This window comes from Streptomyces venezuelae, assembly GCF_008642375.1.
Lineage (GTDB): Bacteria > Actinomycetota > Actinomycetes > Streptomycetales > Streptomycetaceae > Streptomyces > Streptomyces venezuelae_G.
This window is the reverse complement of record NZ_CP029194.1, coordinates 789,215-846,885: the sequence shown is the minus strand read 5'-3', so window position 1 is coordinate 846,885 and position 57,671 is coordinate 789,215. Positions and strand designations below refer to the sequence as shown.

The following is a 57,671-nucleotide window of genomic DNA, read 5'->3' as shown; positions in this document are numbered from 1 at the left end:
CCGAACGGCGACGCGGTCAGGCCCGGACGCGCTGCGAGGCGAGTGCCCTCGGCGCCACCGCCTGAGCCGCGGCCCGGCCCGACTCGATCGCCCCGTCGACGAAGCCGTTCCACACGCTCGCGAGGTCGCCGCCCGCGAACGCGATCCGCCCGTACGGCCGCTGGATGTCCGGAAGCTGACGCAGGAGCTGCCCGGGGCGGCGGAGCGCCTGGGCGCCCCGGGCGTACGGGTCGGAGCCCCAGTCGTGCGAGCGTACGGAGACGACCTGGGCGGCCGGCAGGTACTCCCGGACGGCGGCCTGCACCTGCGAGAGGTTCCTCGGGTCGAAGGTCGGGTCGAAGGCGAAACCGATCATGAGGTGGCTGCCGTCGGTCAGCTTCGCGGTCGGGAAGAGGCTCTCGATGCGCTGGCCCTCGTAACCCTGGCAGAGGGTGAGGGGCGTGACGCCCTTGACCTGCATCCACAGCTTGACCGTGCGGCGCACCCCGATGCCCTCGACCGCCGCGTCGGCGTGCACCTTGGGCAGCCCCGGCGCGAAGGTGATGTCCTTCCACACGTTGGTGGGCACCGCCACGACGACGTGCGAGGCGCGGAAGGTCCCGCGGTTGGCCGTGACGACCGAGACACCGCTGCCGGTGTCCGCGATCGCGGTGACCGGAGTGGAGAGCTTGATGGTCAGCGGCTCCTCGTACAGCATCGCGCGGACGAGCCCGCTCATGCCGCCCAGGCCGACGCGCTGCGACATGAGGGAGAACCAGCCGTCCGCGTTCCAGCCGGTGTGCGCCCACCACTGGGCGAGCGAGGTGAGGGCGCCGTCCCTGCTGGACCCGCCGGCGAACCCCGCGACCTGCGAGCTCAGCCAACCCGCGTCCTGTGCCGAGAGGTTGAGCAGGGATATGCGGTCGTGCAGCGACAAGGGGTCGACCGAGCGCAGCAGATCGGCGCGGAACAGCGGGTCGCGCGGCCGCTCGAAGTACTGCTGGGAGCCCTCGAAGAGCTGGGCCAGCATCTCGCCGAGCCGCCCGAACACCTCGCCGGGCGGGAAGCTCGTCGGACCGCTCGCGGTCGGGTAGACCGCGACCTCCGGCTGGATCTCGGTGACCAGCGGGATGTTGTAGCGGCCGAGCTCCTCCATGGCGTACGTCTGCGCCGGGTGGATCCACTGTCCGCCGAGCTCGATCTTCCGGCCGAGGTAGCTGTCGGTCCAGACCCGGCCGCCCACGCGGTTACGGGCTTCGAGGACCAGCACCTGGAGGCCGCGGGAGCGGAGCTCCCGGGCGGCGGCCGCACCGGCGAATCCCGCGCCGACGACGATGACGTCGTAGTCCCTCCGGGCGTCCTCGGCGACCGTGACGGTGCCGGCGTGTGCCGGGCCGCCGAAGGCGAGCGATCCGGCCGAAGCGGCGACGGCGGCAAGACCCGTGGCCTTGAGCGCGGTACGGCGGCCCACCGGGCGATGAGCTCCGGAGCGCGACGGCGTCCTGTCGGTGTTCACGATGTCTCCTCGATGTTCTACGACGTTCTACGACGTTCTGCGGTGTTCCGCGTTCGCCCGGGAATGACGTTCCGAATCGAGCGATTCCCGGGCGGTCGAGCGAAGGGAATGAGCCGAATGCCCGTGCCGGTGCGAAAGTAGCCGAGGTCCCGCCGAGCCCTGCCCAATGCCTGCTCACGCGCCGGTAAGTAGACGGCGGATGAGCAGGTGGAGAGGGGACGGTTTCCCGCCGGTTCCCGGACGGTGGGGATCTTCGAGGACGGTGGAAGTGCACCGGGACGCCGAGGACTCCGGCCCTGAGGGCGGGGCCGAGGGGGGGCGAGGGGGGCCGAGGGTGCGAGGCAAAAGATGCCCGCGGCCCGGCAAGCCTCCCAAGGAGAAAGGCCGACCGATGTGAAATCATGGCAATCGGCGGTGAAATGCGCAGTCGGTTGTGTCCTGGATTGCCGACCACACTCCAGGGGCTGAGTATTTTCAAGCCAAGGAACAGTAATAACCAGCCAAGAACGAATGATGTCCGAATGCGGGGGAGCATGGCGACGCGCTGGCAGAACAGAGTGATCCGGCCGAGACGCCGACACGGGGACGCGAGTGGGGCCATGGGGACAATCGACGGATCTTGCGCAGCCCAGGGGGACACATGCACATTCACATGCTGGGGCCGTTGGAGGTCGTTTCCGAGGGTGGGGGGACCGTCTCACTGGGAGGTTCGCGTCAGCGGGCGACTCTGGGATTCCTCCTCCTGAAGGCCAACAAGGTCGTCGCAACCAGCCAGTTACTCAACGCCGTCTGGTCCGCCGACGACGCGCCGAGCTCGGCGCGGAAGATTCTGCAGAACGCGGTCTGGGGACTCCGCGGAATCCTCCACAACGGCGCGCAGGGCGGTGCCGGCAACCGCACCACGCAGGCTCCCGTCCTGCTCACCCAGGCGCCCGGCTACATGCTGCGCGTCGAACCGGAGCAGGTGGACCTCTTCCGTTTCGAGCGGCGCGCGACCCAGGGCCGAGCGGAACTGGAAGCCGGCCGGACCGAGTCCGCGGCACGCCTCCTGAAGGAGGCGCTCGACCTCTGGCGCGGACCCGCGCTGACGGACCTGGTGGAGACCGGGATCTCCTGGCCCGAACTGTCGGCCGTCCAAGGCGCCCGCACCGACGCCATGGAGGACTTCTTCGAGGCGCAGCTCGCCCTCGGACGTCATCACTCCGTCCTCGGCGAGCTCGAGACGCTCGTCGAGCGGGAGCCCCTCCGCGAGCGGGCCTGCAGCCAGCTCATGCTGGCGCTGTACCGCTGCGGACGGCAGGCCGACGCGCTCAACGTGTACGGCAGGATCCGCTCGGCCCTCGTCGAGAACCTGGGTCTGGAGCCGGGCCACGAACTCCGCACCCTCCAGCAGGCCATCCTCACCCACGACCCCGCACTCACCCTGCAGGGCGGGGCCACCTCGTACGAGTTCACCCAGGTCGCCGCCGCGACCGAGCACGCGGTCGCCCTGCGAGGCGTCGCCGGAGCCCCCGCCTACCGGGCCGGCTCGGCCACATCGGCCGCCCAGGCTGCCGGGCCGGCGGCGGGTCCCGTGGAGGCGGCACCGGCCGGGGCCCACCCGACGGTCGTATCCGAGCACCGCAAGGTGGGCGTCGTCCTGCTCAGGACCGAACTCCGTGCCCACGCCTCCGAGACCGGCATCGAGGCCGACCGGCTGCTCCAGGGGACGGCCGCCGTGGTCGAGGAGGAGATCGAACGGCACGGCGGGACCGTCGCCGGTTCCGTCGGCCCGTTCTCGCTGGCCCTGTTCGGCGTGCACCGCGGCCGCGCGGACGACGCGGAACGCGCGGTCCGCGCGGCCCTCGCCATCCGCGACCGGCTCGCCCCCACCCAGCAGCTCGCCGTCAAGGCGGCCGTCGAGGTGGGGGAGGCGCTGGTCCGCTACCTCCCCGGAGACGAGGAGACCCCGCCGTCGGCCGTCGGCGCGCTCATGGACGAGTGCCACCGGCTTCTCGCACTCGTCCCCCAGGGCGAGATCAGGGTGAGCGACAGTACGTTCCGGGAGACCGAGTCCGTCATCGCCTACGAGCCGGCAGAGGACCCGTCGGGCGGCTGGCGGGTCAGGTACGGCAGCGAGGAGCCGGCCGACCACCACGGCGTGCCGATCGTCGACCGCGAGATCGAACTCGAAGTGCTGCGCGGACTCCTGGAGCTGGCCCGGCACCGCGGCAACCCGCACCTCGTGACCCTCCTCGGCCAGGGCGGCGTGGGCAAGACCCGGTTCATCGTGGAGCTGGAGCACCGCATCACCGGGCGGCCCCACGCACCCCTGTTCCTCGCTACCCGGGCCACCCTCCTCTACGGCAACCACCCGCTCTCCGCACAGATCGCGATACTCGCCTCGTGCTGCGGGATCCAGCAGGGCGACTCGGGCAAGACCGCCCGCGCCAAACTGGCCAGCACGCTCCATCAGCTGGTCCAGTGCGAGGAGACGGCGGGCAGGCTGCTGCCCTACCTCAGCCCGCTCGTCGACCCCGAGGGCTCGGAGATACGTCAGCCGATGGTCTCCGAACTGCTCAACGCCTGGTACGAGTTCGTGGGCCTCGCCGCCGAGGAGCGGCCCCTCGTGATCGTCGTCGACGACCTCCACCGGGGCGACGACAGGCTGCTCGACTGCGTCGAGCAGCTCCCGGAGAGGGTCGGCGCCGTGCCCCTCGTGGTCATCGCGGCCGCCCGGCCCGAGCTCCTGGAGCGCCGCCCCGACTGGGGCAGCGGCAGCCGCCAGGCGACCACCCTCACCCTCGAACCCCTCTCGGACGCGGCCGAACAGCGCCTCCAGGAGCTGCTGTCCGCGGCGGCACCCGGCGACACGCACGAGGCCGCGGGCGGCGCGGCCGGCGGCGCCATCACGGCAGGCGGAGGCCGGAACGCCGGAGTCCTCCCCGCCCGGGCGGCGCTCCGCCTCACGGAGCCCCGCCACCCCGGAGGCAAGGGCGGCGGCGGTGCGGCCGGTGGCCACGGCGCCGGCGTGCCGGAGCAGGTCGAACGCGTCCAGAGCGAGCGCCAGTACAGCTAGTCCGGCCGAAGAGGCGACCACCGCTCGGCAGTCCGAGCAGGAGGCCACCGTCAGCCCGGCCGGGCAGGAGACCTCCGCAGTCGACGGTGTGGCCCGTCCCGGACGGGACGGGCCACACCGCCACACGGATCGGCGCCCCTCACACACCTCCACCGGTGAGGCGCTTCTCGTCCTCGTCGCGCAGGACGGAGGCCACCGCGCGCAGGGCGTCCGCGAGCCGCTCGATCTCCCCGTCCGTCAGGTGGATCGACGGTGCGAACCGCAGCGTGTTCCCCGCGCTCGCCGTGGGGAACGTCCGCACCCGGTGCTCCCGCAGCAGATAGCCGGACAGGGTGTAGCCCAGCAGACCGGACCGGGCCCCGTCCCGTACGACCCCAGAGGACGACTCCGACTGGTCGTGGAACTCGAGGCCCAGCATCAGCCCCTTCCCCCGGACCTCCTTCACGACGTCAGGGAAGTCGGCGCGGACCCCTTCCAGGGCCTCGGCGAGCCGGGCGCCCCGCTCCCGCGCGAGCCCGTAGGCACGGCCGCCGTCCGCCTCCAGCATCTCCAGGACCTTCAGCGCGATCGGGGTGGAGAAGCCGTCCTTGGCGAAGGTCGAGCTGTGGACGAGCTCGAACTCGTTCCGGTAGCGGCCGCTCCGCACGAGCATCGCCGACGTCTTCGCCAGACCGCCGCCCAGACTCTTCGCCAGGACGTAGTAGTCGCCGCGCAGACCGATCAGCGAGCTTGCGAGGAACGCGCCCGTGCGGCCCATCCCGCTCTGGATCTCGTCGATCACCACCGGGATGCCGGCGGCGTCGCACTCCCGCCGGACGGTGGCCGCGAACTCCCGGGTCAGCGGGACGATGCCGCCCTCGCCCTGGATCGGTTCGAGCAGGAACGCCGCCACGAGCGGGAAAGGCCGCTCGACGACGGTGACCACGCCGTCGCGCAGCACGATGTCACGCAGCGCGGCGCTCTCCTCGGCGATGATCTCCCCGACGGCGGCGGGACGGTCGAGCGGGACGAACCGGGCACGGGTCGCCAGCGCCGTGAACGGGGTCCGGTAGGCGGCGTTGTGGGTCAACTGGACGCTGCCGACCAGCTTTCCGTGGAAGGAACCCTCCAGTGTCAGGAAGACCGGAGGCCTGGAGCCGACCTCCGCGTTCGCAAGGGACACCTCCTCGGCCAGGGCCTCGAAGTCCTGGTGCCCGCCGGCCGGCAGGACCGCCTCGCCGGCCTCGACCGCCGCCCGCGCGGCGGCGGTGTGCTCCGCCAGCTCCGCGACGAGCGCCTGCACCTGGAGCACCCGGTCCAGCTCGGCGTGCTTGACGGCCGCCTCGATCGCCTCGGCGCCGCTGTTGGCGAAGATCGCCGCGTACGCCTCGGTGGAGCCCGTCTCCCGGCGGACGATGCCGCTGAGCAGGGCGGCGACCTCCTGGGCACACGAGTTGCGCGAGAACTGGGCGTTGACCGGAGCGCCCTCGTCGAGCAGCCGCCTCGCCCGCGCGACGAGCTCGGGGTGGTTGTGGCCGAAGATCAGCGAGCCGTAGCCGCCCGCTGCGTCCAGGACCGGGACCTCCTCCCCGTCGTCGCCGCGGAAGAACAGCGTGTTCCCCTCGGCCCGCGTGTATTCGACATCGAGACCGACGGAGGTGAGGAAACCGAGCAGATAAGGCTCGGAGATTCCGGTTTCATCGGTTACGGAGTTCATGACGCCCCCTCTTCTTGGATACGGGGACCCTACCCACGGGGCTCCCGGAGAGCGCCGCACCGAGGTCATGGAGTGGTCACCGATCGGTCGCTCATAGGTGATGAACTACCTTGGTTCACGCGTTACTTGAGGGTGAGCAGCCATCAGAATTCCGTCCGATACGTTGGTTCGGTGTTCTTGCATCCGAATTCCGAAAGAGGCGGCATGAGTTTCTCTACCGAAGCGACGGGGATTCCCGGCCCGGACCGCTCCGCTTGGTGGCGCGGCGTGGACGACGGGGAATCCGTCGGCCGGCTCTCCGCCGCCGACTGCCTGGAGCTGATATTCGCCCGCATCCCGGTCGGCGAGGGCTCCCGCGCGTGGTCCTCCGCCGCGGCCCGCACGGCGGAGGTCTGAGATGTCCCCCGTACAGCCCGTCGCCACCGAGGTGACCCCCGCGTCGCTGCGCGAGGTCATGTCCCGCTTCGCCACCGGCGTCGTCGTCCTCACCGTCGGCGGCGAGAACCCCCACGGCATGACGGCCAACGCCTTCACCTCCGTCTCGCTCGAACCGCCGACCGTGCTCTGCTGCATCGGCCACAACGCCGTCATGCACTCCGCCCTCACCCGCGCCGGACGCTTCGGCGTCTCCGTCATGAGCGCCGAACAGGAGGAGACCACGCGGTACTTCGCCGACAAGAAGCGCCCGCTCGGACCATCCCAGTTCGAGCGGATCGACTGGCTGCCCGGCCCCGGCACCGGGGCGCCCCTGCTGTCCGGAGCCCTCGCCTGGCTGGAGTGCGAGGTCACCGCCGCGCACGAGGTCGGCGACCACACCGTCTTCCTCGGCGAGGTGGTCGGCGCGGTGAACGGCGCCGCGGGCGACGGACTCCTCTTCCACGAAGGCCGCTTCCGGCGGACCGGCGCCACCACCGGCCACTGAGACACCACCACAGAACCCCTCACGCCGATGATCCCGGCGGCCGTCCGGCCGCCGGGATCATCGGCGTCGACGTGTGCGAAGGCGTCGACACAGGTGGACCCGGGGCCTCCCCGCCCCGGGTCCACGTCCTCCCCTCCCTACAGGAAGGGGGTCTCCGGGTCGAGACCGAGCAGCGCCCGGCCCTGCACCTCCAGGTTGCCGTGCAGCTGCGCCAGCGCGTGCAGGGAGAAGCCCTGGATGTCACGGTGGAAGCGCTGCAGCGGAACGCTCCGCTGGATCACCGACCCGCCGCTCGCGTTGAACAGCACCTCGACGGCCTCCTTCGCGAGCTGCGCCGCGAAAGCGGTCTGACCGCGCACGACGGCCTTCTCCTCCAGCGACAGCTGCTCACCCGCGTCGGCCCGCCGCTGCATCAGCTCCAGCCACACACCGGCCAGGGCCTCCGAGGCCGTGATCTTGTTGGCGGCCGTCGCCACCTGGATCTGGGTGAGCGGGTGCTGGGTCTGGTCCGTCCACGAGGTGTACGTGATGCCGCGCCCAGGGAGCCGCTCGAGGAACAGGTCGTACGCACCCTTGGCGATGCCGATGAAGACCGCGGCGGCCGCGGCCATCACCTCGCTCACGAAGCCGTACTCGCGCCCGTCCGCACCGCCGTTGGAGCGGTCACCGGTCGTGCTGAACAGCAGCTCCTCGAAGCGCCCGACCCGGTAGCCGGGGACGAACACGTCGTCGGCCGAGGAGGTCGCACTGCCCGTGCCGGAGCCGGCCGACACCTGCCAGTCGTCGACCACCGTCATGTCGGACATCGGCAGCAGCGCCATGACCTCTTCGAGGGAGCCGTCCGCGTGCTCCAGCATCGCCGAGGCGAAGTTCCACTGGGCGCCCCGGCAGCCGGAGTTGAACCGCCAGCTGCCGGTCATCCGGTAACCGCCCTCGACGGGCGTCAGCTTGCCGGTCGGCGCGAAGGCGCTGGAGATCCGGACGGAACCATCGGTGAAGAGCTCCTCCTGCGCCCGGTCGGGGTAGAGCGTGGCCGACCACGCGCTGGTCGCCCAGACGAACGTCACCCAGCCCGTCGAGGGGCAGCCGCGCGCCACCTCGGCGATCACCTTGGACTGGTCGGCCAGGTCGAAGTCCAGGCCCCCGAAGCGCTTCGGGACGGCTATCCGGAAGACTCCCGCCTTCTCGAGGAGCTCGATGTTCTCGTCGAGAATCCAGCCTCGGTTCTCCGACTCGATACCGTTCTCCCTGAGCCTCGGCACGATGCTCCGGACGGATTCCAGTACGGATTCGAGTTCAGCGTTCATGAGATGCAAACTCCCTGCTCGATCGTCTCGTTCCGGCGTCGAGCGTACGGCGGGCCGTTCCCCGGCCGATCGGATCGCGGTCACGAGGTGGTCACCGGGGTGCTCCGGAATTCCCGATTACCGGTCAATTACCGGGCGATTCGCGGGCAGTGGACGAAAGCGGCCCCTGTCGCCCATCGATTCTCCGGGACCCGCGGACACCTGTGGCAGCATGACTCGCATGTCTATCTCCTGGCCCGACCGCGTAGTTACCGCCGCCACCGACTGCACCGACATTCTGCAGAAGGCCGCCGATCAGGACTGGTCCGTCAAAGCCCGGGACAGCGACTGGTCCTGTCGCGAAGTCCTCGACCACACGGCCCTCGGCCTCATCGGCTATTCGGCGCTCCTCATCGCCCAGCCGTCCGACCGCTTCACCGGCATGCTCGCCGGATTCAACGGGCAGTCCCCGATCCCCGTCTGCCTCGAAGGCGTCCGCATCTGCGCCACCATCCTCGCCTCGGCCGTGCGCGAGGCCGACCCGCAGGTCCGCGCCTTCCACCCCTGGGGCACCTCCGACGGCCCCGGCTTCGCCGCCATGGGCGTCCTCGAGATCGTCGTCCACACCTACGACGTGACCGAGGCGATGGGCCTCGACTGGCTGCCGTCGGACGACCTCTGCGCGCCCGTCGTCGAGCGCCTCTTCCCGAACGCCCCGACCGGGCACGCCCCGGCCGAGACCCTGCTCTGGTGCACGGGCCGGATCGACCTCCCCGGGCTGCCGCGGCGTCGCGACTGGGGCGGCTGGGACGGCACCGTCCGCTGACCGCACCGCCGGGGCCGGCCGCGGCGTCGGCCGGCCCTTCCGTACGGCGTACGGGAGCGGCAGGAGTACGGCAGAGTCATGGACGTACATCCGTACGGGAGCCCGTGCGAGGGCGAGCGAGAACAGGAGGGGGAAGCGATGGACATCGCGTGGCTTCGGCGATTCGGTGGGGTGGGGCAGAAGGAACCGGAGGGAGGGGTCCGGCTGGTCTGTTTCCCGCACGCGGGCGGCGCCGCCACCTCCTACGTGCAGCTCTCCCGCCTCCTGAGCCCCGCCGTCGACGTGCTGGCCGTGCAGTACCCGGGGCGGCAGGACCGGCACCGTGAGCGACCGGTCGAGTCCGTCACCCGGCTCGCCGAACTCGTCGCGGACGCCCTGGGCCCGGCGGACGGCCGGCCGTACGCCTTCTTCGGGCACAGCATGGGCGCGGCCGTCGCCTACGAGACGGCGCGCACGCTCGCCGCACGCTCGGCGCCCGGCCCCCTGCGGCTGTTCCTCTCCGGGCGGGCCGCGCCGGAGCCCCGGCCCCAGGCCGCCGACCGGATGACGAGCGACGCCGACGTGATCGCGGCGATCCGGATGCTCGGGGGCACGGGCGTCGGCGTCCTGGACGACCCGGAGCTGATGGAGATGGCCCTGCCGGCCCTCCGCGCCGACTACCGGGCCATCGGCTCGTACGCCTGGGAGCCGGGCCCGCCGCTGGACTGCCCGATCACGGTGCTCGTCGGCGACGAGGACCCCGTGGCCCCCGTCGACAAGGTGGCGGCCTGGAGCGGATTCACCGACGCGGACACCGATCTGCGGGTCTTCCCCGGCGGCCACTTCTACCTCGACGGCCGCACGGAGGAGATCGGCGACGTGATCACCGCCGCGCTCGGCGTGCGCGTCTGACGGCACGAAAGAACGCGGCACGTAGAACAGGGGCCCTGCTTCCGGTCGACCGGAAGCAGGGCCCCTGTTCCTTTTGCGCTGTCAGCTGCCGTTCGGGTAGTCGATGGCGAAGCGCCACTTGCCGTCCGCGCCGAGCCGCAGGACGTCGTTGCCCACGCCCTCGTGGACCTCCGCGACGCCGTCGGCGCCCGTGACGTCTATCCGCCAGTCCACGACCAGGAGCGCGGCGTCGCCGGCCACGTAGGAGTGGCGGAGGGTGGCCGTCATCTTCGGGCCGAGGGAGAGGAACTCCGCGAGCGCGTCCTTCCGCGCCCGGCCGGTGAGCGGCTTGTCCGCCTCCCAGGCGGAGACCGCCGTCTCCGTGTAGAGCAGATTGACGAGATCAGGGTCGCCCGAGTTGAAGGCCCGGACGTAGAGCTCGGTCTGCTTGGTCGCGTCGTCGGTGAGAGCGAAGTTGTCGACAATGCTCGTCATAGCGAATTCGTGCCCGCTTTCCATGTGAAGTGCACGGCTAATTCCACTGGCGCTCGAAGGCTATCTCCGGTGACCTCACGAGGGGTTCAGCGAGGGGTAATCGACCGCCCATGAGTGACTCGGCGGTGAGTGGCTTCCCCAGGTCCGAGCCGAGTTACCAAGCATTTGCAGAACCTATTCCGCACATCTGTATGGTCGTTGACGTCAACAAAACCCGTGCCGATCCGCGGGGGCGGAAAAGCGGCAGCAGTTGGGAAAGTCCGTTGGGGGATTCAGTGACGAAGAGGCGGCCAGGCGTGACGACGAACGACGGGATTCCCGCGACGGCCGACGAGGCCCGCCCGTCCGGCGAGGCGACCCGTCCGATGAACGAGGCCATCGCCGTCGTCGGCATGTCCTGCCGCCTGCCGAGAGCCGCGAACCCGGCCGCCTTCTGGGAGCTGCTGCGGAACGGCGAGAGCGCCGTCACCGACGTGCCCTCAGGCCGGTGGGAGTCGGCGCTCGGGGGAGCGGTGGGGGCAGGGCGCGCAGAGGGAACAGGGCGCGCGGAGGATGAGGAGGGAGCAGGGCGCGCGGAGGGCGAGGAGGGAGCGGGGCCGGAGACGGGCGCGCCGCTGCCGGAGACCACGGGTGCGGACGGGGCCGGTGTCCGCCGGGGCGGCTTCCTCGACTCCCTCGACCTCTTCGACGCGGCCTTCTTCGGGATCTCGCCCCGCGAGGCCGCCGCCATGGACCCGCAGCAGCGACTGGTCCTCGAACTCGCCTGGGAGGCACTGGAGGACGCCGGAATCGTCCCCGGCACCCTCGCCGGAAGCCGCACCGCCGTCTTCGTCGGCACCCTCAGGGACGACTACGCGAGCCTCCTCTACCAGCACGGCGAGCAGGCCATCACCCAGCACACCATGGCGGGCGTGAACCGGGGCGTCATCGCCAACCGCGTCTCGTACCACCTCGGCCTGCACGGCCCCAGCCTCACCGTCGACGCCGCGCAGTCGTCCTCGCTCGTCGCCGTGCACCTCGCCTGCGAATCCCTGCGGGCGGGCGAGTCCACGACGGCGCTCGTCGCCGGCGTGAACCTCAACATCCTCGCGGAGAGCGCCGTCACCGAGGAGCGTTTCGGCGGCCTGTCCCCGGACGGCACCGCCTACACCTTCGACGCGCGGGCCAACGGGTTCGTCCGGGGCGAGGGCGGCGGAGTCGTCGTCCTCAAGCCCCTCGCCCTCGCAATCGCCGACGGCGACCGTGTCCACGGCGTCATCCGCGCCAGCGCCGTGAACAACGACGGCGCCACCCCGGGTCTCACCGTGCCCAGCAGGACCGCCCAGGAGCAGGTGCTGCGCGAGGCGTACCGCAAGGCGGCCGTGGACCCGGCCGCCGTCCAGTACGTCGAACTCCACGGCACCGGAACCCCCGTCGGCGATCCCATCGAGGCGGCCGCGCTCGGCGCGGTCCTCGGCGCGGCGCGCCCGGCGGACGAACCCCTGCTCGTCGGCTCGGCCAAGACGAACGTCGGGCACCTCGAAGGCGCCGCCGGAATCGTCGGCCTCATCAAGACGCTCCTCGCGCTCGGCCGGCGCAGCATCCCGGCAAGCCTCAACTTCCGTACGCCCCACCCGGACATCCCGCTCGACACCCTCGGGCTCGACGTGCCCGCCGGACTGCGGGAGTGGCCGCACCCGGACCGCGAACTCCTCGCAGGCGTCAGCTCGTTCGGCATGGGCGGCACCAACGCGCACGTCGTCCTCAGCGAAGGCCCCGCCCGGGACCGCCGCCGGCCCGGTCCCGGCGAGACCCCCGCGGCTCCCGCCGGCGACGGGGCCACCCTGCCCTTCGTCGTCACCGGCCGCGGCGGCGAGGCCCTGCGCGCCCAGGCCCGGCGCCTGTACGAGGCCGTCGAAGCGGACCCGGAGCTCGCGCCCGCCGCACTCGCCCGGTCGCTTGTGACCACCCGTACGGTCTTCACACACCGGTCGGTCGTCCTCGCCCAGGACCGCGCCCGCCTCCTCGACGGCCTCGGCGCCCTCGCCGCGGGGACGCCCGCGCCCGCTGTCGTCACCGGGACCCCCGCCCCCGGGCGCCTGGCCGTCCTGTTCAGCGGTCAGGGTGCCCAACGTACGGGCATGGGAAGGGAGCTGTACGCAGCCCACCCGGCCTTCGCGGCAGCCTTCGACGCCGTCGCCGCCGAGCTGGACCCCCTCCTCGACCGGCCCCTCGCCCAACTGGTCGAGGCGGGAGACACCCTCGACCGGACCGTCCACACCCAGCCCGCGCTCTTCGCCGTGGAGGTCGCCCTCCACCGCCTCGTGGAGTCCTGGGGCGTCACGCCCGACGTGCTCGCCGGCCACTCCGTCGGCGAGATCAGCGCCGCCCACGTGGCCGGGGTCCTCTCGCTCGGCGACGCCGCACGCCTCGTCGCCGCGCGCGGCCGCCTCATGCAGGCGCTGCCCGGGGGCGGCGCGATGGTCGCGGTCGAGGCGAGCGAGCAGGAAGTACTGCCGCACCTCGCCGGACGCGAGCGGGAGCTCTCCCTCGCGGCCGTGAACGGCCCGCGCGCGGTGGTCCTCGCGGGTGCCGAGCGAGCCGTCCTCGACGTCGCCGAGCTCCTCCGCGAACAGGGCCGCCGGACGAAGCGGCTCAGCGTCTCGCACGCCTTCCACTCGCCGCTCATGGAGCCGATGCTCGACGACTTCCGCCGGGTCGTCGAAGAGCTCGACTTCCGGGAGCCCCGCGTCAACGTGGTGTCCACGGTGACGGGCCTGCCCGTCACGGCCGGCCAATGGACCGATCCCGAGTACTGGGTGGACCAGGTCCGCAGGCCCGTGCGGTTCCTCGACGCCGTACGCACCCTGGAGGAGTCGGGCGCCGACACCTTCCTGGAGCTCGGTCCCGACGGCGTCTGCTCCGCGATGGCGGCGGACTCCGTGCGCGACCAGGAGGCCGCCACGACGGTCTCCGCCCTCCGCAAGGGCCGCCCGGAGCCCCAGTCGCTGCTCGCCGCTCTCGCCACCGTCTTCGTCCGGGGCCACGACGTCGACTGGACCGCCGCCCACGGGAGCGGCGGCACGGTGAGGGTGACCCTGCCGACGTACGCCTTCCAGCGCGAGCGCCACTGGTTCGACGGGACCGCGCGGACGGCGGCGCCGCTCACGGCGGGCCGACCGGCCACCACCGGCACCGGCACCGAAGCGGGTCCGGGAGCCGACGGCGGCAAGGGCGTGGGCGGCGGCGATCGGCTCGCCCGCCACGAGACGACCGAGCGCGTACGCGCACACGTCGCCGCCGTCCTCGAGTACGACGACCCGACCCGCGTCGAACTCGACTTCAGCTTCAAGGAGTTGGGCTTCGACTCCCTCATGTCGGTCGAGCTGCGGAACGCGCTCGCCGACGACACGGGACTGCGCCTGCCCAGCGGACTCCTCTTCGACCACCCGACGCCGCGCGCCCTCGCAGCCCACCTGGGCGACCTGCTCACCGGCGGGAGCGGCGAGACCGGCGCGGCCGACGGGGCACCGCCCGCGACCCCGGCGGACACCGCCGAGCCCATCGCGATCATCGGCATGGCCTGCCGCTACCCCGGCGGCGTCACGTCCCCCGAAGACCTGTGGCGGCTCGTCTCCGAGGGGCGCGACGCCGTCTCGGGGCTGCCCACCGACCGGGGCTGGGACGAGGACCTCTTCGACCCCGACCCCGACCGCAGCGGCAAGAGCTCGGTCCGCGAGGGCGGATTCCTGCACGACGCCGCCCTGTTCGACGCCGGCTTCTTCGGAATCTCGCCCCGCGAGGCCCTCGGCATGGACCCGCAGCAGCGGCTGCTCCTGGAGACGGCGTGGGAGGCCGTCGAGCGCGCCGGACTCGATCCCGAGGGCCTCAAGGGCAGCCGGACGGCCGTCTTCGTCGGAGCCACCGGCCTGGACTACGGCCCCCGCATGCACGAGGGTGCCGAGGGCGTCGAGGGCCACCTCCTGACCGGCACCACGCCCAGCGTGATGTCGGGCCGCATCGCCTACCAGCTCGGCCTCGCCGGACCGGCGGTCACCGTCGACACGGCCTGCTCGTCCTCCCTCGTCGCACTGCACCTGGCCGTCCGTTCGCTGCGGCAGGGCGAGTCGAGCCTCGCGCTCGCCGGCGGAGCGACCGTCATGTCGACACCGGGGATGTTCGTCGAGTTCTCGCGCCAGCGCGGCCTCGCCGCCGACGGCCGCTCCAAGGCGTTCGCCGACTCCGCGGACGGCACCTCCTGGGCCGAGGGCGTCGGCCTCCTCGTCGTCGAGCGGCTCTCGGACGCCGAGCGCAACGGCCACCCCGTCCTCGCCGTGATCCGGGGCAGCGCCGTCAACCAGGACGGCGCCTCCAACGGCCTCACCGCCCCCAACGGCCCGTCCCAGCAGCGCGTCATCCGGCAGGCCCTGGCCGACGCCGGTCTCACCCCCGCCGACATCGACGCCGTCGAGGCGCACGGCACGGGCACCCGGCTCGGCGACCCCATCGAGGCCGAGGCGATCCTCGGCACGTACGGCCGGGACCGGGGCGAGGGTGCACCGCTCCAGCTCGGCTCGCTGAAGTCCAACATCGGCCACGCGCAGGCCGCCGCGGGCGTGGGCGGGCTCATCAAGATGGTGCTCGCCATGCGCCACGGCCGGCTGCCCAGGACGCTCCACGTGGACCGGCCCACCACCCGTGTCGACTGGGAGGCGGGCGACGTCGAGCTCCTCACCGAGCAGCGGGAGTGGCCCGAGACGGGCCGCCCGCGCCGCGCGGCGATCTCCTCCTTCGGCATCAGCGGCACCAACGCGCACGTCGTGGTCGAACAGGCGCCGGAGACCGCGGACTCCCCCTCCGCCACCACCCCCGAGCCCGTACGCGCCCCCGTCGTCGTCTCCGCGCGCGACGCCGACGCCCTGCGCGCCCAGGCCGGCCGGCTGCGGACCTTCCTCGACGCCCGGCCGGACGTCACCGTGGCCGACCTCGGCCGGTCGCTCGCCGCCCGTACCGCCTTCGAGCACAGGGCCGCGCTCACCACCTCATCCAGGGACGAGCTGCTCGCCGGGCTCGACGCCCTCGGCCACGGGGAGCAGGCCACGGGCCTGGTCACCGGAGGCGCGGCCAGGGCCGGACGCACGGCCTTCCTCTTCACGGGCCAGGGCGCCCAGCGCGCCGCCATGGGCGAGGAACTGCGCGCCGCGCAACCCGTGTTCGCCGCAGCCCTCGACACCGTGTACGCGGCTCTCGACCGGCACCTCGACCGGCCTCTGCGGGAGATCGTCGCCGCCGGCGAGGAGCTGGACCTCACCGCGTACACCCAGCCCGCCCTCTTCGCCTTCGAGGTGGCGCTGTTCCGCCTCCTCGAACACCACGGCCTGGCCCCCGACCTGCTCACCGGCCACTCCGTCGGCGAGATCGCCGCCGCCCACGTCGCCGGCGTCCTCTCCCTCGACGACGCCGCACGGCTCGTCACCGCCCGCGGCCGGCTCATGCAGTCCGCCCGCGACGGCGGCGCGATGATCGCCGTGCAGGCGGCTGAAGCCGAGGTCGTCGAGTCCCTGAAGGGTTACGAGGGCAGGGTCGCCGTCGCCGCCGTCAACGGGCCCGCCGCCGTGGTCGTCTCCGGCGACGCCGACGCCGCCGAGGAGATCCGCGCCGATTGGGCCGGACGCGGCCGACGCACCCGCCGGCTGCGCGTCAGCCACGCCTTCCACTCCCCGCACATGGACGACGTCCTCGACGAGTTCCTTGGGGTCACCGAGGACCTGACCTTCGAGGAGCCGCGGATCCCCGTCGTCTCCACGGTCACCGGCACGCTCGTCACGTCCGGCGAGCTCACCTCGCCCGCGTACTGGGTCGACCAGATCCGGCGGCCGGTGCGCTTCCTGGACGCCGTCCGCACCCTGGCCGCCCAGGACGCGACCGTCCTCGTCGAGATCGGCCCCGACGCCGTCCTCACGGCACTCGCCGAGGACGCCCTCGCACAGCCGGAGGACTCGGGACACGCCCTCGGTGCCCCGGACGCCCGGGACGTGACGGTCGTCCCGCTGCTGCGCGCGGGTCGCCCCGAGGCCGAGACCCTCGCCGCCGGTCTCGCGACCGCCCATGTCCACGGCGCACCCCTGGACCGGGCGTCGTTCTTCCCGGACGGACGCCGCACGGAACTGCCCACGTACGCCTTCCGGCGCGCGCACTACTGGCTGACGCCCGAGGCCCGAACGGACGCCCGCGCCCTCGGCTTCGACCCGGCGCGCCACCCGCTGCTGACGACCACGGTCGAGGTCGCGGGCGGCGACGGCGTGCTGCTGACCGGCCGTCTCTCCCTGGCCGAGCAGCCCTGGCTGGCCGACCACGTGGTCGACGGCGCCGTCCTGCTGCCGGCCACCGCCTTCCTGGAGCTCGCCCTCGCGGCGGGCGACCACGTCGGGGCGGCCCGGGTCGAGGAACTCACCCTCGAAGCGCCGCTCGTCCTGCCCGAGCGGGGCGCCGTCCGCATCCAGGTCGGTGTGAGCGGCGACGCCGAGTCGCCGGCCGGGCGCACGTTCGGCGTGTACAGCAGCCCCGACTCCGACGGAGCGGCCACCGGTGACGACGCGCCCCGGGAGTGGACCCGCCATGTCTCCGGCGTACTCGGCGAAGGCGACCAGGCCACGGAGACGGACCACCCCCTCACCGCCGGGGACGGTTCCGCGGCCTGGCCGCCCGCGACGGCGACCGCCACGCCCCTCGACGGCGTCTACGACCGTCTCGCGGAGCTCGGCTACGGCTACGGCCCGGCCTTCCAGGGCCTGACGGGGCTGTGGCGCGACGGCGCGGACACGCTCGCCGAGATCCGGCTTCCCGCGGCGCAGCACGAGAGCGCGGGACTCTTCGGCGTCCACCCGGCGCTGCTCGACGCGGCGCTCCACCCGATCGTCCTGGGGAGCAGCGCCGGTGCCGACGCCGACGCTGTCGCGACCGACCGGATACGGCTGCCGTTCGCGTGGGCAGGGGTGACCCTGCACGCCGAAGGCGCCACCACGCTGCGCGTACGGATCACACCCACCGGCCCGGACACGGTCACGCTCCGCCTCACCGACACCACCGGCGCACCCGTGGCCACCGTGGAGTCCCTGACCCTGCGCGCGGTCGAGAAGGACCGACTCGGCACGACCGCCGGGCGCGTCGACGACGCCCTGTTCACGGTCGCGTGGACGGAGACCGGTACCCCCGAGCCCGCAGGGCGCGGAGCGGTGGAAGTCGAAGACCTTGCCGACCTTGGCGGCCTCGGTGACCTCGTAGAGCTCGCCGCGACGGACGTCGTCCTCCGGGCCGACCGCTGGGCGCACGACGGCGACCCGTCAGCCGCCGCGCACGCCGCCGTCCGGCGCGCCCTCGGCATCGTCCGCGAGTTCCTGTCGGAGCCGCTCTTCGACGGATCGCGGCTGGTGTGCGTCACCCGGGGCGCGGTCGCCGCGCTCCCCGGCGAGGACGTCACCTCCCTCGCCACCGCCCCTCTGTGGGGCCTCGTCCGCTCCGCCCAGTCCGAGAACCCGGGGCGTCTGGTCCTCCTCGACCTGGGCGAAGCCGAAGCCGAAGCCGAAGCCGACGCCGACGCCGAAGGCGGACGCGGACGCGAGGGCGAGGGCGAGGGCGAAGGAGCCGAGGTGCTGATCCGCGCGGCCGCCGCCGGGGACGAGCCGCAGCTCGCGGTACGGGACGGCCGACTGCTCGCGCCGAGGCTGGCCCGTGCCCGTACCGCCGCCCCCTCGGGCGAGGACACCGCCGGCGGCGTCGACCGCTTCGGCCCCGACGGCACCGTCCTCGTCACCGGGGGCACGGGAGGCCTCGGAGCGCTCGTCGCGCGCCACCTCGTGGCGCGTCACGGAGTGCGCAGGCTGATGCTCGTGAGCCGTCGCGGGGCCGACGCCCCGGGCGCGGCCGAACTGGGCGCGGACCTCACCGGGCTCGGTGCGGAGGTGGCGTTCGCCGCCGCCGACGTGGCCGACCGCGAGGGCCTGGCACAGGTGATCGCCGCCGTGCCCGCCGACCGTCCGCTGACGGCGGTGGTGCACACGGCGGGTGTCGTCGACGACGCGACGGTGGAGGCGCTCACGCCGGAACGGCTGGACGCGGTACTGCGCCCGAAGGTCGACGCCGCGTGGCACCTGCACGACCTGACGAAGGACCTGCGGCTCGACGCCTTCGTCCTCTTCTCCTCCGTCTCCGGCATCGTCGGCACCGCCGGCCAGGCCAACTACGCGGCGGCCAACACGGCCCTCGACGCCCTCGCCGCCCACCGCGCGGCCACGGGCCTGGCCGCCACGTCCCTGGCCTGGGGCCTCTGGGACGGTGCGTACGGCATGGGCGGCACGCTCGGTGCCGGCGACCTCGCCCGCTGGAGCCGCGCCGGAATCGACCCGCTCACCCCGGAGCAGGGCCTCGCGCTCTTCGACGCCGCAGTCTCCCGGGACGACGCCCTCCTCGTACCCGCCGGACTCCGCCCCACCGCCCACCGGGGTACGGACGGACAGCCTCCGGCACTGTGGCGCGGGCTCGTCCGGGCGCGTCCGCGCCGTGCCGCGCGGACGGCCGCCGAGTCGGCGGACACGTCCGGCGGGTGGCTGAGCGGGCTCGCCGCGCAGTCCCCGGAGGAGCGGCACAGCACGGCCGTGGCGCTCGTGACGGGTGTCGTCGCGGACGTCCTCGGGCACGCGGACTCCGCCGCCGTCGGGGCGGAGCGATCCTTCAAGGACCTCGGCTTCGACTCCCTGGCCGGCGTGGAACTCCGCAACCGGCTGAACGCCGCCACCGGCCTGCGGCTCCCCGCGACCACGGTCTTCGACCACCCCTCGCCGGCCGCGCTCGCGGCCCATCTCCTCTCCCAGGTACCCGGGTTGAAGGAGGAAGCGGCGGCGAACACCGTCGCGGCCGAGCGGATGGCTTCCGTCCGTGACGTCGCGACCGACGATGATCCGATCGCGATCGTGGGCATGGCGTGCCGGTACCCGGGCGGGGTGTCGTCGCCGCAGGACCTGTGGCGGCTGGTGGCCGAGGGGACGGACGCGATCAGCGAATTCCCGGTCAACCGCGGCTGGGATCTGGAGAGCCTCTACGACCCCGACCCCGAGAAGATCGGTACGTCGTACGTCCGGCAAGGCGGTTTCCTCCACGAGGCGGATCTGTTCGACGCGGACTTCTTCGGGATGTCGCCGCGCGAGGCGACCGCGACCGACCCCCAGCAGCGGCTCCTCCTGGAGACCGCGTGGGAGAGCTTCGAGAGCGCCGGCATCGACCCGGCGACCCTGCGAGGCACCAACACCGGCGTCTTCACGGGCGCGATGTACGACGACTACGCGTCGCGTCTCGCCGCCACCCCGGCGGAGTTCGAGGGCTTCGTCCTCGCGGGCACCCTCTCCAGCGTCGTCTCCGGCCGGCTGTCGTACACGTACGGCCTTGAGGGTCCTGCGGTGACGGTGGACACGGCGTGTTCGTCGTCGCTGGTGGCGCTGCACCTGGCGGCGAACGCGCTGCGGCGCGGCGAGTGCGACCTCGCGCTCGCCGGCGGAGTCACCGTCATGGCGGGTCCGCACGTCTTCGTCGAGTTCTCGCGACAGCGAGGCCTCTCGGAAGACGGCCGCTGCCGCTCCTTCGGCGCTGCGGCGGGCGGGACGGGCTGGGCCGAGGGTGTGGGGCTGCTCCTCGTGGAGCGTCTTTCGGATGCGGAGCGGAACGGGCATCGGGTTCTGGCGGTGCTTCGCGGTTCGGCGGTGAATCAGGACGGTGCCTCCAATGGTCTGACGGCGCCGAACGGTCCGGCGCAGGAGCGGGTGATCCGTCAGGCGCTGGCGAACGCGGGTCTGTCGGCTTCGGATGTGGATGCGGTGGAGGCGCACGGGACGGGTACGCGGTTGGGTGACCCGATCGAGGCGCAGGCGCTGCTGGCGACGTACGGCCAGGACCGGTCGGACGAACAGCCGCTGTATCTGGGCTCGTTGAAGTCGAACATCGGCCACGCGCAGGCCGCTGCGGGTGTGGGTGGCGTGATCAAGATGATCGAGTCCATGCGCCACGGCGTGCTGCCGAGGACGCTCCACGCGGATGAGCCTTCGCCGCACGTGGACTGGGAAGCCGGTGCGGTGTCCCTCCTCACGGAGGAGCGTGAATGGCCCGAGGCCGGGCGTCCCCGCCGGGCCGCCGTCTCGTCCTTCGGAATCAGCGGCACCAACGCGCACGTCATCATCGAGCAGGCACCGCAGCCCGTCCCCGCGGACGAGGGCGACGACGAGGGTGTCGTCACACCGGCCTCGGGCGTGGCTCTCCCGTGGATCCTGTCGGGACACGACGAGCGGGCCGTGAGTGCTCAGGCCGAGCGCCTCCACGCCTACGCGATCGAGCACCCCGAGGCGAGCGCCGCCGACATCGGCCTCTCGCTGGCCACGGAGCGCTCCCTGCTCGACCACCGGGCCGCCGTTGTCGGAACCGACCGGGACGAACTCCTGTCTGCACTCGGTGAGTTGGCGCGGGGCGAGGATTCGTCGGGCGTCGTCCGGGGCGGGGCCACGGCCACGGGCCGGACGGCAGTCCTGCTCACCGGGCAGGGTTCCCAGCGTCAGGGCATGGGGCGCGAACTGTACGACCGGTCACCGGTGTTCGCCGCCTCGTTCGACGCGATCTGCGCTCAACTCGACGGGCAACTGCCTCGTCCCCTCAAGGACGTTCTCTTCGCCCCCGAGGGGTCGGAGGACGCCGCGCTCATCGACCGTACGGTGTTCACACAGGCGGCTCTGTTCGCCGTGGAGACCTCCCTGTTCCGGCTGTTCGAGGCCCACGGCCTCGTCCCCGACTACCTCATCGGCCACTCCATCGGCGAAGTGACCGCGGCCCACCTGGCCGGGGTCCTCGATCTGGCGGACGCGTGCGTCCTGGTCGCCCACCGCGGCCGCCTGATGCAGTCGGCCCGGGCCGGCGGCGCGATGGCCGCGGTCCAGGCGAGCGAGGACGAGGTACGCGAGGCCCTCGCGACCTTCGACGATGCGGTTGCCGTGGCCGGAGTCAACGGCCCGAACGCCACCGTCGTCTCCGGCGACGAGGACGCGGTCGAGCGGCTGGTCGCGCGCTGGCGCGAGCAGGGCAGGCGGACGAAGCGGCTGCCGGTCAGCCACGCCTTCCACTCGCCGCACATGGACGGGATCGTCGACGAGTTCGTCACCGCCGTCTCCGGGCTCACCTTCCGCTCCCCGACGATCCCGGTCGTCTCCAACGTCACCGGGACCCTCGCCACCGTCGACCAGCTGACCTCGCCCGCGTACTGGGCACGCCACATCCGCGAGGCCGTGCGCTTCGCCGACGGGGTGCGGTACCTGGAGGGCGAGGGCGTCACCGAATGGCTGGAGCTCGGGCCCGACGGCGTTCTCGTCGCCCTGGTCGAGGACTGCCTGGCGAAGGAGGCGGGATCGCTCGCGTCCGCCCTGCGCAAGGGGGCGAGCGAGCCCCACACCGTGGGCGCGGCCATGGCCCGCGCGGTGCTGCGCGGATCCGGCCCCGACTGGGCGGCGGTGTTCCCCGGCGCACGGCGGGTCGACCTTCCGACGTACGCCTTCCAGCACCGGCGCTACTGGCTGGAGGGGCCGGCGGAGGCGCCGGGCGATGCGACGGCCCTCGGCCTGGCCGCTGCGGACCACCCGCTGCTCGGTGCGGAGGTCGCCGTGGCGGACCGCGACGGGTACCTGTTCACGGGACACCTCTCCACGCGTACGCATCCGTGGCTCGCGGCCCACGCGGTCGCCGGCTCGGTCCTGGTGCCCGGCACGGGCCTGCTGGAACTCGCGCTCACGGCAGGGGAACAGGTCGGCGCTGGCCACGTCGAGGAGCTGCTCCTCTCGGCTCCCCTGGTGCTGCCGGAGCGGGGTGGTGTGCAGGTGCAGGTCGTGGTGGGGGGTGCGGAGGAGTCCTCGGGCCGTCGTGGGGTGGAGGTGTACGGGCGGCTTGAGGGTGAGGGCTCGTGGGTTCTGCATGCGAGTGGTTCGGTGGTGCCCCGGGTGGTGGAGTGGGGCGCGGGTGGTGGTCTGACGGTGTGGCCGCCGGCCGGTGCTATCGAGGTGGAACTGGAGGGCGTGTACGGCCGGTTGGCGGCGCGTGGGTACGAGTACGGGGATGCGTTCCAGGGGCTGCGGCGACTGTGGAAGGGTGAAGGGGAGCTCTTCGCCGAGGTGGCTCTGGAGGAGGGGCTGCGGGCGGACGCGGGGCTGTACGCGGTGCACCCCGCGCTCCTCGACGCGGCGCTCCACTCCCTCCTCCCCGGCGTCGTCACGGCAGAGGGCCCCTCATGGCTGCCCTTCTCCTGGTCCGGAGTGGACGTCCAGGCAACCGGGGCCTCGGTGCTCCGCGTACGGCTCGCCCTGACCAACCCCGACCCGGACTCCCTCGTGGCGTCACTCACCCTTGCCGATGGGCTGGGTGGCCCGGTGGGGTCGGTGGATGCGCTGGTGCTGAGGCCGCTGTCGCGGGAGGCGCTGCGTGCGGCGGGGTCGTCGCGGGACGGGCTGTTCCGGGTGGAGTGGCGGCCGGTTCCGGCGACCGCCGGGGCCGGGGAAGCTGCCGACGAGGCGGACACAGTGCTGCTGGTACTGGATCCGGGGACGGCGGCCGGGAGTGGACCGGCCGAGGCGGCTCGGGGTGCCGTGACGGGCGTACTGACGAAGGTCCAGGAATTCCTGGCCGACGGGGAGCGTGCCGGGTCCCGGTTGGTGGTGGTCACCCAGGGCGCAGTGGGCGTCGAGGGTAGGGGCGTCTCGGATCTCGTGCACGCGGGTGTGTGGGGTCTGGTGCGTTCGGTGCAGGCAGAGCATCCGGGCCGGGTGGTTCTGGCCGACGTGGAGGACGAGGCGGACGTCGCCCTCGTGCTGGCGTCGGGTGAGGACCAGGCGGCTGTGCGGGGCGGCCGGGTGCTGGTGCCGCGTCTGGTCCGCGCGGATGTCAAGCCTGCGGAGGAGCCCCTGGACTGGGGCCGGGGCACGGTCCTGGTCACCGGCGCCACGGGCACGCTCGGCAGCCTTGCCGCACGCCATGTGGTGACCCGGCACGGTGCCCGCCGGCTGGTTCTGGTGAGCCGGCGTGGTGGGGAGGCTCCGGGGGCTGCGGAGTTGGCGGAGGAGCTGGCGGCTGAGGGTGCGGAGGTGGTGTTCGCGGCTGTCGACGTGGCGGATCGTGCCGCGTTGGCGGAGGTCATCGCTGCGATTCCGGCTGGGAGTCCTCTGGCGGCTGTGGTGCACACGGCGGGTGTGTCGGACGACGCGACTGTCGAAGCGCTGACGCATGAGCGACTGGATGCGGTGTTGCGACCCAAGGTCGATGCCGTGTGGAACCTGCATGAGCTGACGAAGGACGTGTCGCTGGATGCGTTCGTGGTCTATTCCTCGCTCGCGGGTCTTCTGGGCACGGCGGGTCAGGCGAACTACGCGGCCGGCAACACCTTCCTCGATGCGTTGATGGAGCACCGGAGGGCTTCCGGCCTCGCGGGTGTGTCGTTGGCGTGGGGTCTGTGGGCGGAGTCGAGTGCGCTGTCGGGGCATCTGGGTGAGGCGGATCTGAAGCGCCTGGCGCGTTCGGGCCTGCTTCCGCTGGAGTCGCAGGACGCGATGGAGCTCTTCGATGCGGCCACGTCGCCGGGTGCTGCGGATGCCGTCTTCGCGGTGACGCGGATGGACACGGCTGCTCTGCGGGCGCAGGGGAGCGAGTCGTTGTCCGCGATCCTGCGGGGCCTGGTGCCCCCGGCACCGCGCCGGGCGGCGGCCGGCACCGCCCCCGCAAGCGGAGCCCCGGCTCTGCCGGAGCGCCTGGCCGGCCTCGGCCGCGCCGAGCGGGAACGGATCCTGACCGACCTCGTACGCGAGCAGGTCGCGGGGGTCCTGGGTCATACGGATCAGGGTGCGGTGGAGGCGGAGCGGGCGTTCCAGGAGCTGGGCTTCGACTCGCTGACGGCGGTGGAGCTCCGTAACCGTCTCAACACCGCCACCGGCCTTCGCCTCCCCACCACCCTCGTCTTCGACCACCCCTCACCCGCCGCCCTCGCCACCCACCTCCTCGACCTCCTCTCCCACGACGAGATCGCGCCGGAGGAGCCCGTCCTGACGGAGCTGGCCAGGCTCAAGGCGGCGATCGGGGCCGTGGCCACGGACGGCGCCGCGCACGGGCGGATCACCGCCCGGCTGCGGGAGCTCCTCGACGTCGCCGACGCGGCGGCCGGAGCACCCGAGGCCGGCGCCCAGGCCGAGGACGAAGGCCGGGACCGGGACCTCACGACCGCGAGCGACGAGGAGCTCTTCGCGCTCTTCGACGACCTGGAGTGACAGGCATGACGAGCGCAGGACAGCAGTCGACGAGCACGAGCACTACACAACGGGGAGCTGAGAACACCATGGCGGGCGAGGACAAACTCCGCGACTACCTCAAGCGGGCGATCGCGGACGCCCGGGACGCGCGCAGGCGCCTGCGCGAGGTGGAGGACAAGGCCCAGGAGCCCATCGCGATCGTCGGGATGGCGTGCCGCTATCCCGGTGGGGTCTCGTCGCCGCAGGACCTGTGGCGGCTGGTGGCCGAGGGGACGGACGCGATCAGCGAGTTCCCGGTCAACCGGGGCTGGGACCTGGACAACCTCTACGACCCCGACCCCGACCGGCCGGGTACGTCGTACGGCCGTGAAGGCGGCTTCCTCCACGAGGCGGACCGCTTCGACGCGGGCTTCTTCGGGATGTCCCCGCGCGAGGCGCTCGCCACCGATCCGCAGCAGCGGCTCCTCCTCCAGACGGCTTGGGAGAGCTTCGAGAGCGCGGGACTCGACCCGGAGGGCCTGCGCGGCAGCCGCACCGGCGTGTTCACCGGCGTCATGTACAACGACTACGGATCCAGGCCCAACCTGCCCCCCGAGGGCTTCGAGGGCTACCTCTTCAGCGGCAGCGCGGGCAGTGTGGCCTCGGGCCGGCTGTCTTACACCTACGGCCTTGAGGGTCCTGCGGTGACGGTGGACACGGCGTGTTCGTCATCGCTGGTGGCGCTGCACCTGGCGGCGAACGCGCTGCGGCGCGGCGAGTGCGACCTCGCGCTCGCCGGCGGAGCGACGGTCATGTCGACCCCGGTCGCCTTCGTCGAGTTCTCCCGCCTGCGGGGTCTCGCGGCCGACGGCCGGTGCAAGGCGTTCGGCGCGTCGGCGGACGGCACGGGCTGGGCGGAGGGTGTGGGTCTGCTGCTGGTGGAGCGTCTTTCGGATGCGGAGCGGAACGGCCACCGGGTCCTGGCGGTGCTTCGCGGTTCGGCGGTGAACCAGGACGGTGCTTCCAACGGCCTCACGGCGCCGAACGGTCCTGCGCAGGAGCGGGTGATCCGTCAGGCGCTCGCCAATGCGGGTCTGTCGGCCTCTGACGTCGACGCGGTGGAGGCGCACGGGACGGGTACGCGGTTGGGTGACCCGATCGAGGCGCAGGCGCTGCTGGCGACGTACGGCCAGGACCGGTCGGACGAACAGCCGCTGTATCTGGGGTCGTTGAAGTCGAACATCGGTCATGCTCAGGCTGCCGCCGGTGTCGGTGGCGTGATCAAGATGATCGAGTCGATGCGCCACGGCGTTCTTGCGAAGACCCTGCACGTGGACGAGGCTTCGCCGCACGTGGACTGGGAGGCGGGCGCGGTCTCGCTCCTCACGGAGGAGCGGGCATGGCCGGAGACCGGCCGACCGCGCCGGGCAGCGGTCTCCTCCTTCGGATTCGGCGGCACCAACGCGCACGTGATCATCGAGCAGGCACCGCAAGCGCAGCCCGTACTCACGTCCGAAGGGGACGGCGACGAAGCCGTCGTCGCACCGGTCACCCCGCTCCCGGCCGTGCCGTGGCTGCTGTCCGGAAAGAGCGCCGACGCGCTGAGGGAGCAGGCAGCGCGCCTCGCCGCTGCACTGGAGACGGCTGGACCGAGCGCGTCGGGCGCGCTCGACGTGGGTTACTCCCTTGCGGTGAGCCGCTCCGCGCTCGAACACCGAGCGATGGTGGCCGGCAGGGATCGAGAACAACTGCTTTCGGCAGTACGGATGTTGGCAGCAGGCGAGACGACTCCGGGCGCCGTGCGGGGCGTCCGGAGCAGCGGAAGGACCGCGTTCCTCTTCACGGGGCAGGGTGCGCAGCGGGTCGGGATGGGTCAGGGGCTGTACGAGTCCTTCCCTGCTTTCGCGCGGGCGTTCGACGCGGTGGCGGCGGAGTTGGACGGCCATCTGGCGCGTCCCGTGCGGGAGGTGATCGCGGCCGGTGACGAGCTGGACCTGACCGGCTACACCCAGCCCGCCCTGTTCGCCGTAGAGGTCGCGCATTTCCGTCTCCTGGAGTCGTGGGGTGTGACACCGGACTTCGTCGCCGGTCACTCCATCGGCGAACTCGCCGCCGCCCACGTCGCCGGAGTCCTCTCCCTCAAGGACGCGTGTCTCCTCGTGGCGTCCAGGGCCCGCCTGATGCAGGCTCTGCCCGGCGGCGGTGCGATGGTTGCCGTCCAGGCGAGCGAGGAGGAGGTCGTCGCCCTGCTCGCGGGCCGGGAGAAGCGGGCCGCCATCGCCGCCCTCAACGGCCCCACGTCGGTCGTGATCTCCGGGGACGGCGACGCGGTGGCCGAGATCGCCGCGGAACTGGAGCAGCAGGGCCGTAAGACCAAACAGCTCACCGTCAGCCACGCCTTCCACTCGCCGCACATGGACGGGATGCTCGACGCGTTCGGCGAGGCAGCTTCCCGGCTCACCTTCGGCGCGCCCCGGATCACCGTCGTCTCCACCCTGACAGGGCGGCTCGCCGCCGGCGACGACCTGCGCACCCCTGCGTACTGGACGGACCAGGTCCGGGGCACCGTGCGCTTCGCCGACGCGGTCGCCACCCTCGTCGACGAGGGCGTCACCACCTTCGTCGAAATCGGCCCGGACGGCGTGCTCACGGCCCTGGCCGGGAGCCTGATCGACGGCCTGGGCGGCGCGGATGGCGCGGACGGCTTAGACGGCTCGGGCGGCTCGGGCGGCCTGGACGAGGGGAACGGCGCAGTCGAGGCCGCCGCCGTCCCCGTCCTGCGCCGTGACCGGCCCGAGGACCGGACCCTGATCACCGCTCTCGGCCGACTGCACGTCCGGGGCGTCCCCGTGGACTGGGCCGCGTTCTACGAGGGGACCGGCGCCCGGCGGGTCGGCCTGCCCACGTACGCCTTCCGGACCGACCGTTACTGGCTGGAGCCCGGCACCGTCGCGACCGGCGCGGAGGCCCTCGGCCTCGGGTCGGTCGGGCACCCGCTGCTCGGTGCCGCCGTGACGGTCGCGGGGGCCGAGGAGACCCTCTACACCAGCCGCGTCTCGCTGCGTACGCACCCGTGGCTCGCCGACCACGCCGTACTCGGCAGCGTTCCCTTCCCCGGCACCGCCTTCGTGGAACTCGTCCTGGCGGCGGGGGAGCAGGTCGGCGCGGGGCAGGTGGAGGAGCTGACGCTGGCTGCTCCCTGGTGCTGCCGGAGCGGGGTGGTGTGCAGGTGCAGGTCGTGGTGGGGGGTGCGGAGGAGTCCTCGGGCCGTCGTGGGGTGGAGGTGTACGGGCGGCTTGAGGGTGAGGGCTCGTGGGTTCTGCATGCGAGTGGTTCGGTGGTGCCCCGGGTGGTGGAGCGGGGCGCGGGTGGTGGTCTGACGGTGTGGCCGCCGGCCGGTGCTATCGAGGTGGAACTGGAGGGCGTGTACGGCCGGTTGGCGGCGCGTGGGTACGAGTACGGGGATGCGTTCCAGGGGCTGCGGCGACTGTGGAAGGGTGAAGGGGAGCTCTTCGCCGAGGTGGCTCTGGAGGAGGGGCTGCGGGCGGACGCGGGGCTGTACGCGGTGCACCCCGCGCTCCTCGACGCGGCGCTCCACTCCCTCCTTCCGGGCGTCGCCGACGAGGTCGGACAGGAAGGGTTCCCGTTCTCCTGGTCCGGCGTGAACGTCCTCGCGACCGGGGCCTCGTTCCTGCGGGTCCGCCTCGCGGCGACGGGACCCGACACCGTCTCCCTGAACCTTGCCGATGGGCTGGGTGGCCCGGTGGGGTCGGTGGATGCGCTGGTGCTGAGGCCGCTGTCGCGGGAGGCGCTGCGTGCGGCGGGGTCGTCGCGGGACGGGCTGTTCCGGGTGGAGTGGCGGCCGGTTCCGGCGACCGCGGGGGCCGGGGAAGCTGCCGTCGCGAACGATGCTGTGACCGTACGGCTCACACCCGGCGCCGGCGACGGGAGCGGTCTCGCCGAGGCGGCCCGGGGCGCCGTGGCGGACATGCTGGCCCGGGTCCAGGAGTTCCTGGCGGACGAGTCGTCCGCCGCCTCTCGGCTGGTGGTCGTGACCCAGGGCGGTGTGGGTGTCGAGGGTGAGGGCGTCTCGGATCTCGTGCACGCGGGTGTGTGGGGTCTGGTGCGTTCGGTGCAGGCAGAGCATCCGGGCCGGGTGGTTCTGGCCGACGTGGAGGACGAGGCGGACGTCGCCCTCGTGCTGGCGTCGGGTGAGGAGCAGGTCGCCGTGCGGGGTGGGCGCGTGCTGGTGCCGCGTCTGGTCCGCGCGGATCTCGCACCGGCCGAGCCGCCCGTGGACTGGGGCCGGGGCACGGTCCTGATCACCGGTGCGACAGGCGCCCTGGGTGCGGTGGCGGCCCGCCACCTCGTGCAGGAGCGAGGTGCCCGCCGGCTGGTTCTGGTGAGCCGGCGTGGTGGGAGGCTCCGGGGGCTGCGGAGTTGGCGGAGGAGCTGGCGGCTGAGGGTGCGGAGGTGGTGTTCGCGGCTGTCGACGTGGCGGATCGTGCCGCGCTAGGGGAGGTCATCGCTGCGATTCCGGCCGAGAGCCCTCTGTCGGCCGTGGTGCACACGGCGGGTGTGTCGGACGACGCGACCGTGGAGGCGCTGACCGCTGACCGGTTGGACGCGGTACTACGTCCGAAGGTCGATGCCGTGTGGAACCTGCATGAGCTGACGAAGGACGTGTCGCTGGATGCGTTCGTGGTCTATTCCTCGCTCGCGGGTCTTCTGGGCACGGCGGGTCAGGCGAACTACGCGGCCGGCAACACCTTCCTCGATGCGTTGATGGAGCACCGGAGGGCTTCCGGCCTCGCGGGTGTGTCGTTGGCGTGGGGTCTGTGGGCGGAGTCGAGTGCGCTGTCGGGGCATCTGGGTGAGGCGGATCTGAAGCGCCTGGCGCGTTCGGGCCTGCTTCCGCTGGAGTCGCAGGACGCGATGGAGCTCTTCGATGCGGCCACGTCGCCGGGTGCTGCGGATGCCGTCTTCGCGGTGACGCGGATGGACACGGCTGCTCTGCGGGCGCAGGGGAGCGAGTCGTTGTCCGCGATCCTGCGGGGCCTGGTGCCCCCGGCACCGCGCCGGGCGGCGGCCGGCACCGCCCCCGCAAGCGGAGCCCCGGCTCTGCCGGAGCGCCTGGCGGGACTGGACCGGCCCGACCGGGAGCGCGTGCTCCTGGACCTGGTGCGGGGGGTGGTCGCCGGTGTACTCGGTCATACGGATCAGGGTGCGGTGGAGGCGGAGCGGGCGTTCCAGGAGCTGGGCTTCGACTCGCTGACGGCGGTGGAGCTCCGTAACCGTCTCAACACCGCCACCGGCCTTCGCCTCCCCACCACCCTCGTCTTCGACCACCCCTCACCCGCCGCCCTCGCCACCCACCTCGTCGGAGAGTTCTCCGACGCGGACGACAAGGTGCAGGCCGTATCTGCCGAGCGGGGCGATTCCGCCCCTGACGCCGCCACCGCCGACGATCCGATCGCGATCGTGGGGATGGCGTGCCGGTATCCGGGTGGGGTGTCGTCGCCGCAGGATCTGTGGCGTCTGGTCGCGGAGGGGACGGACGCGATCAGCGAGTTCCCGGTCAACCGGGGCTGGGACCTCGACAACCTCTACGATCCGGATCCCGAGCGGATCGGTACGTCGTACGTCCGGCACGGCGGCTTCCTCCACGAGGCCGACGGCTTCGACGCGGACTTCTTCGGGATGTCCCCGCGCGAGGCGCTCGCCACGGACCCGCAGCAGCGGCTCCTCCTGGAGACCGCGTGGGAGGCCGTGGAGAGCGCCGGCATCGTGCCCGCCACCCTGCGCGGAAGCCGGACCGGGGTGTTCGCGGGCGTGATGTACCACGACTACGGCGTCGGCGCGCAGAACATCCCGGACGATCTGGAGGGCTACCTCGCCGCCGGCATCGCGGGCAGCGTGGCCTCCGGCCGCGTCTCGTACGCGCTCGGCCTCGAAGGGCCCGCGATCACCGTCGACACGGCGTGTTCGTCGTCGCTGGTGGCGCTCCACACGGCGGCGCACGCGCTCCGGCGGGGCGAGTGCGACCTCGCGCTCGCCGGCGGTGTCACCGTCATGTCCTCGCCCCTCACGTTCGTCGAGTTCTCGCGGCAGCGCGGCCTTTCGACCGACGGCCGGTGCAAGCCGTTCGCGGCTTCTGCGGACGGCACGGGCTGGGGAGAAGGCGTGGGTCTGCTGCTGGTGGAGCGTCTTTCGGACGCGGAGCGGAACGGCCACCGGGTCCTGGCGGTGCTTCGTGGTTCGGCGGTGAACCAGGACGGTGCCTCCAATGGTCTGACGGCGCCGAATGGTCCTGCGCAGGAGCGGGTGATCCGTCAGGCGCTCGCCAATGCGGGTCTGTCGGCCTCTGACGTCGACGCGGTGGAGGCGCACGGGACGGGTACGCGGTTGGGTGACCCGATCGAGGCGCAGGCGCTGCTGGCGACGTACGGCCAGGACCGGTCGGACGAACGGCCTTTGTATCTCGGGTCGTTGAAGTCGAACATCGGCCACGCGCAGGCCGCTGCGGGTGTGGGTGGCGTGATCAAGATGATCGAGTCGATGCGCCACGGCGTTCTTGCGAAGACCCTGCACGTGGACGAGCCCTCGCCGCACGTGGACTGGGAGGCAGGTGCCGTATCCCTTCTCACGGAGGAGCGGGCATGGCCGGAGACCGGACGTCCGCGCCGGGCAGCGGTCTCCTCCTTCGGGATCAGCGGAACCAACGCGCACGTCATCATCGAGCAGGCACCGCGGCCCGTGCCCGTACTCGCGTCGGAGGGGGACGGCGACGAGGTCGTCGTCGCACCGGCCTCCACGTTCCCGGCCGTTCCCTGGCTGCTCTCGGGGAGGACCGGTGAGGCGCTGGAGGCGCAGGCGGCACGCCTCGTCGCCTTCGCCGAGGCCGATGCGGCCCCCTTGGAGCATGTGGGCCGGTCGCTGGCGACGGACCGCTCGGTGTTCGAGCACCGGGCCGTGGTCGTCGGCGGCGACCGGGAGGCGATCGTCGCCGGGCTGCGTGCCCTCGCGGCCGGCGCCGAGGGGCCCGGCGTCGTCCGAGGCACCGCAAGGGAGTCGGTACCCACCGGATTCGTCTTCACGGGGCAGGGTGCGCAGCGGGTCGGGATGGGTCAGGGGCTGTACGAGTCCTTCCCTGCTTTCGCGCGGGCGTTCGACGCGGTGGCGGCGGAGTTGGACGGCCATCTGGCGCGTCCCGTGCGGGAGGTGATCGCGGCCGGTGACGAGCTGGACCTGACCGGCTACACCCAGCCCGCCCTGTTCGCCGTAGAGGTCGCGCATTTCCGTCTCCTGGAGTCGTGGGGTGTGACACCGGACTTCGTCGCCGGTCACTCCATCGGCGAACTCGCCGCCGCCCACGTCGCCGGAGTCCTCTCCCTCAAGGACGCGTGTCTCCTCGTGGCGTCCAGGGCCCGCCTGATGCAGGATCTGCCCGGCGGCGGGTCGATGCTCGCGGTACGCGCCGGCGAGGACGAAGTCGCCGGACTGCTCGCGGGGCGCGAGCACCAGGTGGGGATCGCGGCCGTCAACGGTCCCGCGTCCGTCGTGATCTCGGGAGATGCCGACGCGGTGGCCGAGATCGCCGGACGGCTGGAGGAACTCGGACACCGCACACGCCCCCTGACGGTCAGTCATGCATTCCACTCGCCGCACATGGACGGCATGCTCGACGCGTTCCAGCAGGTCGCGGAGGGCCTCACCTACCACGAACCGCGGATCCCGGTGGTGTCGACGCTGACCGGCCGGCTCGCCACCGGAGACGACCTGCGCACGGCCGCGTACTGGACGAACCAGGTGCGGGGCGCGGTCAGGTACGGCGACGCCGTCGCGACCCTCGCCGATCTGGGCGTCACCACGCTGCTGGAACTGGGGCCCGACGGCGCACTGACCGCGATGACCGACGGCATACGGCCGGAGGGCGCCACGACGGCGATGACCGCAACGACGGCGATGACTGCAACGACGGCGGTGCCGGCGATGACGGTCGTGCCGGCGCTGCGCCGGGGGCGGCCCGAGGCCGAGACCCTGCTCGCCGCGCTGGGACTGCTCCACACCCGTGGTGTACGGGTCGACTGGTCCGCGTTCTTCGGAGACGGCCGCGACCACCTGCACGTCGACCTGCCCACGTACTCCTTCCGGCACCGGCGCCACTGGCTGGACTCCGGTCCGGCAAGGTCCGGGGCCGGGTCCGGAGCCGGGACTGTCGGCTCCCAGCCCGCCGGCCCCGAGGCGGACCCGGGAGCTCACCCGTTCCTCGGCGGGCCCGTCGCCCTCGCGGGCTCCGGGGAGACCGTGTTCAGCGGCCGCGTCTCCCTGGCCACCCACCCCTGGCTGGCCGGACATGCGGTGCAGGACACCGTCGTCCTGTCCGCTTCCACGCTCGTCGACATGGCTGTTCGAGCGGGTGACGCGACCGGCGCGACGGTACTGGACGAACTGTCCCTGCGCGCGCCGCTCGCGATACCCCGCGACGGCGCGGTAGAGACACAGGTGAGGGTGGGGGCCCCGGACGCTTCCGGTCGGCGCTCCCTGGCCGTCCACGCGCGCCCCGACCGTCCTGGCGCCGCCTGGGCCCTGCACGCCGAGGGGCTTCTTGCCGGAGGAGGGGCCGGCGCGGATGAGCGGGACGAGGAGGGCGAGGAGGGCGGGTGCGCGGTGTCGGATTCCGGTGACGAGGAGACCGTACGGAACGCACCCGAGGTTCGCGTACCGGAGGAACTCCGCGCGGACGTATCACGGTTCGGTCTGCATCCGACCCTCCTCGACGCGGCCGTTCTCGGTCACCCGTTCCCGGCCGGCGACGCCGGTTCCGTACTCGTACCGGCGGAGTGGCGGGGGGTTCGGCTCCACGCCACCGGCGCGGAGACGGCCCGCGTACTCCTGGCGGAGACAGGGGAGTCGACCGCCTCCGTCCGGCTCACGGACGCCACGGGCCGACCCGTGATCACGGTCGAGTCGCTCGGCTATCGGGAGGTCCCGATGGAGGAGTTCGCTCCGGTGGACCCCGCGGGGGAGGAGCGGTCGGTAGACCCGGCCGGACCCGTCCGGCGCGTCATCGGGACCGCCGCTGTCGAGACGGCGACAGCGACCACGACCACCGGGAGCGCCGCTTCCGGGGCGACCGAGCCGTTCGCCGAGCTCCTCGCGGCCATGCCCCGGGAAGCGCGGCGCGAGGCGCTGCTCGATCTCGTCAGGGGTGAAGTGGCCACGGTTCTCGGTCACTTCGACCCGTTCGCCATCGAGCCCGAGCGGGCCTTCCAGGACCTCGGCTTCGATTCGCTGATCGCCGTCGACCTGCGCAACCGCCTCGGCAGGGCCATCGGTGCCGAACTCCCCGCGACGCTGGTCTTCGACCACCCGACACCCGACGCGCTCACCGGCCACCTCCTCGTCCATCTCGCGGCCGTACAGGAGGAGGCGAACGTCCGCTCGACCCTGGCCGGCCTCGACCACCTGGAATCGGCGCTGCCGGACATGGCCGGCGACGGTGCGCTCCGCGCGACCGTCGCGGCGCGACTCCAGGGGCTCCTCGTCCGGCTCACGGGCGAGGGGTGGCCGAGCGGCACCCCCGACCCGACCTCCCCGACCGGCCTGCCGGAGGACGACGGCGACCTCGCCGCACGCCTCGCGGACGCGACCACCGACGACCTCTTCGCCCTCATCGACGGCGAGTTGGACCCGTCGACCGACTGAACCGGTCCGCCGGCCGAAGCCGCTGACGAAGTCGCTGACGGCCGACCTCTCCGACGACCGACCCCACTGACCTGGGAGACCGCAAGACCATGAACAACGAAGACAAACTCGTCGACTACCTCAAACGCGTCACGGTGGACCTGCAGAAGACCCGCCGGCGGCTCGCCGAGCTGGAGTCGGCGGCGTCCGAGCCCGTCGCCATCGTCGGTATGGCCTGCCGCTACCCGGGCGGCGTCGCCTCCCCCGACGACCTGTGGAACCTCGTGGCAGAGGGGCGCGACGCCATCACCGAGTGGCCCGCCGACCGCGGCTGGGACGTCGACGCGCTGTACGACCCCGAGCCCGGGACACCAGGCCGGACGTACACCAAGGAAGGCGGCTTCCTGGAGGGAGCGACCCGCTTCGACGCGGGCTTCTTCGGGATCTCGCCGCGCGAGGCGCTCGCCATGGACCCGCAGCACAGGGTGCTCCTGGAGACGGCCTGGGAGCTGTTCGAGGACGCGGGCATCGACCCGACGGCCCTCCGGGGCAGCAGCACCGGCGTCTTCGCCGGCATCGTCGAGCAGAGCTACCTCGGCCTCGACGGACCGGAGGAGTTCGAGGGGTACCTCATGACGAGCAAGCTGGGAAGTGTGGCGTCCGGCCGCATCGCCTACTCGTTCGGCTTCGAGGGCCCGGCCGTCTCGCTCGACACCGCCTGCTCGTCCTCGCTGGTGGCGCTGCACCTCGCCGTGCAGTCCGTACGCTCGGGCGAGTCGGCTCTCGCGGTCGCCGGCGGCGTGACGGTCAACGGCCACCCCGGCGGATTCGTCGACTTCTCCCGCCAGAACGGGCTCTCCGCCGACGGCCGTTGCCGCTCCTTCGCCGCGTCGGCCGCCGGCACCGGATGGTCCGAGGGCGTCGGCCTGGTCCTCGTCGAGAAGCTGTCCGACGCGCGACGGAACGGGCACCGCGTCCTCGCGGTGATCCGAGGCTCCGCCGTCAACCAGGACGGCGCGTCCAACGGCCTCACCGCCCCCAACGGCCCCTCGCAGGAACGGGTCATCAAGGGCGCGCTCGCCGACGCCGGACTGACCACCGCGGACGTCGACATCGTCGAGGCGCACGGCACCGCGACGCGGCTCGGCGACCCGATCGAGGCGCAGGCGCTCCTCGCCACCTACGGGCAGGGCCGCCCCGCCGACCGTCCGCTGCGGCTCGGCTCGCTCAAGTCCAACATCGGGCACACCGTCGCCGCGGCCGGCGTCGGCGGTGTCATCAAGATGATCCAGGCCATGCGCCACGGCACGATGCCGAGGACGCTCCACGTCGACGAGCCCACCCCCGTGGTCGACTGGCGTGCGGGCGCCGTCGAACTCCTCACCGAGGAACGGGCCTGGCCCGACCTCGACCGGCCGCGCCGCGCGGCGGTCTCCTCCTTCGGAGTCAGCGGCACCAACGCCCACGTCATCCTCGAAGAGGTGCCGGTGGACATCACTGGCCCCGAGGCGGCGGTGGCGGGCGGACCGGCCGCGCCGTGGGTGCTGTCCGCCAAGTCCCGGCCCGCGCTGCGCGACCAGGCGCGCCGCCTTGCGGCCCACCTCGCCGAGCGGCCCGAACTCGCCGACCAGGACGTGGCGTTCTCCCTCGCGACCACGCGGGCCGCCCTCCCCGAGCGGGCGTCGATCGTCGGCGCCGACCGGGAGACCCGGCTGGCGCGGCTCCACGCCCTCGCCGGCGGGGAACCCTCCGCCGGCCTGGTCACCGGGAGCGCGGGCCGGTCCGGCAAGACCGTGTTCCTGTTCCCCGGCCAGGGCTCGCAGTGGGCCGGGATGGCCGTCGACCTGATGGACACCTCCCCGGAGTTCGCGGCCCGCATCGACGCCTGCGCCGAGGCGCTGGCCGAGTTCACCGACTGGTCGCTCCAGGACGTCCTGCGCGGCGCCGACGGCGCCCCCGGCCTGGACCGTGTCGATGTCGTCCAGCCCGTCCTGTGGGCGGTGATGGTGGCCCTGGCCGAGCTGTGGCGTTCCCGGGGCGTGCGCCCCGAGGCCGTGGCCGGACACTCGCAGGGCGAGATCGCGGCGGCCACCGTGGCCGGGGTGCTGACCCTCCGGGACGGCGCCCGCGTGGTGGCGCTGCGCAGCCAGGCGATCGGCCGGGTCCTCGCCGGTCTCGGCGGCATGGTGTCCGTGGCCCTGCCCGCGCCGGAGGTCCGCGAGCGGACCGTGCCGTGGGAGGGCAGGATCCAGCTCGCCGCCGTCAACGGCCCGCGCTCCGTGGTCGTCTCCGGCGAGAACGAGGCGCTCGACGAGTTCCTCGCGGAGGCCCGGCGAGACGGGATACGGGCGCGTCGCGTCCCGGTCGACTACGCCTCGCACTCGGCGTACGTGGAGCTGCTCGAAGACGAACTGTCCTCCCTGCTTGCCGAGGTGACCCCACGTCAGTCGGATATTCCGATGCTTTCCACCGTGACCGGGGACTGGGTCGAGGGGCCCGAGCTGGACGCCGGCTACTGGTACCGGAACCTCCGGCAGACCGTCGAGCTGGAGCGGGCCGTCCGGGCCCTCCTCGGCCAGGGCTTCGGTACGTTCGTGGAGGCGAGCGCCCATCCGGTTCTCGTGACCGGGGTCCAGGACATCGCCGAGGACGCCGGCCGCACCGCCACCGTCGTCGGCACCCTGCGGCGCGACGAGGGCGGCCAGGAGAGGTTCTGGACCTCGGCCGGCGAGGCGTACGTGCGGGGTGCCGCGCCCGACTGGGAGGCCGTCTTCGAGGGCTCCGGGGTGCGGCGGGTCGACCTGCCGACGTACGCCTTCCAGCAGGAGCGCTACTGGTACGAGCCGGTCTCGGCCGCCACCGATGCCGTGAGCCTGGGCCTCGACGCCGTCGGCCACCCCCTCCTCGGCGCGGCCGTGACCGTCGCGGGCCCGAACGGTCCGACCGGATCGCAGGGCCCGCACGGACCGCACGGCGACGAGGCGCTCTTCACCAGCCTGATCACCCGGCACTCCCACCCCTGGCTGACCGACCATGTCGTGGACGGTGCGACCGTCCTGCCGCCCGCCGCCCTCGTGGAACTGGTGGTGCGCGCCGGCGACGAGTTCGGCGCCACCGTCCTCGACGAGTTCTCCGTCGAGGCGCTGCCGGGGGTGGACGCCGGAGCCGGGCTGCGGGTACAGGTCGGCGTGGGTGTCGCGGACGAGTGGGGACGGCGTACGGTCACGGTCCACACCCGCCCCGAGGCCGGTGACGTCACGTGGTCGCTCGCAGGGCGCGGCCGCATCGGCGTGGAGGCCTCCGAGCCGGACTTCGCGCTGGAGAACTGGCCACCGGAGGGCGCGACCGCGCTCGACCTGGAGGGCGCCTACGAGCGGCTCGCGGCCGACGGGCCGGCCTACGGCCCCGGCTTCCGGGGCGTGAGCGCCGCATGGCGGCTCGGGGACGACCTGTACGCCGAGGTACGCCTGCCGGCAGAAGCCCGGAACCGCGCCCTGCCCGGCGACTTCGGCCTGCACCCCGCCCTGCTGGACGCGGCCCTGCACGCGGCCCCGCTCACGGCCGCGGCGCAGCCGGCTTCCGAGCTGACCCCTGCCGTGTCGGCTTCCGAGCTGACCCCCGCTGAGCCGGCCTCCGAGCCGACCAGCGCCGAGTCAGCGGCCGCGCCGACTGTCCCCCAGTCGACCGCCGAGCCGACGCCCCAGCCGTCTGCCCCGCAAGGAGGGGCCACTGAAGTCCCCGCCGCGGCGGTCTCCGCCCAAGCCTCCGGAACCCCGGCCGGGCGCCTCGTCGTCGCGTGGCGAGGGGTGCGGCTGTACGCCACCGGCGCCTCCCTCGTCCGCGTGCGTCTGACGCCCGCCGGTGACGGCACCCTCGCCGCGTACCTCGCCGACGCGACGGGCCGGCCCGTCGCCACGATCGCCTCGCTCGGCTTCGGCTCCGCCGAGCCCCGTGTGGCCGCCGGGGCGCGCGAGCACGACGCCCTCTTCGAGGTCGCCTGGGCACCCGTCGGCCTTGCCGGGGCCCAGGACGGCACCGCGACCTGGGGCGTGCTCGGCACTCGTACGCCCCAGCTCGACGCCCTCCTGCCCGGCGCCCGGCGACTGCCCGACGTCCCGGCCGCGGGGGAGGCCGCGCGGTCCGGCGAGGGCGAGCAGCCGCTGCTCGCCGTGCTCGCCCCCACCGGGGGCGCCCAGAGCGGGGTCCTGCCCGGTTCCGCCCACCGGGCCGCGCGTCACGCGCTCGCCCTGGTCCAGGAGTGGCTGGCCGACGACCGGCTCGCCCGGACCCGGCTCGTCGTCCTCACACGGGGCGCGGTCACGACCCGTACCGAGGACGTGACCGACCTCGCGGCATCCGCCGTCTGGGGCCTGGTGCGCTCGGCCCAGTCCGAGCACCCGGGACGCATCGTGCTCGTCGACACCGATGGGTCCCCGGCCTCGGACGCCGTGCTTCCGCTGCTGACCGGCGCGGGTGTCGGCGAGGCGCAGCTCGCGCTCCGCGACGGCCGGGTGCTCCGGCCCCGGATGCGCCGGGTGCCGGCCGCGCCGGACAGCCGTCCGTCGGGGGCCTGGAACCCTGACGGTACGGTCCTGATCACCGGCGGCACCGGTTCCCTCGGCGCGCTCTTCGCGCGCCACCTGGTGACCCGCCACGGGGTGAGGGATCTGCTCCTCACCAGTCGGCGCGGCGAACAGGCACACGGTGTAAGGGAGTTGGTCGACGAGCTGACGCGGCTCGGTGCCCGGGTCACGGTCGCCGCCGCCGACGCCGCCGACCGGGACGCGCTCGCGCGGGTCCTCGCCGACGTCCCGGCGGACCGCCCGCTGACCGGTGTCGTCCACATGGCCGGTGTCCTGGACGACGGCCTGATCGCGGACCAGACACCGGAGCGGCTGGACGCGGTGCTGCGGCCGAAGGCCGACGCCGCCTGGAACCTGCACGAGCTGACCCGCGGCCTCGACCTCTCCGCCTTCGTGCTGTTCTCCTCCCTCGCGGGCGTGATCGGTGGCGCGGGCCAGGCCCCCTACGCCGCGGCCAACGCGTTCCTCGACGGCCTCGCCGAGCACCGCGCGGCCCGCGGCCTGCCCGCGACCTCCGTCGCCTGGGGCCTGTGGGAGCAGTCCGGCGGCATGACCGGGGACCTGGACGAGGCCGACCTCCGGCGCATCGCCCGGGCCGGCTTCCGGCCCGTCACGGCCGAGCGCGGGCCGTCGATCCTCGACGCCGCCCTCGCGCAGGGGCTGCCGGCGCTCGTCGGCACCCCGCTGGACGTAGCCGCCCTGCGGGAGAACCCCGGCCGGGCGCCGCTGCTGCTGTCCGCGCTCGCGGGCGCCCCCACCCGTGGCACCGCCCGGAACGCCGCCGGCCCCGGCGCCGCCTCCGGCCGTCACCTGGGCGGGATGACCGAGGCCGAGCAGCTCGCGTACCTCCTTGCGGTCGTCCGGGCAGAGGTCGGTGCCGTGCTCGGTCACCCCGACCCGGCGGGCATCGCCGGCGACCTGCCGTTCCCGTCGCTCGGCTTCGACTCGCTGACCGCCGTGGAACTCCGCAACCGGCTCGACGACGTCGCGGGCGTCAGGCTCCCCGCCACGCTGGTCTACGACCACCCGACCCCCGCGGCGCTCGCGGAGTACCTCCGTACGGTCCTGCTGGAAGGAGCGGCGGGCAGCGGCACCGGACCGGCGGGGGCGGCCAAGGGTGACGGCACGGGCGCGGCACACGCCGTGGACTTCGCGGCCGAGACCGTACTCCCCGAGGACGTACGGCCCGAGGGTGAGGTCACCCGGGTCGCCACGGACCCCACGACGGTGTTCCTGACCGGGGCCACCGGCTTCCTCGGCGCGTTCGTCCTGCGCGACCTCCTGCGGACCACGACCGCCCGCGTGCGGGTGCTCGTGCGGGGCGCGGACCCGGCCGACGCCCGGGACCGGCTGCGCGCCAACCTGGACTGGTACCGCATCGCGGAGGAGATCGACGAGAGCCGGATCGACGTCGTCGTCGGCGACCTCGCCCGGCCTCTTCTCGGCCTCGACGAGAGGGAGTTCGACCGGCTCAGCCGCGAGACCGACGTCGTCTACCACGTCGGTGCCTCGGTCAACTGGCTCCATCCGTACGAGGACTTGAAGGCGGCCAACGTCTCCGGCACGATCGAGGTCCTGCGGCTCGCGGCCCGGAACCGTTCGGTGCCCGTCCACTACGTGTCGACGACCGGGGTCTTCTCCGGCGCCGACAGCGGTGGTGCCGCCCTCGCGCCTGACGCGCCGACCGGCCCGGCCGATTCGCTTCCCACCGGATACGTCCAGAGCAAATGGGTGTGCGAGCAGCTCATCGGAACGGCCCGGGAGCGAGGCCTGCCGGTCTCCGTCTACCGCGTCGACGTGATCTCCGGTGACCAGCTCAACGGGGCCTGCCAGACACGGGACTTCGTGTGGCTGAGCCTCAAGGGCATCCTGCAGGCCGGCTCGGTCCCGGAGGGGATGGTGGGGCCCGTCCACCTGATGCCCGTGGACTACGTCAGCGCGGCCCTCCTTGCGATGTCGGGCCGGGAGGGTGCGGTGGGACGGACGTTCCACCTCTACAACCCGAGCGAGCTGACGTTCGCCGAAGCCGCCGACCATCTGCGGTCGTTCGGATACCCGCTGGGTGAACTGGACCGGGAAGCCTGGCTGGAGCGCGTGCGCTCCGACCGGGGCAACGCACTCGTGCCGCTGCTCGACGCCTTCGAGCTGCTGACCGCGGACAGCTCCGGCTTCTACCCGCCGATGGACATCACCGACACGCTGGAGGTGCTCGCGGGAAGCGGCGTGCACTGCCCGCCCGTGACCAAGCAGCTGTTCGGCAGGTACGTCGACTTCTTCACCGAGGTCGGCTACTTCCCGGCGCCACCGATGACCGAGGGGTGATCCGCGCCGGATCGGCGATTACCTCACGGTGGATGGGGGGTGGGGCGCCGCCGCATACGGTCGGCGTGCCGTCGGACTCCCCGTCCCAGCCGGCGTGGATCGGAGCGACCGGGCACGGCCCGGACGGCCCGGAGCGCGCCGGATTCGACCGGAACACCAGAGAAAGCACCAACGAACAGGGAGCAGTCATCACCATGACCACCACCGATCTCGCCAACCTCGTCCTCACCGACGACGTGGAGCAGCAGAACCAGGCGTTCATCGACGCCTTCAACTCGGGCGACGGCGCCATCTTCGACACCCTCTACCGTGACGACGCGATCTCGAACCTCACGGGCAGCCCGCTGACGGGCGCGGAGCGCCGGCAGGGCATCATCGACCTGCTGAAGACCGGCCCCAAGCTCGACTCGAAGGTCGTGCAGAACTACGTCGCCGGTGACGTCTCGCTGGTGATCGTCGAATTCCGCCTCGACGTCGCGGACGAGCAGGGCGGGCGCCAGATCATCACGGGCACCTGCACCGACGTCATGCGGCGCACCGGCGACAACCGCTGGATCATGGCGATCGACCGCCCGCTCGCGGACGAGCTCCCGACCAAGTAGCGCCCGCCGGATCCGCAGCCCCCACCCGACCGGCCCCGGCCCCGAATCCCCCGCGGGGCCGGACCAGGAGAGCCCTCCGTCCCCGTGGACGGGGGGCTCTCCGTGCTGTCCGTGCTCGCGGGTGTGTCCTCGCGGGTGCGTGCTCGCGGTATCACGGGCGTGGGCCTGAGCCGCCCTCCGGGCCCGCGTCCGCCGGATTCCCGTCCGCCGGTTTCGCGTCCGTCGGATCCGCGTCCGTCGGATCTGCGTCGGGGAGAGGCCGCGCCGCGACGCTCTGGGCGGGTTCCTGATGGCCGCCGGAGGCGAGCACACGCACCTCGCCCCGGTCGCTGATCTCCGCCCGGATGATGCCCGTCCGGTCGGAGTACACCGGATGACCACCGGGTCCTTTGGAGAGGGTGCGCTCCACGGTCACGACATCCCGGGCCGAACCCGCGCCGTCAGAGAACACCAGCTCGTACCGGAGTGTGTTCATTCGCCCTATTTTACGCTGCATGGGTGGCGGACACCGCGCCGACCCCGCCCCCTCCGAGGTGAAACCGCTGGTTAGAGTGGTGATCGGTTGCGTCGCCGCACCAGGGCCACGCGCATGACCGGGCCGACTGTCGACCACAGAGTCCCGTACGACCGTCGCCCCCGACTCCTGCCCTGCCCTGCGCGGCCCCCGGCCGCCCGCCCGGAAACGCCGCATCACATGAGCACCGACACCGCACGCCGTACCGCAGCCGACGCCACGGATTCCGCCCACCCCTCCGGCCCCCGCAGGCCGAGGATCATCGGCCGGGCTCCGGCCGCGCCCCCGCCCGCGGCCGCCTTCCACAGCGTCACCGCGGCGACGGCCGCCCTGCTGGGTCTCGTCGCGATCGGCGCCGCCATCCACGAGCCGGTACTCATACCTCCGCTGGCCGCGAGCGCCGCCCTGGTGCACTGCGCTCCCACCCTTCCCCTCGCCCAGCCCCGCAGCGTGGTCGTCGGACACCTGCTGGGGGCCGCCGCCGGATACGCGGTCGCGGCCACGGCGGGCGGCAGCACCTGGGCCGCCGCGGTCGCCGCCGGTGTCGCCCTCGCGCTGACGACCCTGGCCCGGACCCCGCACTCCCCGGCCTGCGCGACCGCCGTCGTCATCGTGCTCCAGTCGCCCGCGCCGGGACGGTTCGTCCCGCTGCTCCTCGGCGCCACGGTCCTGCTCGTCCTGACAGCCTTCACCGCGTCCCGCATCCGCAGGGACGCACCGCGGTACCCCGCCTACTGGTGGTGAGTTCACCCACCGTCAGGCCCCTTTCGCAGCCGGTTCCCAGGCCGCTCCCAGGCCGCTCGTGGGCCGTTGTCAGTGGGCGGGGATAGGTTCGTTCCTGTCGCGCCGCTCCGGCGTGGACATCCCCTTTGACGTGCATGGGAGAGGTGTCTTGACGGTCTGGGAGACGTCGAGCGTGGCGCGGGTCGTACCGCCCGCGCGACCGCGGAAACTCGCCAAGGTGCCGTTCGTCGAGCTGGCCGACGGACGGTTGCAGGGTGTCGTGTCCAGCGGGTCCGACATAGGGCGCGTGTACGTGTCCTCGATCGCCGCCGGGACGTACGCGTTCGCGTGCAGCACCAACAACAACCGCCCCTGCGGCGGCGCGCGCGGCTCGTTCTGCAACCACATCCGCGGGCTCGTCGGCGAGGCCGTCCTGCAGTACGGAGCCGAGCGCGTCGCCCGCTATCTGAAGGCCGAGACGCCGGGTCAGGAGCCCGACGCCACCGCGCTCGTCTCGGTGATGACCGCCACCCGCCCCGCCCAGGGCGACACCTCGGCGGCCGCCCCGGTGTTCAGCCGCTTCCTGCGGCACCTGGCCTACCTCGAACGGGAGCCGGTGACCGTGCCGTTGCCCGAGATGCAGTGGTTCCCGCCGACGAGGGCGGTGGCCTGATGCGTACGGATCTGCTCTCCGACCCCGTGGACGGGCTCGACGAGGCCCTCGCGGCCGTCGACGCCTTCGACCGGGTGCTCGTCGCCGGACTGCTCCGTCCGCAGCCCGCGCAGGCCGAAGGCCTCGGCGCGATCACGGAGGCCGTCGCCGGGACGCCGTTGGCCTCGCGTGTCGCCGAGGCCGCCGAGAAGACGACGGCCGGCGCGGCCGGCGAGGAGCACTTCGTCGCCCTCGCCGCCGCCCGCACCGCCCTCATGGGTTCCGTGCACGACGCCCTCGTCGCCCGCGTCGGTGACGTCACGGGCCGGCCGCGCACGGAGGCGGCCGTACCGGCCGCGGCAGGCGAAGGGCCCGCCGCCAACGTGCTCGCGGCCGCCCGCGCCTGGCTGTGCGACCTCGCCCGCGCCGGCTGGCAGGGCATCGACCACGAACTGGTCGCCGGTGCGGCGCCCGTGGTCTCCGCGATGCTGCCGGACCCGCTGCTGCGGCGTCAGGCCGCCCTGCTCGACGGCTTCGCCGCCGAACTGGCCGCCTCCTGCCCGGGAGCCACCCTGGAGCGTGTCCCCGTGCGCCGCTGGGCCGACCTCTGGTCCCGCGCGCTGCTGCTGACCCTGCCGGGCGCGACCGGCGCCGCCTCCGGCGCGGCGACGTCCGCCGCGACCGGCCGCCTGCTGCCGCTCGGCGTCGACGTGCAGGAGCACGCGACCGCCGTACAGGCGCAGGTCCACGCGGTGTTCGAGCCCGCTGACGGCACGGCCCCGCGGCTGGTGCGGGCCGCGGTCTCCGCACCCAAGCCGGACACCGTCGTCGGCGCCGGACTCTGGCAGCTGCTCCGCCCGCGGATGTCGCTCCTGGCGGCCGTCGGCGAGGGCCGCTCCATGGAGCTCGACGCCATGCCCGTCACGGACGAGGGCGACCTGGTCTGGGACGACGAGCGGGCCCGGGCGGGGGAGCCCGCCGACCCGTTCGCCACCGCCCGGGTGATCCTGTCCACCGCCGTCGACCCGGTGACCGCCCCGCTGGACCGCCACCCGGTCCGGATCGCCGTACCCGTACTCGTCGAGGGGTACGCGGTGGAGCGCGAGGACGACGGGCCGACGGCGTTCGCCGTCGCCGGGCACCGGCTGGCCGTCGACACCGACCGCGCCCCGGCGGCCGGTCCGCTCACCCCCGAGACGGTCGCCGCCTCCGGCGCGTGCGTCGGACTGCTCCGCTGGGACGCCGGGGAGTTCGTCCTCCAGCCACTGGCCGTCGAGACGACCGTCCGGAAGAAGACCGTCGCCGTCCACGCGGGAGCCTGGGCCGGAGGCACCACCGACAAGGCAGGTGTCCGGGCGGAGAAGGCCGCCACGGACTCCGTCGCCGTCCTGCGCGAACGAGCCGGAAAGCTGCTGCGGAAATGACCGACCGCACTGCCCCCGAGCCCACCGCTCCCGCCGACTCCGACGACAACCGCCGTCAGGTCCTCTACTGGCGTCTCCTCGCCCGGCTCTTCGACCACGAGGAGCAGGCCGCCCTGGAGTCCGCGAGCCTCGCCGTCGTCGAGGACATCGGCCTCCCGTCGGCGCTGCTCGACCCGGGCGCGTCCGTCGACTCCGTCGTCCAGCGCCACCCGGAACTGGCCGAGGAGTTCGACGGCCTGATGACCCCGGAGCCCGAGCCGGACGACGCCCGCGACCGGGCCGCCGAGGTGCGGCGTGCCGCACTCGCCTCGAAGGTCCTGCTCAATGTCTTCTCCACCGGCTCCGGCACGGTCTCCGCCGGCCAGCTCGCGCGCTGGCAGTCGGACGCCGGCTGGCTGGAGCGCGCGCTCGGCTGCCCGCCCGGCGGCCTGCGCGGCGGACGGGCGGCCGGAGCCGGCCTCACCGGTGGCGGCCTCGGCGCCGAACTCGGCTCCCTCGAGGCGGACCTGGTCCAGCGCATGCACCTGCGCGAGGTGCTCGCCGACCCCGCGCTCGCCGCCAAGCTCACCCCGAGCATGTCCCTCATCGAGCAGCTCCTGCGCGACAAGGGCAATCTCTCCGGCATCGCCCTGGCCAACGCCAAGTCCCTCATCCGGCGTTACGTCGACGAGGTCGCCGAGGTGCTGCGCACCCAGGTGGAGAAGGCGACCGTCGGCGAGCTGGACCGCTCGGTCCCGCCCAAGCGGGTCTTCCGCAACCTCGACATCGACCGCACCATCTGGAAGAACCTCACCAACTGGAGCCCGGAGGAGGAGCGGCTCTACGTCGACCGCCTCTACTACCGGCACACCGTCCGCAGGACCACGCCCCAGCGGCTCGTCGTCGTCGTGGACCAGTCCGGCTCCATGGTCGACTCGATGGTGAACTGCACCATCCTGGCCTCGATCTTCGCCGGTCTGCCGAAGGTGGACGTCCACCTCATCGCGTACGACACCCGCGCGATCGACCTCACCCCCTGGGTGCACGACCCGTTCGACGTGCTGCTCCGTACCAACCTCGGCGGCGGCAACGACGGACCGGTCGCCATGGCCATGGCCCGGCCGAAGATCGCCGAGCCCAAGAACACCGTCATGGTGTGGATCTCCGACTTCTACGAGTTCGACCGCTCCCAGCCGCTCTTCGAGGGCATCGAGGCGGTCCACCGGTCCGGCGTGCGGTTCATCCCCGTCGGCTCGGTGACCAGCTCCGGACGCCAGGAGGTCAACCCCTGGTTCCGCGAGCGGTTCAAGGCGCTCGGCACCCCGGTCGTCTCCGGCCACATCGACAAGCTCGTCCACGAACTCAAGACCTTCCTCACCTGAGAGGCCCTTCGCATGTCCGACCTGCTCCGTGCCCCCGCCGAGATCAAGTACGCCGAGGAACTCGACTGGCTGGAATCGATCGACGACAACCCCAAGCCGTTCTCCTGGCGGCTGTCCCCGAAGATGGTGCGCCTCTTCGTCCTCGGCTCCGAGCGCGCCGACGGCCTCGACCGGGAGGTGGCCCAGAAGTGGTTCGGCGACCGCTCCATCGTCGAGCGCTCCATCGTCACCCTCGCCTCCGACCGCGGCCTGCTCCTCATCGGGGACCCCGGCACCGGGAAGAGCTGGCTGGCCGAGCTCCTCGCGGCCGCCATCAGCCGCAACTCCACCCTCGTCGTGCAGGGCACCGCGGGCACCACCGAGGACCACATCAAGTACTCCTGGAACGTGTCCATGGTCATCGCCAAGGGCCAGTCGCGGGAGTCGATGATCCCCTCGCCGATCATGACCGCGATGGAGACGGGCACCATCGGCCGCTTCGAGGAGCTGACCCGCTCCACCAGCGACGTCCAGGACGCGCTCATCTCGATCCTCTCCGAGAAGTACGTCTCCGTCCCCGAGCTGGAGAGCGACGGCGGCGGCGACAACATCGTCTTCGCCAAGCCCGGCTTCTCGATCATCGCCACGGCCAACAGCCGCGACCGAGGGGTCAACGACCTGTCGTCGGCCCTCAAGCGCCGCTTCAACTTCGTCCGCATCCCGGTCGTGACGAACAAGAAGAGCGAGGCCGAGATCGTCCGCTTCCGCACCGAGGAACTGCTCCGCCGCCACCAGATCGACCTGGACGTGCCGCCCACCCTCCTCGACGTCCTCCTCCAGAGCTTCGCCGACCTCCGCGCCTCCGCCGCGGCGGCCGGCAGCGACGACGAGAAGCTGGAGTCCGCGCTGTCCACCGCCGAACAGATCGGCGTACTGGAGGACGCCGTCCTCCACAGCAACTTCTTCGGCGAGCGCGCCCTGACCGCCCGTACCCTAGCCGCCTCGCTCGTCGGCTCCCTCGCCCGCCGCGAGCCCGAGGACCTGGCCATCCTCAACAAGTACCTGCACGGTGTCGTCGAGCCGCGCGGCAAGGAGGAGGGCGGCTCCTGGCCCGAGTTCCTGGAGGGCGGCCGCGAAGCGATCGCCAAGCTGGCATGAGCGCGGCCCCCGAGACCCCGTTCGCCGCGCTGCGGGGACAACTCCACGACGCCGCAGCTGAGTTCGCAGGCGGAGGGGATGCGCTGGAAGGCATCCTCCTCGGCATGGTCGACGACGTCGACCGGGCGGCCGGCGAGCCCCTGGAGATCTTCCCCGTCTGTCACCACTCGCCCGCGTCGGCGCTCGCCATGGCCCGCCGACTGCGCGAGAAGCAGCCGAAGGTCGTGTACCTGGAGCTGTGCGAGGACATGGCGCCGCTCCTGACCGAGCTGCGCAACTGCCGGCTTCCGGTCGCCGTGCAGGCGTTCGCCGGCGACATCGACGGCTTCCCGGCCGACTGGGCGCCGCTGTCCGTCGTCGCCCCGATCACCGAGGCCTCCGCCGAGTACCAGGCCATCGCGTACGCACTCGACACCCCCGGCGTGGAGCTCGTCCTCGTCGACCGCTCCTCCGACCACGTCTTCCAGTGGGACACCCGGCACGACCGGGCCGGGGCCCCGGACGGTGCGGACGAGGACGCGTCGGCTCCGGCGGGCGCCACGGGCAAGGCGGCTCCCGGGGCGAAGGCCGCCGGGACCGAGGCCGAGGCGGCGCTCCACGGCGAGGCCGTCGGCGTCGAGATCGGCGACCTGCGACCGCGCTTCGCCGAGCTGGAGGAGCACCTGCTCCGGCACGGCAAGGTCCGCCACTGGTCGGAGTGGTGGCACCAGTACGTCGAGGTACCGCTCGGCGACAGCGACCACGACACCTACCGCCAGGTCATGTTCCTCATCGGCAGCCTCTTCCGGCGGCTCGCCCCGGGCGACGGCGAGCGGGTCCGCGTGGACGAGGACCGCGAGCGGTACATGTGGACCCGGATGCGCGAGCACCTGGCGGCCACCGGCACCGACCCGGCGGACTGTCTCTATGTGTGCGGCGCCTTCCACGCGGCGAGCCGGGTCGACGAGTTCGGCGTGGACGGCGCCACGGCCGCCGACGGCACCTCCGGCTTCACGATCTCCCCGCGGACCGCCACCACCTGGCAGTACGGGCTGATCCCGTCGAGCCACTCCGCGATCGAGGCGCAGTTCGGCCTCGCCTCCGGATCGGTTTCGATCGCCGCCACGCAGTGGGCGAAGAACCTCAAGCGCACCCGCGTGAAGCCGTACCGCCTGGAAGGCCAGGCCGGCGCGAAGAAGCCGACCCCGACGAGGACGGCCGCGCGGAAGACGGCCGCGAAGGCCGAGACCCCCGTCGTGCCCGTGGGCGCGGACGACCGGCTCTCCGGCTTCCTGCGCCGGCCGCCGGTCGTCGACACCCTGGACGAGGCCGAACTGCTCGGCTGGTCCGTGGACATCGTCCGCGCGGCCCGCCGCAGCGGCTACCTCGCCTCGACCGCCGACGCGATCGCCGTCTTCGAGACGTCGATCCTGCTGGCCGGCATGCGGGACCGGGCCAAGCCGACGCCGTACGACTTCCAGGACGCGGCCGTCACCTGCATCGAGAAGGACTCGGTGCCCGGGCGCCGGGACGTGCGCCGCCTCGTCGAGATCATGATGGGCGGCGACCGGATCGGCCAGGTCGGCTACGACGCGCTGCCGCCCCTCGCGCGCGACGTGTACGACCGGCTGGAACCGCTGGCGCTCAACCTCCAGCAGCGCGGCGTGCGGCGTGCCCTCCTCGACATGGCCTCGGAGCCGGACCTGAGGGCCTGCTCCGACGTCCTGTGGATGCTGCGCCGGCTGATGCCGACGGGCGCCGCGCGGCCCATCATGGGAGAGCGGCGGCTCGGCGAGCGCTCGATCCAGGAGTCGTGGGACCTGTCCCTCGGCACCCACCAGCGCGCGCTCATCGAGCTCGGCTACGAGGGCGTGAGCCTCGAACAGGTCCTTGAGCAGCGGCTGCGGCGCACGGCGTACGGGCCGCAGGCGACGACCGCGCAGGTCCTGGGGGCGGTCGAGGACGCGACGCTGTACCTCGGCGGCCGGCGCCTCGCCGAGGAGCTGGGCACACGGGCCCTGGAAGTCCTGGCCGCCGAGCGCACGGTGGACGGGGCGCCGGAGGTGCTGCGCCGGGTCCGCGGCCTCCTCGCGTACTACCGGACGAGCGAAGCGGTGCTGCCGCCGTGGATCGAGTCGTTCGTCAGGACCGGATACGCCCACTACTGCACGCTGCTGCCGACCGCCTTCCGGGACGAGGACGCGACGGCCGGGCAGGTGGCGGCCATGCTGGGCTTCCTGTTCAGCATGGAGAGCCTGGCGCTCTCGCTGGGCTGCGACCGGACACAGCTCGAACTGTCGGTGGCGCAGTCGCACCCGCAGGACCCGGCGAAGACGGCGCTGCTGTGGGCGGCGCAGGTGCAGCTCGGCACGCTCTCCCGGGCGGAGCTGCGGGCGCGCTGCGACGAGCTCCTCGGCAATCCTCTGGTGGTGCCCTCCTACCCGCGCTACCTCAGCGGCTTCGTCCACGCGCTCGAACCGGTGCCGGGACTCGCCGACGTGGTGGTGGAGGCCGTCTCGAACGCCTTCGGGCGGCTGCCGGACGCCGTCCTGCTGCCGTGGCTGCCGGTCCTCATCACCACGCTCCGGTCGAACGCGGCGGAGCTGGCCCCGCTGCTCATCCGCGAGGCGGGACGCATCTTCCCGGCCCGGCTCGCCGCCCTGGACGCCTGGGTCCCGCCCTGGCGGCAGCAGCCGGTGGCGCTCGCGGCGGCCCGTACCCGTCCGCACTCCACGGCCCCACGGGGCGCTGCGCTGCTCCCGGCACACCCGGAGACCTTCGACGCGCTCGCGGAGCTGCTGGGCTGCGCGGACGGATGGGCGCCGACGGACACCGCGCCCCGCCACCCGTCCCTGACGGACCGCCACCCCGACACGGCACACGCGGTGGCAGCCCTCCTCGCGGGCGCATGACGGCCCCGAGGCCGTTGATGTGAGGCGCGTCACTGCCCGGGCGGCTCTGCCCGGGCATACGCGATCATGAACGGATGGACACTCGTTTCCTCTCCGTCGCCGAAGTGGTCGAAGTCCCCTCCGTGGCCGTCGTCGTCGACGTCATGCGCGCCTACACGGTGGCTGCCTGGGCCTTCGCCCGAGGGGCGGAGAAGATCGTTCTCGCCGGGTCGCTGGACGAAGCGCTCGCGCTCAAGTCCCGTCACCCGGACTGGGTCGCGCTCAAGGACGGTCCGCCCGCGCCCGGGTTCGACGCCGTCAACTCGCCGGGTCTGCTGCGCTCCCTCGACCTCGGTGGACGGACCGTCGTCCAGAAGACCACGGCGGGGACGGTCGGCGCGCTCGCGGTCAAGGACGCGTCGCTGGTGCTGTGCGCCAGTTTCGTGGTCGCGGAGGCGACGGCCTCGGTCCTGCGGGCCCGGGGGAGCGACGGTGTCACGTTCGTGGTCACCGGCGAGGACGGGCGGGCCGAGGAAGACCTGGCGTGCGCGCAGTACATCGACCGGAGGGTCAACGACGGGACGGAGACCGGCGCGACGGAGTTCCTCCGCCGCGCCGACGCGTCACGCGCCGCCGCCGAGTTGAGGGAGGGCGTACGCGAAGGGACACACCCTGACGACGTCGCGCTCTGCCTGGAGCTCGACCGCTTCCCCTTCGCCATGGTGGCGACCCTCGAGGACTCGCTCATGGTCCTCCGGCCGGTCGCCCTGCCGTCGCCGACCGGCGAGGCCTGAGCGGTCGGCCGAGCCCGCCACGGGCGTCAGCGGCCTGTGCCGCCGCCGTCCGACCCGGTGCCGTCCGGGCCGTCCACGTCCTCGGCGCCGTCGACCGCCGGCGCCCGGCCGAGCGCGCGGACGGCCGGGACGCAGAGCATGACCCCGAGGAGCGCGACACCCGTCACGGCGGAGAAGAGCAGCACGCGATCGGCCCCGAAGGACTCCGCCGCCGGACCGGCCAGTGCCCGCCCCAGCGGGATCACCATGATGGAGCCGGCGATGTCGTAGGCCGAGACACGGCTGAGGACGGCCAGGGGAATATGGGACTGCACGCTCGTCGCCCACATGACCCCCCAGAAGGCGAAGCCGCAGCCGGCCACGACACCGGTGACCGCCGTGAGCGTGAACGACCAGCCGAGGGCCGGGGCCAGGGGGTTGAGCGAGAAGAACAGCATGGCGAGGGCCCCCGCGACGAGCGGTCGGCGAGGCTTCACGCGCATGCCGAGCAGCCCGCCCACGATCGTGCCGGCCCCGTCGGCCGAGGCGATCCAGCCGTAGCCGCTCGCCCCGTGCTGCTCGGTGAGCAGCGCCGCGCCCAGCGGCAGCGCCGGCCCGAAGACGAACAGACCGTAGACCGCCCAGACGGCGATGACACCCCACAGCCAGGACCGGGACCGGAACTCGTGCCACCCCGTGGCCAGCCGCTGCCACAGAGGGTCGGCACTGTCGTCCTTGGCGGTGCTCAGCTTCCGCAGCGGCGCGAGGCCCAGCGCGCTGAGCGCGTACGCCGCCGCGATCACCAGGAAGGAGCCCGCCACGTCCCAGTAGGCGACGAGGAGCCCCGCGAGGCCCGGGCCGAGCAGCGTGCAGATCGCCTCGGATATCCGCAGGAGCGCGTTGGCCCGCTGGATGTCCTCGGCGACCTGGGGGACCATGCTCGCCAGGCCCGGCTGGAACATGGCCGTCGCGGCGCCGCTGACCGCGAGCAGCGCCATGATGTGCCAGAGCCGTACGTCGCCCGCGGCCAGCAGCGCCGCGAGCGCGAGCATGGCCACCAGGCGCACCACGTCGGCGCCGACCATCATCACCTGCGGGGTGAACCGGTCCGCGAGGACTCCGCCGACCAGGACCAGCAGGACGATCGGCGCCATCCACGCGGCCAGCGCGTATCCGACGCCACTGGCCCCGTAGCCCGCGCCGAGGACGGCGGTCGTCAGCGAGACCATCAGCATGCCGTCGGCGAGCAGCGACGCGCTGCGCGCGGTGAAGAACAGCCGGAAGCGGCTCGACCGCCACGGGCTGGGAAGCGCGTCCGACTTCCGCCGGACGGTCACGTCATCGGTATCCATCGTCATGTCACATCCGCCGGTCCCGGCCGGTCCCTTCCGAGAGAATCTGCTGCCGGACCCAGGCGCCGCTCAGGTCGGCCTCCTCCGGCGGGTCCTGGACGATCACGTACCGCCGGGGAGCCAGGAGTCCGGGGCGGCCGGGGAGGGCGTCCATGAGCGCGGCGTGTGCCCCCGCCGGAGTGAGCGGGCGGCCCCCGGCGGCGATGTAAGCCATGAGCCCGGCCTCGGCTTCCCCTTCCGGCGATCCGCGGCCCGGCGCGGGATCCGTCGTGACGTGTACGGGTACGCCGTCGAGGGCCCGGCTCAGGGCGTCCGCCACGGCGGGCGGCGAGACCCAGGAGCCGTCGACCCGCTCCCATTCCGGGCCGCGTTCGACGGTCCGGACGCCCGTCACCTCGGTGAGCGCGTCCAGCGGCACGTCCCCGGCGGCGGCCGCCTCCAGGAGACGTACCAGACCGACGACGAGGCCCTCCGCCTGCTCCCGCGTGAACAGCGCGGGGTCGGCCCACACGCCGAGGCGCAGCAGCGGGTCCGTCTCGTGGACGAAGGTCAGGACGCGCGTCGGCAGCACCTGCACCTCGCCCCAACTGAGCTCCAGCTCCGGGCCGACGGCGGTCTCGCCCCCGGGGGAGGAGGGATCGGCGGCAGGAAGAGTGGAAGGAAGAGTGGAAGGAAGCGCGGTGGGCAGGGTGCTCACGTCGTTGAAGGCGACATCGCGCGAGAACCGGCTGCCGCGCTCGAAGGTCGCCCGGTCGATCATCTCCCACAGGCTCACCGCGTCGAACCGGCTGTGCCGGTAGGCGTTGAGCGCCGCCCCCCAGGCCTTGCCGAGGAGCACGTCGAAGGACGGGACCCGGACGTCGAGGCAGAGCAGGGCGTCCTGGGAGAGGGTGTTGACCGAGCGGGTCAGCCGTGGCTCGAACCGGTTGGCGGTCGGGACGGCGGTCACACAGGCGGGCTGGCCCGTACGGTGCGCGAGGAGCGCGCACCAGGCAGTGAGCAGCACCGTCGCCGGGAGGCCGCCGGTCCGCGCCGCCACGGCAGCCAGGGCGCGGGCGCCCCGCCGCGACCGCAGGGTGAGCCGCGGCGCGGCGATCTCGGTCCCCTCGGCACCCGGTTCCGCGAACATGGCCTGCGGTCCGGTACGGATGATCCGCTCCCAATACCCCAGCGACGCGGCGGACTTGCGGAGCCCGGCCGGGGCCGCCTCCTCCGCGGCGAGCCCCAGGGGCGTGAGGGCCGTCAGCGGAGGCAGCGTCCCGCCGGACAGCAGCGTGAGCCATTCCTCCTTGAGGACGGCGAGCGCGCTGATGTCGGTGACGGCATGGCTGGCCGCCACGGCGGCGTACACCGCCGCGCCGTCGAGGGCGACCAGGGTCACCCGGAGGGGGAAGTCCCGGTCCAGACGGAAGCGTTCGTCACGGGCCTCGCGCGCCAGCGACTCCGCGTAGACGGCGGGTTCGCCGGGGAGCTCGTCGTGGTCGAGGACGGTGACCGTGAACGTACCGGCGGCGGCGACGACCTGCTCGCGAGGAACGGAGCCCGGGGCGTGCGGGAAGGTGGTGCGCAGCGCCTCGTGCCGTACCGCGAGGGTACGCAGGGCGTCGACGGCGCCTTCCGCCCCGGTCCCTGCGGGCGCCGGCCACACGTCGTGGATGTTGATGTGCCCGGGCTCGTCCCGCAGGACGCAGCGGATCATGTTGGCCTGCCCCATCGTGACGGGGCCCCGGCGCTCCTCACCGCCGTCGTACGCGACGGTGAGGGTGACCGCGCGTGCCGGTGCGGGGGTGTCATCGAGCCGCGAGGAGTCTCGCTCACTCACCATGTGATGCCTTTCACGGACTTCGTGGAGCGGGTCAGGGGTCCCCAGGCGTCGATCAGGAGGGCGAAATCCTCCATGTCGGCCCGGGCCGCGTCGATGAGTCGTTCGCGCTCGGCGGCGAGGACGTCGGCGGCCCCGGCGTAGCGGCCGCCGAGCTTGCGGTACGAGCGGTCCACGACGTCGAGCCGCTCGGCGTTCTCGACGGGGTCCAGAAGGGTGCTGTCCCTGACGAACCCGGCGACGGCATCCGCGCGGACACGGCCGTCGGCGTCGAGCAACTCCGCTCCGGCGGCGGCCATCCGTTCGTACACGGCGTTGAAGTACGGCGTGGACAGGAAGAACTTGGCGAGCCTCCGGTGGTAGGCGAGGAAGCCCGCGTCGGAACGACGCTCTTGTGTATGGAAGTTGACGATATGGCGGTTGTGGAGAACGCCCGGCAGCCGGGCGTCGTGGACCAGATGGATCAGGAAGTAGTCGCTGCCGATGGTGTCGGTGGCGGGCGGCAGCGGCACCCGGCCGTAGACCTCGCTCGTGAAGGCGATGTTGCACATGTCCACCCGCGTGGGGCTGACGCTGGTGAGCGTCGAGAGGTCGCGGGTGAAAGGGGTGGTCCCGGCGCCGCGGAACGACTCGGCGATGAGGTTCCTGCGCCAGATCTCCGGATAGCCGTCGGGGACCGAGAGGCCGATGACGTCCTCGTAGACGGCGGGGTCGAGCCGGCGGATCTCCTCGACGTCCACGGACATCTCGCCGACGAAGGAGCCGCCGACCATGGCCACCGGCCGGTCCGCGCACGCGGGGTCGAGCCTGCTCCGTGACACGAGTCCGGCGACGTCGGCGGGCAGCCGCCCCAGCGACGTCAGCTCGTGGTGGAAGGGGAAGACCGGTCCGCCCTCGTGCGGATTCCCGGAGGGGGAGTGGTGCTGGTAGCGGCTGTCGGAGTCCCGCCGGTGCACCGACGCGCAGCCCAGGGCCTCCGCGATCAGGAAGGCGCGGTCGGTGCAGGCCCCGTAGGACACGCGGGACGGCAGCAGCAGGTCGAGCACCCGCTCGGGCGCCGCGACGCCCGACGCGGCGATCACCTTCCGCAGGAAGGCCCGCTGCCGGGCCTCGTCGAGGTGGTGGACGACCACGCCCGGCACCGGCGGCAGACCGGTGACCGTCGTACGGTGCCCGGCGAGCACCGGCGCCTCGGAGGAGTCCAGGACCAGGAGGTGCACCTCGACGCCGAACCGGCGGGCGCCGTGGGCGGCCTCCTCGGCGACCGCCCTGATGGTCTCGGAGCAGGCCCGGTCGGTGGGGAGGGTCAGGCAGACGCGGCGCACGCAGGTTCTCCGTCCCCGCTCCGACCGGCATCCGCATGTGCGGCCGCGGATGCGCCGGCATCGGCCGTCTCGTGCCACGAGGTGAGCCCGAGGAGCCGGCTGCCGAGCCCGGTCAGTTCGGCCGTGGGGTAGCGCTTGGACTCGTGCAGCACCGGATCGCCGACGAGCGTGCGGTTCCAGCGGGGGGTGCGCAGGTGCCGCCAGGACTCGACACGGGAGCGGCGCAGCCTGTCGTGCTCCTCGAGCGCCGGCATCATCGACAGGTACTGGACCGCGCGCACCCCGTTCTCGGAGGCGTTGCGCGCCACGCCGTGGGCGAGGAGGCCGTTCCAGATGAGCAGGTCGCCGGGGTGGAGATCGGGCCGTTCGACGGGGAACTCGGTCCGGTCCACGGCGGGACGCAGCGGGTCCCGGTCGGCCGGCTGGGCGACCTTCCACTCCTCGAACCGCCGGAACAGCTCGGGGTCGCACTGGAAGCCGCCGGTCTCGGGCCGGGTGTCGTTGAGCGCGATGATCCCCTGCACCCGCTGGGGCGGGACGCCGAGCGTGGTGTCGATGTCCCAGTGCAGCTCGATGTCGAAGCCCCGGTCCGTGGGCTCGATCAGCGCACGGTCGCGGTTCTTGACGTTGGGCGGATTGAGGTTGAGCCGGTCCAGCGTGACCCACAGCTCCTCGCAGTCCCAGACGTCGACGAAGGCGTCGTACACGCGCTGTGACTGGCGGCTGTTCCACAGCAGTTGGTGGTGGTACGCCTCGACGAATCCGTACACGTGCAGCTGTTGGTCCAGCTCGGAGCGGAACGGCCGGTCCTCGTACCAGCTTTCCGGGCGGTCCGGGTCGAGCCCTTGGAAGTCCCAGGCGAAGTCGAGGAGCCGCCGGGCGTCCTCCGCAGGTATCGCCTCCCGGACGACGACGTATCCGTACGTCTGCCAATGGGCGAAGTCCGCCTCGGAGAGCACCCGCAGGGGGCGGGACTTCTTCAGCTCCCGCAGGGTGGTCCGGGCGAGATAGGACTCTCCGTCCGCGCTGAAGTAGGGAAGGTCCGACGCCGCTCTGTGCAGACGGGGGTGGCGAGGGCGGCCGTGGGGAGCGGGGGTCGTCATGGGGTCCCTCCAGGACGGGGTCAGGGCCGAGGACGGTCACTGCCGGTTACGCAGCAGCATTGGTTTAGACCATAGCCGCTGTCAAGCGTCGGCCGGATATGCACAGTTGACGTGTCCGGAAGATCGAAGCGAACACTCGGCGACCTGCGCCGACCCGCCGACTTTGGTCTAGACAAGGCGGGACGGGCTGGCCTAGGGTCCATGGCGCGGCTCCGATCCCAGGGGCTTCTCGCAGGCCGTGGCCCCGGCGGGGCACCGGCCGGACGCACCGCCGCGCCCGGTCGGCGGCGACGCCATGCGGTCCGACGGCAGCCACACTCCCGGACGTTCGAACCGACCGAACCGATCCGGCCGCCACCACCACACCCACGCCGTGGATCGTCCTCCTGCCCACCCGCCGACGCCCCCGACTGTTCGCACACGCTGAGAGGGAGCGGTTTCCATGAGCACAACCAGCAGTACGGCCCTGCCGGACGGCGGCCTCAAGAACCCCGGCCCGG

General features: G+C 72.9%; 26 protein-coding genes and 2 pseudogenes (1 of these 28 cut by a window edge). 19 read left to right on the top strand and 9 right to left on the bottom strand.

Annotated elements, in window-relative coordinates:
* Positions 1-16 precede the first annotated feature (16 nt).
* Complete coding sequence (locus DEJ46_RS03720; RefSeq protein WP_223834488.1) at positions 17-1,495, bottom strand: flavin monoamine oxidase family protein; 1,479 nt, start codon at positions 1,493-1,495, stop codon at positions 17-19.
* Positions 1,496-2,159: 664 nt separating this feature from the next.
* Between DEJ46_RS03720 and DEJ46_RS03715 the strand changes: the two genes are divergently transcribed.
* The gene (locus DEJ46_RS03715; RefSeq protein ID WP_190622412.1) at positions 2,160-4,553 is read left to right on the top strand and encodes a BTAD domain-containing putative transcriptional regulator; all 2,394 of its coding nucleotides are present in this window, start codon (positions 2,160-2,162) and stop codon (positions 4,551-4,553) included.
* A 139-nt stretch (positions 4,554-4,692) separates the two neighbouring features.
* On the opposite strand, the gene DEJ46_RS03710 is transcribed toward DEJ46_RS03715, so the two are convergent.
* Positions 4,693-6,249, bottom strand: coding sequence for an aspartate aminotransferase family protein (locus tag DEJ46_RS03710; protein WP_150264141.1), 1,557 nt, complete (start codon positions 6,247-6,249; stop codon positions 4,693-4,695).
* A 204-nt stretch (positions 6,250-6,453) separates the two neighbouring features.
* On the opposite strand from DEJ46_RS03710, the gene DEJ46_RS03705 reads away from it, so the two are divergent.
* Both DEJ46_RS03705 and DEJ46_RS03700 read left to right on the top strand, forming a co-directional pair.
* Positions 6,454-6,645 carry a hypothetical protein gene (locus tag DEJ46_RS03705; protein WP_150264140.1) on the top strand — a complete coding sequence of 64 codons (192 nt, stop codon included), beginning with the start codon at positions 6,454-6,456 and terminating at the stop codon, positions 6,643-6,645.
* A 1-nt stretch (position 6,646) separates the two neighbouring features.
* A complete protein-coding gene (locus tag DEJ46_RS03700; protein ID WP_150264139.1) occupies positions 6,647-7,171 on the top strand; it encodes a flavin reductase family protein in 525 nt (174 codons plus the stop codon).
* A 137-nt stretch (positions 7,172-7,308) separates the two neighbouring features.
* On the opposite strand, the gene DEJ46_RS03695 is transcribed toward DEJ46_RS03700, so the two are convergent.
* On the bottom strand, positions 7,309-8,478 hold the full coding sequence (locus DEJ46_RS03695) for an acyl-CoA dehydrogenase family protein (RefSeq protein ID WP_150264138.1): 1,170 nt from the start codon (positions 8,476-8,478) through the stop codon (positions 7,309-7,311).
* Positions 8,479-8,698: 220 nt separating this feature from the next.
* On the opposite strand from DEJ46_RS03695, the gene DEJ46_RS03690 reads away from it, so the two are divergent.
* Together DEJ46_RS03690 and DEJ46_RS03685 are read left to right on the top strand one after the other, a co-directional pair.
* On the top strand, positions 8,699-9,283 hold the full coding sequence (locus tag DEJ46_RS03690) for a maleylpyruvate isomerase N-terminal domain-containing protein (protein ID WP_150264137.1): 585 nt from the start codon (positions 8,699-8,701) through the stop codon (positions 9,281-9,283).
* A gap of 138 nt (positions 9,284-9,421) precedes the next feature.
* Entirely contained in the window at positions 9,422-10,174 is a 753-nt protein-coding gene (locus DEJ46_RS03685; protein ID WP_150264136.1) for a thioesterase II family protein, read from the top strand.
* Between the two features lie 81 nt (positions 10,175-10,255).
* Here the strand turns inward: DEJ46_RS03685 and DEJ46_RS03680 are convergent, their stop codons facing one another.
* On the bottom strand, positions 10,256-10,648 hold the full coding sequence (locus DEJ46_RS03680; RefSeq protein ID WP_150264135.1) for a YybH family protein: 393 nt from the start codon (positions 10,646-10,648) through the stop codon (positions 10,256-10,258).
* Positions 10,649-11,013: 365 nt separating this feature from the next.
* Between DEJ46_RS03680 and DEJ46_RS03675 the strand changes: the two genes are divergently transcribed.
* The 6 genes and pseudogenes from DEJ46_RS03675 to DEJ46_RS03650 all read left to right on the top strand — a co-directional run bounded on the left by DEJ46_RS03675 (position 11,014) and on the right by DEJ46_RS03650 (position 42,115).
* Positions 11,014-24,960 carry a type I polyketide synthase gene (locus DEJ46_RS03675; RefSeq protein ID WP_150274068.1) on the top strand — a complete coding sequence of 4,649 codons (13,947 nt, stop codon included), beginning with the start codon at positions 11,014-11,016 and terminating at the stop codon, positions 24,958-24,960.
* Entirely contained in the window at positions 24,957-28,301 is a 3,345-nt protein-coding gene (locus DEJ46_RS40705; protein WP_411757712.1) for a type I polyketide synthase, read from the top strand. Before DEJ46_RS03675 ends, DEJ46_RS40705 begins: the two co-directional genes overlap by 4 nt.
* Entirely contained in the window at positions 28,199-29,437 is a 1,239-nt protein-coding gene (locus tag DEJ46_RS40700; RefSeq protein WP_411757711.1) for a polyketide synthase dehydratase domain-containing protein, read from the top strand. The genes DEJ46_RS40705 and DEJ46_RS40700 overlap by 103 nt, the downstream gene beginning before the upstream one ends.
* A pseudogene (locus DEJ46_RS40695) lies at positions 29,380-34,629 on the top strand (beta-ketoacyl synthase N-terminal-like domain-containing protein); the annotation flags it as partial. The gene DEJ46_RS40700 and the pseudogene DEJ46_RS40695, both read left to right, overlap by 58 nt.
* 89 nt (positions 34,630-34,718) lie before the next feature.
* Complete coding sequence (locus tag DEJ46_RS03655) at positions 34,719-41,513, top strand: type I polyketide synthase (protein ID WP_150264133.1); 6,795 nt, start codon at positions 34,719-34,721, stop codon at positions 41,511-41,513.
* A gap of 194 nt (positions 41,514-41,707) precedes the next feature.
* The gene (locus tag DEJ46_RS03650) at positions 41,708-42,115 is read left to right on the top strand and encodes a YybH family protein (RefSeq protein WP_150264132.1); all 408 of its coding nucleotides are present in this window, start codon (positions 41,708-41,710) and stop codon (positions 42,113-42,115) included.
* Positions 42,116-42,368: 253 nt separating this feature from the next.
* Here the strand turns inward: DEJ46_RS03650 and DEJ46_RS03645 are convergent.
* Positions 42,369-42,590, bottom strand: a pseudogene (locus tag DEJ46_RS03645) (DUF6296 family protein); the annotation flags it as partial.
* A 219-nt stretch (positions 42,591-42,809) separates the two neighbouring features.
* On the opposite strand from DEJ46_RS03645, the gene DEJ46_RS03640 reads away from it, so the two are divergent.
* The 7 genes from DEJ46_RS03640 (at position 42,810) to DEJ46_RS03610 (ending at position 51,590) form a co-directional block, all read left to right on the top strand.
* The gene (locus DEJ46_RS03640; protein WP_150264131.1) at positions 42,810-43,373 is read left to right on the top strand and encodes an HPP family protein; all 564 of its coding nucleotides are present in this window, start codon (positions 42,810-42,812) and stop codon (positions 43,371-43,373) included.
* Positions 43,374-43,521: 148 nt separating this feature from the next.
* Positions 43,522-44,025, top strand: a complete 504-nt coding sequence (locus DEJ46_RS03635; protein WP_223834487.1) for a hypothetical protein — start codon at positions 43,522-43,524, stop codon at positions 44,023-44,025.
* Positions 44,025-45,428, top strand: a complete 1,404-nt coding sequence (locus DEJ46_RS03630) for a hypothetical protein (protein ID WP_150264130.1) — start codon at positions 44,025-44,027, stop codon at positions 45,426-45,428. The genes DEJ46_RS03635 and DEJ46_RS03630 overlap by 1 nt, the downstream gene beginning before the upstream one ends.
* Entirely contained in the window at positions 45,425-46,789 is a 1,365-nt protein-coding gene (locus DEJ46_RS03625; RefSeq protein WP_150264129.1) for a VWA domain-containing protein, read from the top strand. Before DEJ46_RS03630 ends, DEJ46_RS03625 begins: the two co-directional genes overlap by 4 nt.
* Before the next feature lie 12 nt (positions 46,790-46,801).
* Positions 46,802-47,926: an ATP-binding protein gene (locus DEJ46_RS03620; protein WP_150264128.1), complete on the top strand. Its 1,125-nt coding sequence runs from the start codon at positions 46,802-46,804 to the stop codon at positions 47,924-47,926.
* Positions 47,923-50,817, top strand: coding sequence for a DUF5682 family protein (locus DEJ46_RS03615; protein WP_150264127.1), 2,895 nt, complete (start codon positions 47,923-47,925; stop codon positions 50,815-50,817). The genes DEJ46_RS03620 and DEJ46_RS03615 overlap by 4 nt, the downstream gene beginning before the upstream one ends.
* A gap of 74 nt (positions 50,818-50,891) precedes the next feature.
* On the top strand, positions 50,892-51,590 hold the full coding sequence (locus tag DEJ46_RS03610) for a 2-phosphosulfolactate phosphatase (protein WP_150264126.1): 699 nt from the start codon (positions 50,892-50,894) through the stop codon (positions 51,588-51,590).
* A 26-nt stretch (positions 51,591-51,616) separates the two neighbouring features.
* On the opposite strand, the gene DEJ46_RS03605 is transcribed toward DEJ46_RS03610, so the two are convergent.
* Genes DEJ46_RS03605 through DEJ46_RS03590 form a run of 4 tightly spaced genes read right to left on the bottom strand, consistent with a single transcriptional unit; the run spans position 51,617 to position 57,171 of the window.
* Positions 51,617-52,921, bottom strand: a complete 1,305-nt coding sequence (locus DEJ46_RS03605; protein WP_150274064.1) for an MFS transporter — start codon at positions 52,919-52,921, stop codon at positions 51,617-51,619.
* A 7-nt stretch (positions 52,922-52,928) separates the two neighbouring features.
* Complete coding sequence (locus tag DEJ46_RS03600) at positions 52,929-54,746, bottom strand: condensation domain-containing protein (protein WP_150264125.1); 1,818 nt, start codon at positions 54,744-54,746, stop codon at positions 52,929-52,931.
* A complete protein-coding gene (locus DEJ46_RS03595; RefSeq protein ID WP_150264124.1) occupies positions 54,740-56,068 on the bottom strand; it encodes a DUF6271 family protein in 1,329 nt (442 codons plus the stop codon). Before DEJ46_RS03595 ends, DEJ46_RS03600 begins: the two co-directional genes overlap by 7 nt.
* A complete protein-coding gene (locus DEJ46_RS03590) occupies positions 56,050-57,171 on the bottom strand; it encodes a phytanoyl-CoA dioxygenase family protein (protein ID WP_150264123.1) in 1,122 nt (373 codons plus the stop codon). Before DEJ46_RS03590 ends, DEJ46_RS03595 begins: the two co-directional genes overlap by 19 nt.
* Before the next feature lie 442 nt (positions 57,172-57,613).
* Between DEJ46_RS03590 and DEJ46_RS03585 the strand changes: the two genes are divergently transcribed.
* A protein-coding gene (locus tag DEJ46_RS03585; protein WP_150264122.1) for an aminoacyl--tRNA ligase-related protein crosses the window boundary here: on the top strand, positions 57,614-57,671 show its 5' portion. The gene runs 800 nt beyond the window's last position; the window shows 58 of its 858 coding nt (coding positions 1-58); it begins with the start codon at positions 57,614-57,616; its stop codon lies off the right edge, out of view.

Bases quoted from the DNA above. Each gene is read 5' to 3' on its own strand.
- DEJ46_RS03675 (WP_150274068.1), top strand. From the start codon at position 11,014: ATGAACGAGGCCATCGCCGTCGTCGGCATGTCCTGCCGCCTGCCGAGA.
- DEJ46_RS03630 (WP_150264130.1), top strand. From the start codon at position 44,025: ATGCGTACGGATCTGCTCTCCGACCCCGTGGACGGGCTCGACGAGGCC.
- DEJ46_RS03615 (WP_150264127.1), top strand. From the start codon at position 47,923: ATGAGCGCGGCCCCCGAGACCCCGTTCGCCGCGCTGCGGGGACAACTC.
- DEJ46_RS03655 (WP_150264133.1), top strand. From the start codon at position 34,719: ATGAACAACGAAGACAAACTCGTCGACTACCTCAAACGCGTCACGGTG.
- DEJ46_RS03590 (WP_150264123.1), bottom strand. From the start codon at position 57,171: ATGACGACCCCCGCTCCCCACGGCCGCCCTCGCCACCCCCGTCTGCAC.
- DEJ46_RS03695 (WP_150264138.1), bottom strand. From the start codon at position 8,478: ATGAACGCTGAACTCGAATCCGTACTGGAATCCGTCCGGAGCATCGTG.
- DEJ46_RS03600 (WP_150264125.1), bottom strand. From the start codon at position 54,746: ATGGTGAGTGAGCGAGACTCCTCGCGGCTCGATGACACCCCCGCACCG.
- DEJ46_RS03680 (WP_150264135.1), bottom strand. From the start codon at position 10,648: ATGACGAGCATTGTCGACAACTTCGCTCTCACCGACGACGCGACCAAG.
- DEJ46_RS03610 (WP_150264126.1), top strand. From the start codon at position 50,892: ATGGACACTCGTTTCCTCTCCGTCGCCGAAGTGGTCGAAGTCCCCTCC.
- DEJ46_RS03605 (WP_150274064.1), bottom strand. From the start codon at position 52,921: ATGGATACCGATGACGTGACCGTCCGGCGGAAGTCGGACGCGCTTCCC.
- DEJ46_RS03685 (WP_150264136.1), top strand. From the start codon at position 9,422: ATGGACATCGCGTGGCTTCGGCGATTCGGTGGGGTGGGGCAGAAGGAA.
- DEJ46_RS03705 (WP_150264140.1), top strand. From the start codon at position 6,454: ATGAGTTTCTCTACCGAAGCGACGGGGATTCCCGGCCCGGACCGCTCC.
- DEJ46_RS03650 (WP_150264132.1), top strand. From the start codon at position 41,708: ATGACCACCACCGATCTCGCCAACCTCGTCCTCACCGACGACGTGGAG.
- DEJ46_RS03700 (WP_150264139.1), top strand. From the start codon at position 6,647: ATGTCCCCCGTACAGCCCGTCGCCACCGAGGTGACCCCCGCGTCGCTG.
- DEJ46_RS03620 (WP_150264128.1), top strand. From the start codon at position 46,802: ATGTCCGACCTGCTCCGTGCCCCCGCCGAGATCAAGTACGCCGAGGAA.
- DEJ46_RS03640 (WP_150264131.1), top strand. From the start codon at position 42,810: ATGAGCACCGACACCGCACGCCGTACCGCAGCCGACGCCACGGATTCC.
- DEJ46_RS03710 (WP_150264141.1), bottom strand. From the start codon at position 6,249: ATGAACTCCGTAACCGATGAAACCGGAATCTCCGAGCCTTATCTGCTC.
- DEJ46_RS03690 (WP_150264137.1), top strand. From the start codon at position 8,699: ATGTCTATCTCCTGGCCCGACCGCGTAGTTACCGCCGCCACCGACTGC.
- DEJ46_RS03625 (WP_150264129.1), top strand. From the start codon at position 45,425: ATGACCGACCGCACTGCCCCCGAGCCCACCGCTCCCGCCGACTCCGAC.